This is a genomic window from Marinobacter sp. EVN1 (genome assembly GCF_000475375.1).
Lineage (GTDB): Bacteria > Pseudomonadota > Gammaproteobacteria > Pseudomonadales > Oleiphilaceae > Marinobacter > Marinobacter nauticus.
The window spans coordinates 115,343-173,013 of record NZ_AXCB01000023.1; the positions used below are offsets into that span (position 1 = coordinate 115,343).

The following is a 57,671-nucleotide window of genomic DNA, read 5'->3' on the forward strand; positions in this document are numbered from 1 at the left end:
GATAACTGATGACAGACAACATCAGTTTGCCTCCTCGTTATCCGGGGCCGCCTGCCCATTTTCGGGCACCGAACGCTCTTCCGGCTGAAATACGATCAGCACCAGCCGGCTCTGGTTGAGGCGGGCTTTGGGCGCGGCCTGAATGGTCACAAAAGGCTCCCCCGGCTCTTTGACGATGGAACTGACCTCTGCCACCGGGTAGCCCCGGGGGAATCGCCCGCCAAGACCGGAACTGACCAGCATGTCGCCCTCGCGGATGTCAGCAGTATCCGGTACGTGAACCAGATCCAGCTCATCGGTTTCGCCGTTACCCAGCAAAATCGAACGCAGACCATTACGTACCACCTCAACAGGAACGGCGTGACTGCTGTCGGACACCAGGAGGACACGGGAGGTGAACTGGCTGGTCTGGATCACCTGGCCCATCAGGCCCTCTGCGTCCAGTACCGCCTGACCAGTCGTGACACCATCACTCTCGCCCTTGTTAATGATGATCTCGTGGGAGAACGGATCCGGGGAGACCCCCACCACTTCGCCCACAATGACCCGGTCATCCAGTACTTCGGAAGAATTCAGCAGCCGGCGCAGCTCGTTATTCTCCGACGCCAGAGCCGCGTACTTGAGAGCACGACGCTCCAGAATCAGCAGGCGGGTTTTGAGCTCTTCGTTCTCCTGCTGCAGATCATCACGGCTAACAAACAGGCCGGAAAACCAGTCAGCAAAGGAATATGGGGCATTGCCAAGCCAGTACACCGGTGCCAGACCGGTGGCAAGAGTGCTGCGGACGGTGGTGAGCTTGTCAAAACGGGCATCGGCAGCGATTAACGCTGCCGATAACAGAACGACGAGAAACAGCCGGAAACCGGGTACCGGCCCCTGGACGAATATGGTCTTAATGGCTTAGCCCTCCCACGGGGTTACCCCTCCTGGGAGAACATTCCGATGCCACCGCGATCAATCACTTCCAGGGCTTTACCGCCGCCACGGGCTACGCAGGTCAGCGGATCTTCCGCAATAATGACCGGCAGGCCGGTCTCTTCGCTGATGAGCTTGTCCAGGCCCCGCAGCAGCGCACCGCCACCGGTCAGCACAATGCCGCGCTCAGCAATGTCGGAGGCCAGTTCAGGCGGAGACTGCTCCAGGGCGCTCTTCACGGTCTGGACGATCTGGGCCAGGGATTCCTGAAGCGCGTCGAGAATTTCTTCGCTGTTCAGGGTAAAGGCCCGGGGCACACCTTCAGCCAGGTTGCGACCACGAACGTCGATTTCTCGCACTTCCAGGCCTTCATAGGCACAGCCGATTTCATGCTTGATACGCTCGGCTGTGGAATCGCCGATCAGGCTGCCGTAGTTGCGACGGACGTAAGTAACGATGGCTTCGTCGAACTTGTCGCCACCAACCCGGACGGATTCGGCATAGACGATGCCATTCAGGGAGATAATGGCGATCTCGGTGGTACCGCCACCGATGTCGACAATCATGGAGCCGCTGGCTTCTTCCACCGGCAGGCCGGCACCAATGGCGGCCGCCATGGGTTCTTCGATCAGGAACACCTCGCGGGCGCCTGCACCCAGGGCCGATTCGCGGATGGCCTTGCGCTCTACCTGGGTAGATTTGCTGGGCACACACACGAGTACGCGGGGGCTCGGGGTAATGAAACTGTTTTCGTGCACTTTGTGAATAAAGTGCTGGAGCATTTTTTCGGTCACGACGAAGTCGGCGATCACACCATCTTTCATGGGACGGATGGCGGTAATATTGCCCGGGGTGCGGCCCAACATGCGTTTGGCTTCGGACCCGACGGCAGCGACCATTTTCTGGGAGTTATTGGTGCGGATGGCCACGACAGAGGGTTCGTTAAGTACAATGCCGCGTTCGCGCACGTAGATAAGGGTGTTGGCGGTGCCCAGGTCGATGGACAGGTCGCTTGAGAATAAGCCTCGGAGTCTTTTGATTAACATTCGTGTTGTTTCAACCTGAGAGTTGCGGTTGCAGAAAAGAATGCGGCAACTTTAGCAGTGAGCACCTACTCAGGCAAGGCGCCATCGGGGCTTCGGGGCTTACCATTCTCACATTTTATGGCTTTAGACGGGGCCAATGTTGCGCGCGGTTCTGCTAATATGTCTGGCTTTGTTGTCGCCAGGATTCCGCGCGCAGTTAACCGTGGAGCATGGCTGCTTGTGAGGATGGCTTTCCAAAACACGCTCCTTCGGCACATCCCTGTGTCGCTTGAGCTCCGCCATCCATGGCTTCGCACAGTTTTGGAAAGCCATCCTCACAAGCATCCCCATACGCTATTCCTGGCTTCTAACCTGACATTAAATTGTTTTCACACACGCTTTTTGGAGGCAACGTGAGCATTTCCCGCGAGGACATCGAGAAAGTTGCCGTGCTCGCCCGCATCAAAGTGGACGGCGAGCAGGTTTCGGCTCTGGAAAAGGATCTGGGCAATATTCTGGATCTGGTGGATCAGTTGAGTGCCGCGGATACCGATTCGGTGGAGCCGATGGCTCATCCGCTGGATGCGGTGCAGAAGCTGCGGCCGGATGTGGTTACCGAAACCAATCAGCGGGAGGCGTTCCAGGCGATTGCGCCGGCTACCGAGGATGGGTTGTATCTGGTGCCCAGGGTTATTGAGTGATTTGGTCGTCCATCAGAGATTTCGGGATTTATCATGCATAACAAGTCTGTAGCAGAACTTTCCAGAGAGCTGGAGAGTGGCAGGATTTCGAGTGTGGAGCTGACGCAGCAGTTCCTGGACCGTCTGAAGACAGAAGACGGCAAGTACAACAGCTTTATTACCATCTCCGAAGAGCAGGCATTGGCCGAGGCCAGGGCTGCAGACGAGATGCGGGCGGCGGGTAAGGCCACGGTGTGGACCGGGGTGCCCTTTGCTCACAAGGATATCTTCTGCACCAGCGGCATTCGCACCAGTTGCGGTTCGAAAATGCTGGATAATTTTGTACCTCCCTACGACGCGACGGTAACGGCTAACTTCAAGGCGGCTGGCGCGGTGTGCCTTGGCAAGACCAACATGGACGAGTTCGCCATGGGCTCGTCTAACGAGTCCAGTTTTTATGGCGCCGTGACCAACCCCTGGGGCCTGTCCGGTGGTGACAAGCGGGTACCGGGTGGTTCATCTGGTGGTTCTGCGGCTGCGGTAGCGGCACGACTGGTGCCAGCAGCAACGGGCACGGATACCGGTGGTTCAATCCGTCAGCCGGCGGCATTGTGCGGCATCACCGGCTTGAAGCCGACCTATGGCCGGGTGTCACGGTACGGGATGATTGCCTTTGCCTCTTCCCTGGATCAGGGCGGGCCGATGGCGCGCACCGCAGAAGATGCCGCGCTGATGTTGAATGTGATGGCGGGGCACGATCCGAAGGACTCCACCTGCATTGACCGGGAAGTACCGGATTACACGGCCACCCTGAACGAGCCGCTGAAGGGCCTGAAGATTGGCCTGCCGAAGGAATACTTCAGTGACCAGCTGGCTCCTGCTATGGAAGAGCAGGTTCGTAACGCGATTCGCGAGTATGAAAAGCTGGGCGCGACGGTGAAGGAGGTTTCCTTGCCAAACGCGAAGCTGGCCATCGCAGCGTATTACGTGATCGCTCCGGCGGAGGCGTCCGCCAACCTGTCCCGGTTTGACGGCGTGCGCTATGGCTACCGCTGCGAAGACCCGAAAGACCTGATGGACATGTACACCCGCACCCGGGCGGAAGGCTTCGGCAACGAGGTGAAGCGCCGGATTCTGGTGGGTTCCTATGCCCTGTCCGCCGGTTATTTCGATGCCTATTACCTGAAGGCCCAGAAGGTGCGCCGCCTGATCCAGCAGGATTTCATCAATGCGTTCAAGGAAGTGGACGTGCTGATGAGCCCGGTGTCGCCAACGCCGGCGTTCAAGCAGGGCGAGAAGAACACCGATCCGGTGTCCATGTACCTGGAAGACGTGTTCACCATCGCCATTAACCTTGCGGGCATTCCGGCCATGTCGGTTCCGGCCGGGTTTGTCGACGGCTTGCCGGTGGGGCTGCAGATTATCGGGGATTACTTCTCCGAAGCGCGCCTGCTGAACGCCGCCCATCAGTTCCAGCAGGTGACCGACTGGCACCAGCGTGAACCTCAATAAGCCCGGATTAGGAGACGAACACATGCAGTGGGATATCGTGATCGGGCTGGAAATTCACGTTCAGCTCGCCACCCAGACCAAGATTTTCTCCGGCTCCAGCACCGCTTACGGTGCCGAGCCCAACACCCAGGCCAACGCGGTTGACCTGGCGATGCCCGGCACCCTGCCGGTACCCAACGAACAGGCGTTCCGCTACGCGGTGATGTTCGGCCTGGCCACCAACGCAGAAATCGGCCGTCGCTCGGTGTTCGAGCGCAAGAACTACTTCTACCCGGACCTGCCCAAGGGCTACCAGACCACCCAGCTGGCCCAGCCCATCGTTGGCCCCGGCTACGTCGACATCGACCTGGCCGATGGCAGCACCAAGCGCGTGCGCATTCACCACGCCCACCTGGAAGAGGACGCCGGTAAATCCCTGCACGAGGATTATCATGGCATGACCGGCATCGACCTGAACCGCGCCGGCACCCCGCTGATCGAGGTGGTGACCGAGCCGGATATGACCAGCGCCGAGGAAGCCGTGGCTTTTGCCAAAAAGCTGCACAGCATCGTCACTTCACTGGGCATCTGCGACGGCGATATGTCCCAGGGTTCCATGCGCTTTGACGTCAACATCTCTCTGAAGCCAAAAGGCTCCGACACCCTGGGCACCCGCACCGAGACCAAGAACCTGAACTCGTTCCGGTTCATGGAACAGGCCATCGCCCACGAGGTGGAGCGGCAGATGGATATCCTGGAAGACGGCGGCGTGATTGTGCAGGAAACCCGCCTGTACAACGGTGACCGGGACGAGTCCCGCTCGATGCGCACCAAGGAAGAAGCCAACGACTATCGCTACTTCCCCTGCCCGGACCTGCTGCCGGTGGAAATCGACGATGCCTTCATCGAAGACGCCCGCAGCCGCCTGCCGGAACTGCCGGACGCTCGCAGGGCGCGTTTCAAGGAGCAATACGGCCTGAACGACTATGACGCCGGCATCCTGTCTGCCGACGCCAAACTGGCTGCATTCTTCGAAGAAACCGTGGAACACGGCAAAGATGCCAAGCTGGCCGCCAACTGGATTCAGGGCGAGTTCTCCGCTCGCCTGAATGCGGAGGAGAAGTCCGTCGCCGAGGCGCCGATTACCGGCGCACAACTGGGCGCCATGGTGACCCGCATCGCCGATAACACACTGTCTTCCGCCGGTGCCAAGAAAGTGTTCGAGGCGCTATGGACGGGCGAAAACAACGATGTCGATGCCATTATCGAAGCCAAGGGCCTGAAGCAGGTGTCGGACACCGGCGCTCTGGAAGCCATGGTGGATGAGGTGCTGGCCGGCATGCCGGATCAGGTGGCTCAATACCAGAACGAGGAAGATCCGAAGAAGCGCAAGAAGATGCTTGGCGGCTTCATGGGCCCTCTGATGAAGGCTTCCAAGGGCCAGGGTAATCCCAAGCTGTTCAATGAGATTCTCGTTCGCAAGCTCGGCGGCTAGCATTGGCGTGGGCCATCTTGTTTTGGCCCTAGCCTTCGGATAGTGGGGAGGGGTGGATTTGGAGCCCCTTCCCAAAAACCGCTACAAGCACATCCCTGTGCGCTTCTCTCCGGCCATCCATGGCCTCCGACATTTTTGTGAAGGGGCTCCAAACCCACCCTCTCGAACCCCAGTGAAATAGTCTTTTCCAAACCCTCTGTCCTCAGAAAATACGACCACTACGACTCCAGTCTTCTAAACACCCTCTCAAATTGCGATATATTTTGCTGGATGTAGTCAATAAAGGCCTGCATGGCCGGCGTCGGGTGCCGGCCCTGAGGATAGACCACGCACCAGCTGCGGCGCAGGGGGAAGCCGGTTATGTTGAGGGCATGCAGCGAACCCAGTGCCAGTTCTGAAACAACACTGAGCTTCGGCACCACCGCCACTCCGAGCCCCGCCAATACCGCGTGTTTTACCGCATCGTTCGAACCCAGTTCCATGGCGGATTCCATTTTCAAACGGTGCTGCTGGCAATAAACCTCCAGCGCCAGACGACTGCCGGAACCGGGCTCACGGGTCAGAAGCTGGTTCTTCAGAAACTCCCCGGCACTGACAGACTGCAGATTTAGCAGTGGGTGGCCATCAGGAACAATCGGAATCAACTCGTTATCCAGAAAGGGAAACGAGGTCAGCGGCCGGTCTGGAGGAACCATCCCCATAATGACCAGATCGCCGCTGTTATCGCTCAGCCGTTCCAGGGCAGCCGCCCGGTTGACCACTGCGACCGAAACATTCACTTGCGGGTTAATCTGCAGAAACGACCGCAAAAGATAAGGCACCACATACTGCGCGGTATTGACCGCCACCAGCTTGAGATCCCCCGCCACGCGACCTTCCAGCGCCGCCATCCGGTTCTGCATGTCCGTCAGCTCGCGAAACACCGAGCCTACGCAAGCTGCCATCTCCTCGCCAGCGGCGGTGCAATACAGCTTCCTGCCCACGTACTCAAACATAGGCATCCCAACTGCCTGCTCCAGATGACGCATCTGGCTGGATACGGCGGGCTGGGTCAGTCCAAGCAGATCACCGGCCTTGCTGTAGCTTTTCAGATCGTAAACGGCCTTGAACACCTGCAGCTGCCGAAATGTAAGGCGGCTAGCCAGTTTCTGGACACTTAATGGCACAAGTTCTCCCGCCTCACCTATTCATAAGTCATTACTTATATATAACCCAAATAATATCAATTTTAACTCATCAGTTGCCATCGTTAGGCTTTTAACACCTTCATTCGGGACGACGAAACGAGGAATCGCCCATGTTGAAGAAAGTACTGATCGCCAACCGAGGCGAAATTGCGGTGCGTATCGTGCGGGCGTGCGCCGAGGCCGGGATCCGGTCTGTGGCGATCTACACCGAGCCCGATCGCTACGGCTTGCACGTCAAGCGCGCTGATGAAGCCTACTCCCTGGGCGAGGATCCGATTGCCGGCTACCTGGATCCCGCCCGCATCGTCAATCTCGCCCTGGAGGTGGGCTGCGATGCCATCCATCCTGGTTATGGCTTCCTGTCGGAGAACGCCCGCTTCGCTCAGCTGTGCGAAGAAAAGGGTCTGACCTTTATTGGCCCGAAATCCGACGTTATTCACAAGATGGGTGACAAGACCCAGGCCCGCGACAGCATGCGGGCGGCCGGCGTGCCCATTACTCCCGGCTCCGAGGGCAATCTGGCCGATCTGGATGAGGCCCTGAAGCTGGCTAATGAGATTGGCTATCCGGTGATGCTGAAGGCCACCTCCGGCGGTGGCGGCCGGGGGATTCGCCGTTGCGATACACCGGAGGAGCTTAGAACCCAGTACCCACGGGTGATTTCGGAGGCCACCAAGGCTTTCGGCTCGGCCGAGGTGTTCATGGAAAAATGCATCGTCAATCCGCGCCATATCGAGGTGCAGATTCTAGCGGATAGCCGGGGCAACGCCATTCACCTGTATGAGCGCGATTGTTCCATTCAGCGTCGTAACCAGAAACTGATTGAGATCGCCCCCAGCCCGCAACTGACACCGGAACAGCGCCAGTACATCGGCAGCCTCGCCGTCAAGGCCGCAAAAGCAGTGGGCTACGAGAATGCCGGCACGGTGGAGTTTCTACTCTCGGGCAACGAGGTGTACTTCATGGAGATGAACACCCGGGTGCAGGTGGAGCACACCATCACCGAAGCCATTACCGGGGTGGATATTGTCCGGGAACAGTTGCGGGTCGCCGCGGGGGAATCCCTCAGCTACCGGCAGGAGGATATTTCGTACCGGGGCTATGCGCTGCAGTTCCGCATCAACGCCGAAGATCCCAAAAACGACTTCTTGCCCAGTTTCGGGCGCATTACCCACTACTACGCCCCCGGTGGCCCAGGTGTTCGAGTGGACACCGCCATCTACACGGGCTACGAGATTCCGCCCTACTACGACTCCATGTGCCTGAAACTGGTGGTCTGGGCACTGACCTGGGATGAAGTTATCGCGCGCGGCAAGCGGGCTCTGGATGACATGCGCCTGCATGGCATCACCACAACCGCCAACTATTACCAGCAAATACTGGATCATCCGGATTTCCAGGCTGGCGTGTTTGACACCAGCTTCGTGCCCAGCCATCCGGAGCTGTTGAACTATTCCACCAAACGCCACCCCAGCGAAATTGCGCTGGCCATCGCAGCCACGATCGCGGCCCACGCCGGCTGGTAATCCACAGGAGGATTGAATATGAGCAACGCCAAAAAAATTGAAGTTACCGATCTTATCCTTCGTGATGCCCACCAGTCCCTGATTGCGACCCGCATGCGCACCGAAGACATGCTGCCGATCTGTGACAAGTTGGACCAGGTGGGTTACTGGTCCCTGGAGGTCTGGGGCGGCGCCACTTTCGACGCCTGCGTGCGCTTTCTGAAAGAGGACCCCTGGGAACGCCTGCGCCAGTTGCGCAAGGCGCTGCCCAACACCCGCCTGCAAATGCTGCTGCGGGGGCAGAACCTGCTGGGTTACCGTCACTACGCTGACGATGTGGTGGAAGCGTTCGTGCAAAAAGCCGCCGACAACGGCATTGATGTGTTCCGCATCTTTGATGCCCTGAACGATCTGCGCAATCTGGAAACCGCCATGAAAGCGGTGAAGAAGGCGGGCAAGCACGCTCAGGGTACCATTTGCTATACCACCAGCCCGGTGCATACACCCGAGCTTTTCGTTAAGCAGGCCCAGGAACTCAAGGCCATGGGCGCCGACTCCATTGCCATCAAGGACATGGCCGGGCTGCTAACTCCTTACGCCACCTACGAGTTGACCAAAGCCATTAAATCGTCCGTGGATCTGCCTCTGGTCATCCATAGCCACGCCACCGCCGGCCTGGCCGCCATGTGCCAACTGAAAGCGGTGGAAGCCGGCGCAGACCGTATCGACACCGCCATTTCCGCCTTTGCCAACGGCACCAGCCATCCTGCAACAGAATCCCAGGTGGCCGCCCTGAAGGGCACGGACTATGACACCGGGCTGGATCTGGAGCTGTTAAGCGAGATTGCGGACTACTTCCGGGAAGTGCGCAAGAAGTACCACCAGTTTGAAAGCGAATTTACCCGCGAGGACATTTCGGTACAGATCAATCAGGTGCCGGGCGGCATGATGTCCAACCTGGCCAACCAGCTCAAAGAGCAGAACGCCCTGGACCGCATACGCGAGGTCTTCGACGAGATTCCCCGTGTGCGCAAGGATCTGGGCTACCCGCCACTGGTCACCCCCACCTCCCAGATTGTGGGGACCCAGGCGGTCTATAACGTGCTGGCTGGTCAACGCTACAAGACCATCACCAACGAAGTGAAACGCTACCTTCAGGGAGGTTACGGCCAGCCACCTGCCGAGGTGAACGCCGAAATCCAGAAAAAGGCTATCGGCAACGAAACCGTCAATGACGGTCGCCCCGCCGACCTGCTTAGCCCGGAACTGAACAAGCTGCGAGAAGACATTGGCAGCCTGGCCACCAGCGAGGAAGACGTGCTGACTTACGCCATGTTTCCGGATCTTGGCCGGGAATATCTGCAACAACGGCAGGATGGCACACTGAAGCCCGAAGAGTTGCAACCGGCCGAGCACAAGGGCCGGGACCGCCTGGGCACCGCCATCGCCACCGAGTTCCGCATTGACGTACACGGCGAAAGCTACGAAGTGGCCGTTACCGGTGTTGGCGGCTCAGGACCGGGCAAGCGCAAGCTCTATCTGTCTCTGGACGGCATGCCCCAGGAAGTGGTGTTTGAATCCCTGAACGAATACGAAGCCGGCGCCGGCAGCGGTCGGAAACAGGCCACCGATCCCGGCCACGTCACCACGACCATGCCGGGCAATGTGGTGGACGTGCTGGTTAAGGAAGGTGACACCGTAAAAGCTGGCCAGGCGGTGCTGATTACCGAGGCCATGAAAATGGAAACCGAGGTACATACAAGTGTTGATGGCACGGTGAAAGGCGTGTATGTCGCCAAAGGCGATCGGGTCACGCCAGGCGAAGTGCTGATCGAAATCGCCTGACCCCAAACGCAAGCGGGGCAACCGATTGGCTGCCCCGCTTCGCCGACGCATTGATCAGGTCAAACCAGAACCGCCCAGAGATCATGCTCGTCGGCATGCTCAACCACGGCCTGAACGATCTGACCGGGAACCAGGTCGGTTTCGTCGTTCAGGTAGACCATCCCGTCAATCTCAGGCGCGTCGGCTTTTGATCTGCCAATCGCACCCTCCTCGTCCACTTCATCAATCAGCACATCAATGGTCTTGCCAATCTTTGCCTTAAGGCGGGCAGCCGAGATTTCTGCCTGTTTGGCCATAAAGCGAGCCAGGCGATCTTCCTTCACGTCCTCGGGGACCGCACCTTCGAGCTCGTTCGCCGGCGCCCCTTCCACCGCGCTATAAGTGAAGGCGCCGACTCGATCCAGCTGAGCCTCGTCCAGCCAGTCCAGCAGGTACTGGAAATCTTCTTCGGTTTCCCCCGGAAAACCCACGATGAAGGTGGAACGAATGGTCAGTTCCGGGCAGATTTCCCGCCACTTCCTGATGCGCTCCAGGGTCTTGCTGTCATGGGCCGGGCGCTTCATGGCTTTGAGTACTCTCGGACTGGCGTGCTGGAACGGGATGTCCAGGTACGGCAGGATCTTGCCTTCGGCCATCAGCGGAATGATGTCGTCCACATGGGGATAGGGATAGACATAGTGCAACCGAACCCACACGCCCATCTCACCCAGCGCTTCACACAACGCCTGCATTTTGGTCTTTACCGGGCGCCCCTGCCAGAAACCGGTGCGGTATTTGATGTCGACGCCGTAGGCGGAGGTGTCCTGGGAAATCACCAGAATCTCTTTCACCCCCGCATCCACCAACCGTTTGGCCTCGTCCATCACGTCGCCAATCGGGCGACTGACAAGGTCGCCCCGCATTGAGGGAATGATGCAGAAGGTGCAACGGTGGTTACAGCCTTCCGAGATTTTCAGGTAGGCATAGTGGCGGGGCGTCAGCTTGACGCCCTGGGGCGGCACCAGGTCCACAAACGGGTCATGCTCTTTCCTGGGCGGCACATACTGGTGGACGGCGCCGACCACTTCTTCGTAGGCATGAGGACCGGACACTGCGAGCACGCCCGGATGGGTTTCACGGATCCGGTCGGCCTCAACCCCCATGCAACCGGTGACGATGACCTTGCCATTCTCACTGATTGCCTCACCAATGGCGTCCAGGGATTCCTGCTTGGCGGCATCTATAAAACCACAGGTGTTCACCACCACAATATCGGCGTCGTCGTAGGTGGGCACCACATCGTAGCCGTCCAGGCGCAACTGGGTCAGGATACGTTCAGAATCTACCAGCGCCTTCGGGCAACCAAGGCTGATAAAGCCTACTTTTCCGCTCTGGGGCGCGTTTTGCGTTTTCTCGGTCATAAAAGCCTGCAGGATGTCCGGAGCCATGCTCCCGATGAGTGTAGCGGGCAATTTTACCTCACGACCGGAAGAACTGCAGCAGTAGCACCACCTACTCCGCCACCACAAATCCGCTGACGCAGATCAACTTACCGACTAAAACTGTGACACCGTGTTCAGAAATTTGTAGTAAAAGTGCCACAATTACCGACAGGATTCTTGCTGTTCACTTTTTAAACAGCTAAACTTTCAATCGTTTATGCGTTTTTCTGGAAGGCGTTTATGGGAAAGGCAACTTCTTTTCAAACCACACATGCCAGAAGAGTGAACATGAAACCTCTTGCCGCCAAACCCAATCTGCGAAACCAGCAGCGGGTGGACGTTTCAACCGACATTACCATCGAAAAGCCGGATGGCTGCTGCCTTACCTGCCAGGTATCCAACCTGTCCCGCTCAGGCGTGATGCTCTCCTGTGATCAGGACACCGTCAAACAGCTGGTTCCGGGCCTGAAAACACCGGCCCCCGGCCACTGGATCGAAGTCAAAACCCGTTTTTCGGTGCCCGTCATTGCAAACCAGCCGGTCACGGTGCTTGCCGATGGGAACATCGTACACATGCGTCGCATTGCCCGAGACGAGTTCCAGATTGGTATCCAGTTCTGTGAATTCGAAGGTAACGGCTTTGACTATGTCGATCGTTACGTTGCCAAATTGCTTTCGGACGCACGTAATCCCTCCAGCGAAGCTCACTGACGGAAGCCAGTGGCGACGTCGCTGGCGTTTACACCCGCCTCCAGACACCGGCGAAGGCTATATTATTAGAACCTGAAATTCTTACAGCACTCCTTCTTATACCCTAAGCTGCTCTGATATAGTTGTTCATCTAAATTACAGCCATTACTTCGCCCTCCATGGCAACGGATGAACATGACCACATATAACCTCACCCATCTCAAACAGCTGGAAGCCGAAAGCATCCACATCATTCGGGAAGTGGCCGCCGAGTTCGACAACCCGGTCATGCTCTACTCCATCGGTAAAGATTCTGCCGTGATGCTGCATCTTGCCCTGAAAGCCTTCTACCCGGGCAAGCCACCGTTCCCGTTGCTTCACGTGGATACCACCTGGAAGTTCCGGGACATGATCTCGTTCCGGGATAATGTAGCGGAGAAGTTCGGGCTAGACCTGATCGTGCACATCAATGAAGAAGGCGTGAAGCAAGGCGTCGGCCCCTTTACTCATGGCAGCGCCAAGCACACGGACATCATGAAAACCCAATCCCTGAAGCAGGCCCTGAACAAGTACAAGTTCGACGCCGCCTTCGGGGGCGCCCGCCGGGACGAAGAAAAATCACGCGCCAAGGAGCGGGTATATTCCTTCCGTGACGAACACCACCGCTGGGACCCGAAGAACCAGCGCCCGGAGCTCTGGAATATTTACAACGGCAAAGTCAACAAGGGCGAAAGCATCCGGGTCTTCCCGCTGTCCAACTGGACTGAGCTGGACATCTGGCAATACATCTACCTTGAAAACATTGACATCGTTCCCCTCTATTACGCAGCCGTGCGGCCCGTGGTAGAGCGCGATGGCACCCTGATCATGGTGGACGACGACCGCATGCCCCTGAAAGAAGGTGAAAAGCCGATGATGAAATCGGTGCGCTTCCGCACCCTGGGCTGCTATCCGCTGACCGGCGCCATTGAATCCGAGGCCAACACCCTGCCCGACATCATTCAGGAAATGCTGCTGGCCACCAGTTCAGAGCGGCAAGGCCGGGTGATCGATCACGATTCAGCGGGCTCCATGGAACAGAAAAAGCGGGAAGGGTATTTCTAACATGTCACACCAGTCTGATCTGATTGCAGAAGATATTCAGGCTTACCTGAAGCAACACGAGAACAAGGAACTCCTGCGCCTGCTCACCTGCGGCAGTGTGGATGACGGCAAGAGCACGCTGATTGGCCGGCTGTTGCATGACACCAAGATGATCTATGAAGATCACATGGCCAGCCTGAAAACTGACAGCGCAAAAATGGGCACCACCGGCGAAAAACTGGACCTGGCACTGCTGGTGGACGGCCTTCAGGCCGAGCGGGAACAGGGCATTACTATTGATGTCGCTTACCGTTATTTCAGCACCGACAAACGCAAGTTCATCATCGCGGACACCCCGGGCCATGAGCAGTACACCCGCAACATGGCCACCGGCGCATCCACTGCGCAACTGGCCATCCTGATGATTGATGCCCGCCACGGCGTACTCACTCAGACCCGCCGGCATTCCTACATTGCTTCGCTACTGGGCATCCGGCACATCGTGGTCGCCGTGAACAAAATGGATCTGGTGGACTTCAGCGAAGAGCGCTTCAATGAAATCCGCGACGACTACCTGGCCTTCGCCTCACGACTAGGCCTTAAGGACATCCGTTTTGTTCCCATCTCGGCGCTGGATGGAGACAACGTCGTCAACAAGAGCGAGAACACCCCCTGGTTTACCGGCCAGCCGCTGATGGAAATTCTGGAAACGGTGGAAGTGTCCCGTGACAAGAACCTGGAGCATTTCCGCTTCCCGGTGCAGTACGTGACCCGTCCGAACCTGAACTTCCGCGGCTTCTGCGGCACCATCGCCTCAGGCGTGATTCGCCCCGGCGATGAAGTGATGGCCCTGCCCTCACGCCGTACCAGCAAAGTGAAGGAAGTCGTGACCTTCGACGGCAACCTGGACGAAGCCTACATCGACCAGGCGGTTACCCTGACCCTGGAAGACGAGATCGACATCAGCCGTGGCGACATGCTGGTGAAAGTGGAGGACGAACCGGAAGTCCACAACCGCTTCAATGCCAACATTGTCTGGATGACCGACGCACCGCTGGAAACCGGCCGGCTGTATGACATCAAGCTGGGCCCCACCTTTACTTCCGGTACCGTGAAGAAAATCCACCATCAGACCGATGTAAACACTCTGGATCAGCAAGCCAATCCCAGCCAACTGGCCCTGAACGAGATCGGCCTGTGCGAACTGACCCTGAACCAACCGGTCGCGTTTGACGCCTATCAGCGTAACCACGCCACCGGCAGCTTCATCGTCATTGACCGCCTGACCAACGTAACCATCGGGGCGGGCATGATCGCTGGCCTGGCCGATGGCCTGGAATCCCTGGACCCGGTCACCGCCGAGGAACGCGAACGACGCCTGGCCCAGAAACCGGCCATCATCGCCTGTAACGGCAAACATGGCCCGGAACTGGCACTGGCCGTTGAGCGAGCTCTGTTCGATCAGGGCAAGACCGCCGTCGTGGTATCCGAAGAAAATGCGGGCGACGCAGACGAACGCCGTCGGGTAGCGCAGTTGCTGACCGCTCACGGGCTGGTAGCCATTGCCGTGAACCTGGGTTCGGACATTGCCAACGCCAGTGCCAACGCAGAGAACGAAGCTGACATTCCCGGCGCCGTCTCGACACTGGTCCAGGAACTGATTCGCAGCAAGCGAATCTGATTTCCATACCCGCCCATTGAGAACCCCGGCCCGAACGAAGACGTCGGGACCGGGGTTTCTTTCTCTGCCAACCGTGGCACAATCACGCTCCGCCAAGCCGACTGAATCTGACAGGAGCTGACCCATGGCCATCAAACACCTGCGCACCGCCTTCGCAAGCCAATACCAGCCGGGCCAACCTGCCCGCCTCGTAGCGGGCGAGGCCCTGCAGGAACCGGGCGGCGACTACGAAGCCCTGCACAAGCAGATGAAGCGCCTGTTCAACAGCAAACCCGGCAAGAAATACGGCCGCTTCTCAGACGACATCGGCGAATGCCCCTTCAGCGCCTGGCTCAAAGACTACCTGGAAGACAAACAGACCTTCGCGGCCATGACCGACCGTCTTTTCGGCCAGTGGCAGGAACTGCTGACCGGCAGCCAGGAAGAATTCGACGGCCACCTGATGATCGTACACGACGCCCTGGCCGATGCCGAAGTGGTGTACCTGTTTATCCTGGAAACCGACAGCGCCATGCGCTTCGACGGCAGCCAGAAACTGGACGCCACCGACGTACTCAGCCTGTCGCGCCTGAACCTGGCCGTGCGAATTGAACTGGACGACTGGCGCAACGCCAACGGCAGCGAAAACTACATGACCCTGATCCACGGCCGCGGCACCGGCGACCCCGGCGAGCTGTTCATCCGCCTGTGCGCCTTCACCAACAGCGTGGACGTGGAAAAGGAAACCATGACCTTCCTGGACGCAGTGGAAGCATTCGCCAAAACCAGCGAACCGGAAAAAGCCGGCGAAGTGCGCGCCAAGGCCTACGAATTCTGCAAAGACCAGCACGCCCTGGGCGAGCCCGTGGAAATCGAAGCTCTGTCGAATTACCTGGACGAAAGCCAGCCCCAGCGCTTCAAGGAATTCGCCAGCCAGAACGCCGAACTACCGGAAACCGGCGTACTGCACCCGGACCACCGCAAGGTCAAAAAACTCGTGCGCATCGCTGGCTCCGGCGGAGGTATGAGCGTGTCTTTTTCGTCGGACCTGGTCAACCAGGCGGTGTACTACGACCGTGACAAAGACGCCCTCACCATCACCCGCCTGCCCAAAGCGCTGCGAGAACAACTGCAACGGTACCTGGAAGCCCGCGAGGACTGATCTAAACTCAGTTCTCTGCAACATTCTCCGGCTGATCGTCCCACCGGGGGCGATTGGCCCTGAGCTTCCTGACCTCCTGCATCCAGCCCACGCCATCGATCAACTCCCCGGTTTCATGATCAATAGGCGGATACGGCAGGTTGCGATCATCACAGTACCGCTTCACTGTTGGCTGGCACCAACAGAACAGCAGACGGTTGTACTCGTCATCGGGCATCCGTCGCTGATCAAACATACCTGCCAGCTTCCGCTGACGCTGGGCTTCGGAAAGGATAATCGAACAGGCTGAAGACACATTCAGCGATTCCACCATTCCCATCATCGGAATCACAATATGCTCATCCGCCTGTTCAGCAGTGACCGGATTCACCCCATCCACCTCGTTACCCATGATAATCGTGCACGGCACGGTGTAATCCACCTCCCGAAAATCCACCGCCCGGTCTGACAATTGCGCCGCATAGAGCTTGTGACCCTGAGCTTTCAGCTCCGTTACCGCGTTATCCATGGTCGGATGGGTGTGAGTTGCTACCCAATGAAAGCTGCCACCGGCTGTCTTACGAAATGCCCGAAAACCCTCCTTGGGCCAGACCACGTGCATATTGGCCAGGCCGAAGGCATCGCAGGACCGAATAATGGCCGACAGGTTTCTGGGTTTGTGCACCTGATCCGTCAGCACCCGCAGGTCGGGTTGACGGGTGTTGAGGACTTGCTTGATTCGGGCGAGGCGTTCGGGAGTCATAAGTAAATTGGCTAGCGATGATTTTCCGGCTCCCACAAACCAACAATCAAGCTTGTAGAATCCAGTACAGGTGTCTGGGAAGGGTTTTGGGGTGGGCTTTCCAAAAATTTCGAAGGCCATGGATGGCCTGAGAGAAGCGCACATGGATGTGCTCGTAGCGGTTTTTGGAAAGCCCACCCCAAAAGCCTTCATGCACATAAGCGGCGAATAATAGCACAGAGCCAAATGAGGAATACCGAGACAACGGTGGTTGAAGATTAAGCACCCCGTTATAATACGCAGTCCATTTTTGCCGGCGCCCCACTCCACCCCGGCGCCAACACACCAAACTACGTGAGACCCATGGCCAAGAAGCTGTACATCAAAACCCACGGCTGCCAAATGAACGAGTACGACTCTGCCCGCATGGCAGACCTGCTCAAAACCGGCGAAGCGGTCGAAGTCACCGACAACGCCGATGACGCCGACATCCTGCTGCTGAACACCTGCTCCATCCGCGAAAAAGCCCAGGAGAAAGTGTTTCACCAGCTTGGCCGCTGGAAAAGTCTCAAAACCAAAAAACCCGACCTGATCATCGGCGTCGGCGGCTGCGTCGCCAGCCAGGAAGGCCAGGCCATCATCGACCGCGCGCCCTACGTGGATATGGTATTTGGCCCGCAAACCCTGCATCGCCTGCCCGACATGATCACCGAGGTACGCACCAAAGGTAATGGCGTTGGCGTGGTCGATGTCAGCTTCCCGGAGATCGAAAAATTCGACAATTTGCCTGAGCCCGGCGCCGACGGCCCCTCTGCGTTTGTCTCCATCATGGAAGGCTGCAGCAAATACTGCACCTTCTGCGTGGTGCCCTACACCCGCGGCGAGGAAGTCAGCCGCCCGGTAGACGATGTCATCGCCGAAGTGGCTCATCTGGCTACCCAGGGAGTGCGGGAAGTGAATCTGCTTGGCCAGAACGTGAACGCTTACCGTGGCGAAACCCACGACGGCGATCAAATGGACCTGGCGGAACTGATCGAAGTCATCGCCACCATCGACGGCATTGACCGCATCCGCTACACCACCTCTCACCCGGTGGAATTCAGCGATGCGCTGATTGAAGTCTACGAGCGGGTTCCCGAACTGGTCAGCCACCTGCACCTGCCCGTGCAGAGCGGTTCTGATCGCATCCTCGCAGCGATGAAGCGAGGCCACACGGCGCTGGAGTACAAATCCAAGCTGCGTCGCCTGCGCAAGATCCGCCCGGACATCAGCTTTTCTTCGGATTTCATCATCGGCTTCCCGGGTGAAACCGACAAGGATTTCGAGGACACCATGAAGCTGATCAACGACATCGGCTTCGACATGTCCTTCAGCTTCATCTACAGCGCCCGCCCGGGTACACCGGCGTCTGACTTGCCGGACGATACGCCGATGGAGGTGAAGAAGCAGCGGTTGAGCATTCTTCAGGATCGCCTGAATCAGAATGTAATGGATATCAGCCGGAAGATGGTGGGTTCTACTCAGCGTATTCTGGTGACTGGTTTGTCCAAGAAGGATCCTGGTGAGTATGCGGGGCGAACGGAGAACAACCGTATTGTGAATTTCCGCCACGAGAATCCTGAGGTGGTTGGTCATTTCATCGACGTAGAAATCGTCGAGGCCTACCCGAACTCTCTTCGTGGTGTGCCGGTTAGTTCCGAGTTGTTTTAGGCTTCGGCACCCATGTGCTCTTTGTGTGGCGTTGGGAGGCGGGCTGGATCAGCCTCCCAAAAACCGCTACGAGCACATCCATGTGCGCTTCTCTACGGCCATCCATGGCCTCCGACATTTTTGGGAGGCTGATCCAGCCCGCCTCCGCGTATCATGCAGTAGCATGCCAGTAATACCTGGACAGGCTTTCAAATTATTCCAGAGCGCAGAGAAAACCGACGCCGCTGAAATGTTCCTCCGCTTGTTTTTTCCTTTCGAGCCTGCACATAGTCAGAAAGGACGGTGCGTGGTTATGCTTCCACAGACTGTTGAGGGCCAGGGACGGCCCGAAACAAGCACACAGGGATGTGCTCGTAGCGTGTCTGTGGAAGCATAACCACGCATCGGCCATACTCCACCCATAGAAATGCTGACTCCCAACCAGGGGAGTCCAACGAAACGGAGCAAGATTGAACACTCACGATACCAGACAATTTGACCTGCACCCGGTGGACCAGCGCCGCCTGGCAACCTTGTGCGGACAGTTTGATGAACACCTGAAGATGATCGAGCAGCGCCTGCAAGTGAAAGTTGGCCGGCGCGGGCATCACTTTCGGGTGGAAGGCAGCACTGAAAACGTAGCGGCGGCAACCGAGGTTATCCGGCATCTGTACCGGGAAACCGAGGCCAGTGATGACATACCGCCCGATACCGTGCACCTGTTCATCCGCGAAACCGGCCTGGAACGGCTGCCGGATGATGTGCCTTACGATGAAGGCCAGGTCACTGTTATCAAGACACCCAAGCTGACCGCCAAACCCCGTGGCAGGAATCAGCAGAAGTATGTGCATAACATTCGCACCCACGACATCAACTTCGGCATCGGGCCCGCGGGTACCGGTAAGACGTGGTTGGCCGTGGCCTGCGCCGTCGAGGCCCTTAAAGACGAGCAGGTGAAGCGTATTCTGCTGGTTCGGCCGGCGGTGGAAGCCGGCGAGAAGCTGGGCTTTCTGCCTGGCGATCTGGCCCAGAAGGTGGACCCGTACCTGCGCCCGCTCTACGACGCCCTCTACGAAATGCTGGGATTTGATCAGGTCACCCGCCTGATCGAGAAAAGTGTGATCGAGATTGCCCCCCTGGCATTCATGCGCGGCCGTACCCTGAACAACTCGTTTATTATTCTGGACGAAAGCCAGAATACCACCCGGGAGCAGATGAAGATGTTCCTGACCCGGATAGGCTTTGGCTCTACCGCGGTCATTACCGGCGATACCACCCAGGTGGACCTGCCCCGCGGACAGAATTCCGGGCTGATTCATGCCGCCAGCGTGTTGAGCAAGGTCCCGGGTATTGGCTTTACCCGTTTCGACGCCAAGGATGTGGTGCGTCACCCCCTGGTTCAACGCATTGTTGAAGCCTACGATTCTTTCAACGACGGGAGTGCCACAGGCCAATGAGCAAGGTAACTGTGGACCTTCAGATGGCCTTTGACGGCACGGGCGTACCTACCGAGGCGTTGTTTGAAGCCTGGGCAGAGGCGGCGTGGCAGGATGAGAATCCAACCGAAGTTACCATCCGTATTGTCGATAACGACGAAAGCCGTGAGCTGAATCACCAGTACCGGGACAAGGACAAGCCTACCAATGTTTTGTCCTTCCCATTTGAAGCACCAGCGGGTATAACGGTGCCATTGGCCGGAGATCTCGTGATTTGCGCGCCAGTTGTTGAACAGGAAGCGCGGGAGCAGAGCAAAGACGCTGTCGCCCACTGGGCCCATATGGTGGTGCACGGTATGTTGCATCTCCAGGGCTACGATCATATTGAAGATAATGAAGCCGAGGTCATGGAAGCCCTCGAGATCCGGCTGCTGGCGCAGCTCGGATTTGCTAACCCTTACGAAGCAGAGGAAACGGAACCAGACTCATGAGCGACGATCAGTCGAGTCGCAGTCAGGGCAACAAGTCCTGGCTGGAGCGTATATCACAGGCCTTTTCCAGCGGGCCTGAGTCCGTCGAGGACGTGCTGGAAATCCTGCGGGATGCTGAATCCCAGAGCATTATTGATGCTGACTCCATGAGCATCATTGAAGGCGCCATGCAAGTGATCGACATGCGGGTGGACGAGATCATGATCCCCCGCTCCCAGATGATCACCGTAAAGGCATCTCAGGAACCCAAAGAGTTCCTGCCCGAGATTATGTCTTCCGCCCATAGCCGCTTTCCGGTCATCGGCGAGAGCCAGGATGACGTTATCGGGGTACTGCTGGCGAAAGACCTGCTTCCTCTTGCCCTCAACAACGATCTGAACTGGAACCGCATCCGCGAAATCCTGCGGCCGCCCACCTTTGTTCCCGAAAGCAAGCGTTTGAACCAGCTGCTCAAGGAGTTCAAGGAAAATCGTAATCACATGGCGATTGTGGTGGATGAGTACGGCGGAACCGCTGGCCTTATCACCATCGAAGACGTGCTGGAACAGATCGTCGGTGAAATCGAAGACGAACATGACTTCGATGAGGAGACCCATATCAAGGCCCGGGGCGACGGGACCTTTGCGGTGAAGGCCGTGACGCCCATCGATGATTTCAACGAATTCTTCGAGACAGACATGGACGAAGAAGAGTTCGATACCATTGGCGGCCTGGTACTGAAAGAATTTGGACACCTGCCCAGACGGGGCGAAACGGTTGAATTCGGCGGCTTGCAGTTTACTATTGCCAACGCCGATAACCGAGTCATCCGTCTGTTGCAGGTAACCCGCAGTGAGTCATGATCCACAGCACCCGCCACTGAAACTCCCGTTCACCACCCGAAAATGGCTGGGCGCCGCAATCCTTGTGATTGCCGGCGCTCTGCAAACACTGACCTTCTCGCCATTCTATCTGTGGTGGCTGGGGCCCCTGTCGGTGTTTCTGATCCTGCTGGTCACCGTCCATCAGGCGCCAGACAAGCTGTTCCGCTCCGGCTGGCTGGCCGGGCTTGGTCTGTTCGCCTCCGGTGCCAGCTGGATTTACGTCAGCATCAGCGAGCACGGCAATACCTCGGTACCTCTGGCCATCGTACTCATGGTCCTGTTTATTGCCGGGCTGGCCCTGTTCCATGGGCTGGCCTTCTGGTTCTGGGGCAAACTCGCCAAAGACAGCGCACCACGCCGACTCTTGCTGTTCCCTGCCATCTGGGTACTGGGCGACTGGTTGCGTGGCTGGCTGCTGACTGGATTTCCATGGCTGTATCTGGGCACCGCCCATACCGACGGCCCCCTGGCCGGGCTGGCGCCACTGACTGGCGTGCATGGCATTACCTTCTGGATCACCGTTACCGCAGTGGCTGCTTACGGCGCCTGGTGGCTGGTCAGACTTGACAGGAAGGTCACTGCTGGCGCCGTTCTGGTAGCAGCTCTGCTGCCCTGGCTGATCGCCCCGGCCATGAACAAAGCTGACTGGACCGAGCTCAGCGAAGAGCCCGTCAGCTTTGCGGCGATGCAGGGCAACATACCGCAACAGATCAAGTGGGATCCTGATTTCCTGCGCGATCAGATTGTGGCTTATCTGGGCATGACCGAAGCGCACTGGCAAACCGACCTGATCCTCTGGCCAGAAACAGCCATCCCCATTCCGCAGGACCAGGCTGGCAAGGTCATTGATCATATCCGGGAACAGTTAGGAGAAAACAGCACGCTGATCACCGGCATCCCCTGGTATGGCTACAGCGGCCAGATTGAAGACTACACCTTCCACAACAGCATTATGGCCATCGGCAATGGCGACGGCATGTACCACAAACAGAAGCTGGTGCCCTTTGGCGAATATGTGCCACTTCAAGGTCTGCTGCGGGGGCTGATCGGTTTCTTTGACCTGCCCATGAGTAGCTTCACGCCTGGGCCAGAGCAGCAAGCGCCGCTGGTCGCCAATGGCATGAAAATCACCCCTTACATCTGCTATGAAGTGGCCTACCCCGATTTCGTGGCGTTTAATGCCCGCAACACCGATCTGCTGCTGACGATCAGTAACGACGGCTGGTTCGGTGATTCCATCGGGCCGCTGCAACATCTGCAGCTTGCCCGCATGAGAGCCCTGGAGACCGGCCGCTACATGCTGCGGGGCACCAACAACGGCGTCACTGCAATCATCAATCACAAGGGCGAGATTACCGAGCGCATCCCACAGTTCGAGCGCGCGGTACTGACCGGTGAGGTATTTACGGCAACCGGGAGCACACCCTACATGCAAACAGGATCCTGGCCGGTGCTGACGCTGGCGATCATCCTGATTGTGTTCATCCGAGAACGGGTGATTCCGAAAAACTGAGCGCCTTGAGCCTGCTGCTCAAATGGCTTGCAGGCTCAAGGCGATGGCTTCAGCTTTCTTTCGGTGGCCAGCGGCTGGTTACCCGCTCAAAGTAATGGGAGCCGCAGGCCTCGCAGGGATGCAGGTGGCTGGTCTTGGTCAGACAAAGCATGTGGCTGCAGTTCATGCACCGGAACATACCCGCCGTGGCCACTTCACCGGAGATATAGTGACTGACGTCCTGATTCTCCAGCTTCTGCTTCAGTTCCAGAGTATCAACCAGGGTCTGATCGGCCACCGAGAGAAGCCGGTCTGCCAGGGTGTGTTCCAGTAACGCGATATCCAGTTGCAGCCATTCTCCCAGGCCTTCCCCGGTCTCCTCCACGAAATGCAACAGGTGCTCCAGATCCCGCTGAAGATACGCCCCGAGCAGATCTGCTTCTTCCCGGGTCATTTCCTCGACCTCGTATTCCACTTCTATCGCTTTCTGAACTTCTTCCTCCAGCGTCTGCAACGACGTTTCCTGTAGCTCATGCAGGCGTGTCTGTACCCGCTCAAGCATTCGGTCGTAAACCTCAAGGGCTTTTCCGGAGAGGTGACTGCGTTCTGGCTCGCTCATTTGGGCTCCTTATCTGCACCTTTCACCATACTCTCAGTCTGGCACAAACCCGCAGAATTGGCAGACTACCTGTTAAGCCGCGTGTGCGTTAGAATGTTCGGCCTTTTCTCGAACATCCTTTTCACACAGGGTACTTTTGGCAATGGCAGGAATGGACGAACAATACAACCCACGTGAAGTAGAACAGACCGCCCGCACTTTCTGGGAAACCAACGAGACCTTCAAGGTCAAGGAAGAGCCGGGCAAGCCCAAGTACTACTGCCTGTCCATGTTCCCCTACCCCAGCGGCAAGCTGCATATGGGCCACGTCCGCAACTACACCATCGGCGACGTGATTTCCCGCTACCAGCGTATGCAGGGCAAGAATGTAATGCAGCCTATGGGCTGGGACGCTTTCGGCCTGCCTGCCGAAAATGCCGCGATTGCCAACAAGTCTGCACCGGCCAAGTGGACTCGCTCCAACATTGATTACATGAAGAACCAGCTCAAGCAGCTGGGGTTTGGCTACGACTGGAGCCGCGAACTGGCCACCTGCGACCCGGAATACTACCGCTGGGAACAGTGGTTCTTCGCCCGCCTCTACGAGAAAGGCCTGGTGTACAAGAAGATGTCCACCGTGAACTGGGACCCGGTTGACCAGACCGTACTGGCCAACGAACAGGTGGTTGACGGTCGGGGCTGGCGCTCCGGTGCCCTGGTCGAGCAGAAAAAGATTCCGCAGTGGTTCATCCGCATTACCGACTACGCGGAAGAACTGCTGAACGATCTGGAAGACATGGAGGGCTGGCCCGAGCAGGTCAAGACCATGCAGCGCAACTGGATCGGCAAATCGGTAGGGACCGAGCTGACCTTCCCGCTGAAAGAGCAGGAAGGTGGTCTGACGGTTTACACCACCCGCCCGGACACGCTGATGGGCGTCAGCTACATGGCAGTCGCCGCTGAGCACCCTCTGGCCAAGGCGGCGGCCGAGCGCCACCGCGATGTGGCCGAGTTTGTCGACCAGTGCCGTAACAGCAAGGTGGCCGAAGCCGAGCTGGCGACCATGGAAAAGAAAGGTATAGATACCGGCTTCAAGGCCATTCACCCGCTGACCCAGGAAGAAATCCCGGTCTGGGTCGCCAACTTTGTACTCACGGACTACGGCACCGGAGCCCTGATGGCGGTTCCTGGCCATGATGAGCGGGATCACGAGTTTGCCGTCAAGTACAAGCTGCCCATCAAACAGGTGATTGCACCGAACGACAGCCGCGATATCGATATCCAGGAGCAGGCCTTCACCGAGAAAGGCGTTCTGGTGTCCTCCGGCAAATACAGCGGCCTGACCAGCGAAGAGGCGTTTGAGGAAATCGCGGATTACCTTGAAGCCCAGGGCATTGGCAAACGTACCGTGAACTACCGTCTGCGTGACTGGGGTGTGTCCCGGCAGCGCTACTGGGGTGCGCCCATCCCGATGATGACGCTGGAGGACGGCACCGAGATGCCGGTGCCGGATGACCAGCTACCGGTTCGTCTGCCCGAAGACGTTGAAATGGACGGCGTCCAGTCGCCGATCAAGGCCGACCCGGAGTGGTGCAAGACCGAATACAACGGCCAGCCAGCCACCCTGGAAACCGATACCTTCGATACCTTCATGGAGTCCTCCTGGTATTACGCCCGTTTCTGCAGCCCGAACTACGACAAGGGCATGCTGGACCCGGCTGCCGCCAATTACTGGCTGCCAGTCGACCAGTACATCGGCGGCATCGAGCACGCGATTCTGCACCTGCTGTATGCCCGGTTCTTCCACAAGCTGCTGCGCGACGTTGGTCTGGTGAACAGTTCCGAGCCATTCAAGCGCCTGCTAACCCAGGGCATGGTTCTGGCCGAGACCTACTACCGCAATGAAGCAAATGGCGGGAAAACCTGGTACAACCCGGCCGATGTGACGGTTGAGCGCGATGGCAAGGGCCAGGTAGTGCGAGCGGTGCTGAAATCGGACGGCGAGCCTGTGGAAATCGGTGGCGTTACCAAAATGTCCAAATCCAAGAACAACGGCATTGATCCCCAGGCCATCATCGATCAGCACGGTGCCGACACTGTGCGGTTGTTCATGATGTTTGCGGCACCACCTGAGCAGTCGCTGGAGTGGTCCGACAGCGGCGTTGAGGGCGCCCATCGCTTCCTCAAACGACTGTGGCGGATGGTCAATGAGCATACCGCCGGTGGCGAAGCTCCGGCGGTTGATCCTGCCAGCCTCAATGGTGCTCAGAAAGACCTGCGCCGCAAGACCCACGAAACCATCGCCAAAGTCAGCGATGACATCAGCCGCCGCCTGACCTTCAATACCGCCATCGCGGCTGTCATGGAACTGCTCAACGAAGTGGGCAGGCTCAGCGATGACGAGCCGCAAACCCGCGCGGTGCGTCAGGAAGCCCTGGATACCGCCGTGCTGGTGCTTTCCCCCATTGTGCCGCACATCTGTCACAACCTGTGGCAGGCCCTCGGCCACTCCGACACGGTGGTCGACGCCTCCTGGCCGGTTGCCGACGAAAGCGCGATGGTTCGTAGCGAAATCGAGGTGGTTCTGCAGGTGAACGGCAAGGTCCGGGCCAAGGAGAACGTACCGGCGGATATTGGCAAGACAGATCTGGAGAAGCTTGCCCTGGAGAACGAAAACGTCATGCGTTTCACCGACGGCAAGACCGTACGAAAAGTGATCGTTGTGCCAGGTAAACTCGTGAACGTGGTGGCTAACTAAGATGCCCTGCCCTGTCCCTGAACTGAAAAAGCTGGGCCTTCTGGCACTGCTTGCCTCGCTGCTCACCCTGACCGGCTGTGGCTTTCAGTTACGGGGCAGCTCCCCGGTTCCGGCTGCCCTGCAACCCCTGGCTATTGACTGCCCGTCCTCCCTGCCCGGACAGTTCTGCCAGTCTCTGCGTGAGCAGCTGGAGCTCGGTGGCATCGAGCTGCGGAATCCGGGCCAGGCAGACTACCTGCTGCGCCTGTCGGACTACCGCCAGGACCGCCGGGCTTCAGCCATTACCGCACAGGCAGCGGCGGCTGAGTACATTCTGCGCCACACGGTCGCCATGGAGCTGGTGACCAAAGACCAGATCCCGCTGATTGCCACCACCGACCTGAACGCCAGTGAAACCTACCGCTACGACGAGACCAATGTACTCGCCAAACAGCGCGAGGAAGACGAATTGCGGCAACAATTGGGCGGTCGCCTTGCCCAACAAGTTATCTTCCGGCTGGCGCCTATGTCCCGACAACGAATTGATGCCCTGGTTCAGGAACACACCGCCGATGGTGAGGAGCCTGAATCACCATGAAAACCCAGCCCGGCCAACTCCCGCAACTTCTGAAGAAAGGCCTGGCTTCGGTTTACCTGATCTCCGGCGATGAACCCCTGCTGGTTCAGGAATGCTGTGACCAGATCCGCGCCGCCGCCCGTGAAGCTGGCTATCTGGACCGGCTCACGTTTCACGCAGACAATCAGTTCGACTGGAATACGGTTGCTGACGAATGCAACGCCCTGTCCCTGTTCGCTGAAAAACGTCGCATTGAGATTCATCTGCCCACCGGCAAACTTGGCGATGGCCGCCGGGTTCTGGAGCAGGTACTGCAATCCCCGCCGGAAGACGTCATTCTATTGCTGATCAGCGCCAGACTGGATGCCGCCGAAACCAAGCGCAAATGGTACAAGGAACTTCAGGGCCATGGCGTGCACGTTCCGCTCTGGCCGGTCGAGGGAGACAAGTTTCCCGGATGGTTGCAGCAACGGGCCACCGCAAAAGGCCTCAGCCTGACACGTGGAGCACTCGGTATTCTTGCAGAGCGCCTGGAGGGCAATCTGCTGGCCGCCAGCCAGGAGCTGGACCGTCTGACGCTGCTCACCAACGGCAAAACCATCGATGAAGAGACGGTGGAACAGGCCGTACAGGATAGTGCCAGGTTCAACGGCTTTGAACTGGTCACGGAACTGCTATCCGGCAAGGCGGTTCATGCCGGCCGCATGATCGGGGTGCTGGAGCAGGAGGGCGAAAATCCTCTTGGACTACTCACTGTGCTCGTTCGTGACCTTCATCTTATTGTTGAGCTTAAAACCGCCTTGCCCGGTGGAGAAAACCCCGCGGGCTTTCTGAAAAAGCGCGGCGTTTTCCAGCCAAAGCGTTCGTCCGCCGTCCAGCAAGCGGCTCGAAGACTTTCACTGGCCGAGTTACACCAGGCAATCAACCTTTGTAGTCTGATTGATCGGGCTGCCAAGGGCTTCGATGATCTTTCCCCCTGGCATCACCTCCGGGATCTCTCCCTTATTCTGGCCGGCAAGCGGGCCAGCTGATCTGAATCAAAGCGGGATAACACCGGCCCGCTCAGGGACTTGACACTTTTTCACGTACGGGCGCATTGTAGAACTCCCAACTCATCAGGGAAGGAGAAATACCATGAGTCTGCAAGACGATTTCAACAAGCTGTCCGACAAGATCAAGCAATATCGTGACGAGGCGCGCGTTCAGTTGCACCTTGCAAGGGAAGATGTAAAAGACGAATGGGACGATCTGGAGCAGGACTGGGATCGGTTCCGGTCAAAGCTGGATCAGATTTTCCATGATGCCGAGAATGCCAGCAATGAGGCGAGGGAAACTGCTCGCAAGCTGGGTGAGGATCTGAAAACCGGATACCAGAACATCCGTAACAAACTGAAATAAAGCGTTAACTGGTTAACAAATAAACACATCTCTCCGTAAACAGGGGCTTTTGTCTCACTGCCTCTGTGCCATACTTCACAGTAAAGACTGAACAGTTCGTCATAATTTCGTCGAACTGTTCATTTTGCCACCAACCAGTCGTCTGGCTGGCCACGGCGTATGACACGTGCTGTGAGGTATAACGGTCATATGAAAAAAATAATCGCACTCTCCGTCACCCTGACTTTCTCACTTACCGCCGGCATGGTCGTGGGCCAGAATACCCGTTTCAGTGACCCGCAAACGGTCATTGATAATGAATTCTGGAGCAACCTGTATGCCGACGGCGGCTCGTCGTTCTTCTGTGATACTCCCTTCACTGGTAAGGGCTTTGTCATGACCGATGGCTACGTTTATCCACTTGCCGACATTCGCACTGCCCTGGACTGCGGAACAACCTCCCAGTGCCGCCAGGACAATCGCTATCGGCAAATTACGTCTGATCTTCACAACATGGTACCGGTACGAACCCGGGTTGAAATGCGGCGGCGTAACGCCCGGTATGAGAATCTTGGCGAGACCACGGGCGCCGATGATTGCGGGATTCGTGAAAGCGCCCAGTTCTTTGAACCGCCAGAGCGGGTTAAAGGTGACGTTGCCCGCACCATGGCCTATATGGTGGATACTTATGGCCTGCCCTGGCTGGGGGCCACGCCGGTGTTCAAAGGCTGGAGCAAACTGGATCCCCCGGATGACCGGGAGTTGAGCCGGCATAAGCGGATTGCCGAAATTCAGGGCAATGAGAATCCGTTTGTGGTGAATCCGGGGCTGATAGAACGTCTATAGATTGACGCAAGCCAGGAGGTGGGGTAGAGCTTTCCGAAACACGCTGTGAATACTTCCATGTACGCTCTGTTCCGCCATCCCTGGCTCCACAAGGTTTCGGAAAGCTCTACCCCACCTCCTGGCCCAAACCTGAGTAAATAGCATCCATAAAAAAGCAGGCCATCAAGGCCTGCTTTTTTCATTTCTGCTTCAGAAATCAGATCAGATTTCGTTAGCAGCCGGCGCCATCATGGCGTCGCTGCCACTGCGAATGCCTTCGGCCAGAGACACGGTCTTTGGCAACAGGCGGTCGAAGTAGAAGCGAGCGGTCTTGACTTTACCGGTATAGAAGCCAGAGGTATCGCTCTCGGCTTTCGGAGCAGCAGCTTTGACCACTTTGGCCCACATATACGCCAGAGCGGTGTAGCCGAACATGTCGAGATAATCGACAGCAGCGGCACCAATGGCTTCCGGGTTGTTAGCCGCCTGGTTCACCACGTGTTCGGTGACGTCTGACAGGCGCTCCAGGGAGGCCGCCAGCGGCTCAAGGTAGGGGCGCAAAGCTTCGTCGCTGCTGTTGGCTTCGATGAAGGCGGCAACGTCCTGGGCGAACAGTTCGTACAGTTTGCCCTGGCTGCCCACCACTTTACGACCCATCAGGTCCATGGCCTGGATGCCATTGGTACCCTCATAGATCTGGGTGATGCGGCAGTCACGTACCAGCTGCTCCTGGCCCCACTCGCGGATGAAACCGTGGCCACCAAAGACCTGCTGGCCGATGATGGTGGTGTCCAGACCACGATCGGTCAGGAAGGCCTTGGCGACCGGCGTCAGCAGGGCAACCATGCCTTCGGCATGCTTGCGCTGTTCGTCGTTGTCGGAGTACTTGGAGATATCCAGCCACTGGGCGACGTAGGTAGAGAAGGCACGACCACCCTCTACGTAGCTCTTCATGGTCATCAGCATGCGGCGCACGTCCGGGTGCACCAGAATCGGGTCAGCGGCCTTTTCAGGCTGCTGGGCACCGGTAGGCGCGCGGCTCTGGATACGCTCGTTGGCGTATTCGCGGGCGCTCTGCAGGGACGCTTCGGCGGCACCAATGCCCTGGATGCCCACACCCAGGCGCTCATAGTTCATCATGGTGAACATGGCGGCCAGGCCTTTGTTTTCTTCACCAACCAGCCAGCCTTTGGCACCATCAAAGTTCATCACGCAGGTGGCGGAGCCTTTGATACCCATCTTCTTCTCGATGGAACCACAGCTGAACTGGTTACGCTCGCCCAGGGAACCGTCGTCGTTCACCATGAACTTGGGCACCAGGAACAGGGAAATACCCTTCGGGCCTTTCGGCGCGTCCGGCAGTTTGGCCAGCACCAGGTGGATAATATTCTCCGCCATGTCATGCTCGCCCCAAGTGATGAAAATCTTGGTGCCGGTGATGTTGAAGGAGCCGTCGTCGTTCGGTTCAGCTTTGGTCCGGATAATACCCAGATCGGTTCCGGCGTGAGGCTCAGTCAGGTCCATTGCACCAGACCAGACGCCGGAGTACATGTTCGGCAGGTACTTTTCTTTCAGCTCCTGGCTGCCGTGGGCGTCCAGGGCCAGGCAGGCGCCGGCGGTCAGCATCGGAGCCAGACCAAAGGCCATGTTGGCGCCCTGCATCATTTCTTCAAACTGGGCCACCAGCGTCTTGGGCATACCCATACCACCGAAGTCCGGGTTACCACCCAGACCATTCCAGCCACCTTCCACGATGGTCTGGTAGGCTTCTTTGAACCCTTCCGGCGTGGAAACTTCGCCTTCGTTCCACTTACAGCCCTGTTCGTCGGCTTCGCGGTTCAGGGGCGCCAGCACGCCGCTGGTGATCTTGCCCGCTTCTTCAAGGATGGCGTCAGCGGTGTCGGGATCTACGTTTTCTGCAATCTTTGGCAGTGACGCCCACAGGGAGGGTGCGTCAAACACTTCGTTCAGAACGAAACGCATGTCACGAAGGGGTGCCTGATAATCAGCCATGTAAAACTCTCCAGAAATTCAGTCAGTCACTTGGGGGGCGGTGTTGATGCCTCTTCTGTTGGAGGTCGGAGCCCACCCGCTCGGCTATGTGTCCGAAACAAGGTTGTTGTTCTATGGCGCGCTATTCTACCTCAAAACACGCCGGCAACTCATGAAAAAAGCCCGCCTCCTGCGGGAGAACGGGCTTTCTCTGTGCCATCAACCAGATAGCAACCCCGCCTTAGATGGCGAAGGCTTCTTCCGGCATGTCCAGCAGGCTGTCTGCACCGGCCAGCATGGTTTCTGCGTGAGTCCGGGTGCGCGGCAGCAGACGCTTGAAGTAGAAGCGTGCAGACTGAACCTTGGCGTTGTAGAACATCTCCTCAGAGGTGCCTTCGGCCATCTTGTCCAGTGCTACCTTGGCCATGCGGGCCCACAGGTAAGCGAAGACCGCATAACCGGAGTACATCAGGTAGTCCACAGCAGCAGCACCGACTTCCTCGCGGTTCTTCATGGCGGTCATACCAACCTTCATGGTCAGATCGCCCCACTCCTTGTTGATCGCAGCCAGCGGCTCGATGAATTCTTTCAGCTGCTCGTTGTCTGCGTTCTCTTTGCAGAAGACGTGAACCTGCTTGGTGAACACTTTCAGAGCTTCACCCTGGGTCATCAGAACCTTACGGCCCAGCAGATCCAGCGCCTGGATACCGGTGGTACCCTCGTAGATCATGCCGATGCGGGAATCACGAACGTTCTGCTCCATGCCCCACTCGGTGATGAAGCCGTGACCACCGAATACCTGCATACCCAGGTTGGCAGACTCGTAACCGATCTCGGTCAGGAATGCCTTGGCGATCGGGGTCAGGAAGCCCAGCAGCGCGTCAGCGTGCTTGCGCTCTTCCTCAGTCTTGCCAGAGTGAACCACGTCCACTTGCTGGCCAGCCAGGTAGATCAGAGCACGGGCGCCTTCGGCCACAACTTTCTGAGTCAGCAGCATGCGGCGTACGTCCGGGTGCACGATGATCGGGTCAGCGATGCCGTCCGGATTCTTCGGACCGCTCAGGGAACGCATAGCCAGACGCTCCTTGGCGTAGGCCAGGGAACCCTGGAAGCCCAGCTCGGCAGAACCCAGGCCCTGGATAGCAGTACCGATACGGGCAGTGTTCATGAACGTGAACATGCAGTTCAGGCCTTTGTTCTCCGGCCCGATCAGCCAGCCCTTGGCACCGTCGAAGTTCATCACACAGGTCGCGTTACCGTGAATACCCATCTTGTGCTCCAGGGAGCCACAGGAAACCGCGTTGCGCTCACCGGCAGAACCGTCTTCGTTCGGCAACTGCTTGGGCACGATAAACAGGGAGATACCCTTGGTGCCTTCCGGAGCACCCGGCAGACGAGCCAGTACGATGTGAACGATGTTCTCAGCCATGTCGTGCTCGCCGGCAGAGATGAAGATCTTGGTACCGGTGATGCTGTAGCTGCCATCAGCGTTCGGCTCGGCCTTGGTGCGCAGGGTGCCCAGGTCAGAACCACAATGCGGCTCGGTCAGACACATGGTACCGGTCCACTCACCGCTGATCAGCTTGGTCAGGTAGGTCTGCTTCTGCTCTTCAGTGCCGTGGGCTTCGATCGTGTTGGTGGCACCGTGGCTCAGGCCCGGGTACATACCCCAGGACCAGTTAGAGGTGCCAACCATTTCGCTGATAACCAGGCCAATGGAATGCGGCAGGCCCTGGCCACCGTAGTTGGGATCGGCAGTCATGGACGGCCAGCCACCTTCAACGTACTGCTGGTACGCTTCTTTGAAGCCGGTCGGGGTTTTCACGCCGTCTTCGCTCCAGGTACAGCCCTCCTGGTCACCCACCTGGTTCAGCGGAGACAGTACCTGCTCACAGAATTTCGCACCTTCCTGGATAATGGCATCAACCATATCCGGAGTTGCATCTTCGGCACCTTCCAGATTGGCGTAGTGCTGCTCGCTGTTCAGCAGCTCGTTCATTACGAATTTAATGTCACGCAGGGGCGCTTTGTATTCAGGCATGGAATCCACCTCGGTTCTGGGTCTCAGCTGAAACGGGTTTACAGCTTATGGCCTCGGGTTTGCTCAGACACCATGATGCACCGCATCACGGCCTTAATTAAACACTTGTTTGAAACATACGTTTTGAGGCACAGAATTGTCAATAGCCTTGACTGAAATTTGTGTTGGTTTTGTGTTCGATCAGCAAATTCTCAGGGCAGAAATGACCGGAGAAAACGGGAAGACAAAGAGAAAGGCCAGACGAAGCGATCAGGCGAACAGGGAAGTCACAGACTCGGAATAGCGGGAGTCGCCTGTCATGGCAGAGACATTGCGGTAGCTCTCTTCCGCCTCGCGGGAACGGGCACTGCGAGCATCACCCTGGCTTCCCTCAACACGGGCAGAGGCTTCCGCCGTCCGGGATTCGCCCTCACCTGCCGCCAGCTCCGACTGTGCCTGCAACATGGTCTGCATGGCCTGGGCGGCAACAGCGCGATCCTGACCGGAGGGCTGGGCAGGCGCCATGGCAGCAGCCCGCACCACGCGCATTTTTTCAATGGTGGCCTGAGGATCCCCCGCCACCGGCGAAACATCAATGGGAACTTCACCGCCTACCGCATACTGGGCGCCATCCGGCCCTCGCTGGTAGGTAAACGACATAGCACCCGCGTACTGCCCACCAGCAGCCTGATGCGCCGCCTCGTGAGCACGCACTTCCCTGTCCCGGGCTTTGAGGTCAGTCAGCTGCTTCAGCTCTTCATCGGTCAGGCCTTGCGGATTCTCGCCCGCGTCGGAGCGTGATTCGGAAGACTGGTCGGATTTTCGTCCTTCGGAAGACTGCTCAACCGATTTTGAGGTTGATGAAGTATCGCCACTGGCAGGCTTTTCACCGGAAGCCTCCGGTGTTCGGCCACTGCCTGCGACCGGCGTGGACGCACCGGTGGGAGAGCCGGAGAAGATGGGAGCGATTGAGGAGAATACGTTCACAGAAACCTGGCTCAGGCGCGAATATCCAGCAGGGTACCCAGCGTTTCATCGGCGGTTTTAACGACCTGAGCAGAGGCCTCGACGCTGCGCTCGTATAGTTTCAGGTCGATCATGGGTTCCACCAGATTTCCAGCGCCCTCCGCTGAGCCCTGAGGACCGTCAACGCCACCTCGGGCAATTTTCCGGGCCGCGTTCTCCATGCCCACCATGCCGTCCTGGATACCCTGAATCCCGATAGCAAGTGTGTTGTTGATCATGAGCAGCCATTCCTGTGACGAACCTTTGACCTGATTAACTCACATTTCTGGTCAATTTTCAATCAGTGGTGTGATATTCAGATACCGAGAAAGGATCGCCGGCATCTCGGCGGTATCGGTATTTTCCAACCAGGGAAGCACACCGAGGCAAGGGGCGCCGAGGTGGGTGGACAGGTAGTTCAGGGTATCCTGTTCGCAACTCATCACCTGTTCTTCGGGATGGTTACCTACCCAGCCTGCAACAACCAATCCGTCGGCGCGAATCGCTTCAGCGCTGAGCATGGCATGATTGATACAGCCCAGTTGCAGCGGCACAACCAGTATCACCGGCAGTTTCAACTCTCCCGGCACCGCTGCGTAGGTTTCCCGATCATTGAGTGGTACTCGCCAGCCACCGGCGCCTTCGATCAGCAGAAGATCGGCGGGGCGGATCTGCATGCCACGACAAAACCCGACGATTCGCTGGGCGGTGACCTGTTTTCCGGCCTGCTGGGCAGCTACGTGGGGGGCAATGGCTGGTTCCAGGGCGATGGGGTTGATGGTGTCGTACGGAAGTTTTTCGGTGATGGCGGCCTGCAACATCAGGGCGTCTTCGTTTCTCAGGCCTTCAGGTGTCTGGTCGCAGCCGGAAGCGATAGGCTTCATGGCCAGGGTACGTTTGCCCGCGGCTTTGGCTGCCTCGAGAATGGCGGCGGAGACGATGGTTTTGCCGACGCCGGTGTCGGTGCCTGTAACGAAGAAAGTATGTTTCGCCATGCTTTATATTCCTACTTTTGGCGCAAGCGAGGGTGCCACTTCTCCTTCCAGGACACGCTACAAGCACATCCATGTGCGCTTGTTTCGGGCCGTCCTTGGCCCTCAACAGTCCTGGAAGGAGAAGTGGCACCCTCGCCCAAATGTTTCAGAGGAAGTCCAACCACTAAATACGAACAGCTCAACTAACCAACCCAATACGCCCAAGCCGCAAAGTACCCAGCCTCAACGACGTTGTCAGCTCGCGTCGGATAGGCACGACACATCGCCCGAAAACGCCCCGGCGCTGTCACCGTCCGCCGGCGCTCTTCGCCTTTAAACACCGCACCGAGTTCTTTCAACTCACGATTGAGGTGCATGGGTGACTGGTACGGCAGTGAGATGGTTTCAGTAACCTGTTTTGCGTTTGACAGAACCGTCTCCACGAGCGCTTTCCACTGTGCTTCCGGAACAAACCGGTTTACGTGCGCCTGTCCCGGATCGGCCTCGGCCCAGGCCTGCTTCAATTCAGACAAGGTGCCGTCTAGCAGTGTCGATATGGCCAGTCGTCCGCCAGGCCTGAGAATTCTGCGGCACTCCCGAAGGATCAGTTCCGGCCGGGCGCTCCACTGAATCATCAGGTTACTGAAGATCAGGTCAACGCTGTTATCCGCCAACGGAATCTGTTCGGCATCAGCGTGTAGCCAGTAGATTGCTCCCGGGCTCCGATTCGCAGCCTCAGCCAGCATGCCTGGTGAAAGGTCTGCGCCGGTAACCGCGGAATGGGGGTATTGCTCCGCTAACTTCCGGCTAAACCAGCCGGTTCCGCAGCCCAAATCAAGAACCGATTTGGGCACCGTGCTGTCGGCAAGCTCGGCGAGCATGGCGTCGCCCATGATTTTCTGTAGGCGGGATGCACCGTCGTAGGTGGCACTGGCGCCCCCGAACCCCCGGGCGATGGACTGCTTGGTTCCGGTTCCGCCCTCAACAGGAGCCGTTGGCTCTATTCGGGTATAGATGGTCATAGCGCTGGCTCCCGGACCACGGCCTCACTCAGGATGGATTGGCTTTTCGCCAGCGCCTGCAGCAAACGGTCAACATCGACTTCCGTGTGGGCGGCGCTGAGCGTGACCCGCAAGCGGGCCTCGCCCTCCGGCACCGCGGGCGGTCGGATGGCCGTTACCAGCAGACCCTCATTCTCCAGTGCACGGCTGAGCGCCAACGCAGTCCAGTTATCTCCGATCATGATGGGCTGAATGGGCGTTCGGGATGGCATCAGCTCATAACCCAGATCCTGAGCACCTGCCCTGAATCGCTGAATCAACGCGTCAAGATGAGCGCGTCGCTCATCGCCGCTCTCAACAGCATCCAGGCTGGCGCAGGTTGCCGCGGCCAGTGCCGGCGGCATGGCGGTGGTGTAGATATAGGTCCGGGCCTTCTGTACCAGGTAGTCAATCAACACGTCAGAGCCAGCGACAAAGGCCCCGGAGGTTCCCACGCCCTTGCCCAGAGTACCGATCAACACCGGCACCTCCTCCTCGGACAACCCGGCTTCCAGCACGCTCCCCCGGCCCTGTGGCCCGAGAACACCAATGCCATGGGCATCGTCCACCACCAGAAGCGCATCGTGAGCCTTACAGACGCGAGCCAGTTCCGTGAGTGGCGCAATGTCTCCGTCCATGCTGAACACGCCATCGGTAACCACCAGTTTGTGGCCGGAGGTTGCTGAGAGCATGGTTTCCAACGCGGCCACATCACCGTGAGCATAGCGGCGCACGCGGGCACGGCTGAGAATGCAGCCGTCAATGATCGAAGCGTGATTCAGTCGATCCGAGAAGATGGTATCGCCACGGCCCGCCAGTGCGGAAATGACACCCGTGTTTGCCATGTACCCGGTGGAAAAGAACAATGCCGCACTCCGCCGAGTGAACGCTGCCAGCCTCTGCTCAAGGCGATGATGGGCCTCGTGGTGGCCGCAAACCAGATGCGAAGCAGCTCCGCCCAGGCCAACCTCCGGCAGCGCCTGCTCCAGCGCCCGCATGTTTTCGCCATGACTGGCCAGGCCCAGATAGTCGTTACTGCAGAACGACAGCAACGACCGGCCATCCGCCGTCAGCGTCGGCTGCTGGGGGCCGGCGATCAGGCGGCGGGTTCTGTACAACCCGGCCTGCTTTCGTTCTTCTATCTCTTTGGCGAAGTCACGCATGCGGAATCACGCAGACTCCCGGGTCGCGTCGTAAAACATGTGCCGTGTGGCCTCATATTCCACCGCCTCGGCAATGGCCTCTTCCTCCTGCTCCTCGGTCGCGCACTGCTCCCGCTGCTCCGGCCGGATGCCCAGCTTGCGGAACAACTGCATGTCCGCATCCGCCTCCGGGTTCGAGGTGGTCAGCAGTTTCTCACCGTAGAAAATGGAGTTGGCTCCCGCCATGAAACAGAGTGCCTGCATCTGCTCATTCATCTGCTCACGGCCCGCGGACAAACGTACATGGGAAGCCGGCATCATGATTCGGGCGACGGCGATAATGCGAATGAAATCAAATGGGTCCAGGTCTTCCACATCTTCCAGCGGCGTCCCCTTCACCTTCACCAGCATGTTCACCGGCACGCTCTCCGGGTGCTGGGGTAAATTGGCAAGCTGAACCAGCAGACCGACGCGGTCATCCTCATCCTCACCCATACCCATGATGCCGCCACAACAAACCTTCATACCGGCCTTGCGCACATTGTCGAGCGTATCCAGGCGGTCCTGGTAGGTACGGGTCGTGATGATGTGGTTATAGTATTTCTCGGAGGTATCCAGGTTGTGGTTGTAGTAATCCAGGCCAGCGTCTGCCAACTCCCTGGCTTCCTCTTCTTTGAGCATGCCCAGTGTCATACAGGTTTCCAGGCCCAGGGATTTCACCTGGCGGACCATATCCAGAACGTAGGGCATGTCTTTCTTTGACGGGCTACGCCAGGCGGCACCCATACAGAACCGGGATGCCCCTTTTTCTCTGGCAACGCGGGCCTCAGCCACCACCTTCTCGATTTCCAGCAGCTTCTCCTTTTCAAGCCCGGTGTTGTAATGACCACTCTGCGGGCAATACTTGCAGTCTTCAGGGCAGGCACCGGTCTTGATTGAGAGCAGCGTGCTCACCTGAACCTCATTCGGGTCAAAGTGCTCCCGGTGGATGCTCTGGGCGCGAAACAGAAGATCATTGAACGGAAGATTGAAAAGCTCGCGAGCTTCCTGAAGCGTCCAGTCGTGACGGGTAGCGGTGGCAGTCATGTGAGAGTCCTGTTAACCTTTCCGGGATTTTTGGTTTACGGATAAACCGCGATGATAAACGGACTGATCTCGCTGTCAACCTCGACAAAGGTTAAGGTTAACAGCTCAAGACGCGCCGGACGCTGCGTCATCTGCCTCGCAGGCGCTGCCCAGGATGGCCTTTGCCAGGACTGCCGGAACGACCTGCCCGCCAACCGCTGGTGCTGTCTGACCTGCGCTCTGCCCTTGCCCTTTCCAACCCCGGATGGACATTGCGGCGAATGCCTGGCTTCACCACCGCGTTATAGCCGCTCGCTGATCCCCTGGCGTTACCAGTTCCCGGTTGATGGCATGATCGGCCGCTACAAATACCACGGCCAGCACAAATTCGCGCGACCATTACTGGCGGGTTTTACCGACTACATTGAGCATCATCTGGCAGCCGAGGGCCGGCCGCAGGTTCTGATCCCCGCCCCCATGCACTGGACCCGGCGCTGGCAACGGGGCTTCAATCAGGCCCAGGATATTGCCGAGGCGGTGGGAAGGCGGCTGGACCTGCCTGTCAACGCCCGTCTGGTGCGACGAACGCGACGGGTTCACGCACAACGGAAACTGAACCGGACAAGCCGACTGGCCAATCTTCAGGGGCTGTTTGAGGTTACCGGACCGGTGCCGGCAAACATCGCCATTGTTGATGACGTGGTCACTACCGGAGCCACCGTTCGCGAGCTGGCCTCGGTGCTCACCAGAGCGGGAGCGAAGGAAATCCAGGTCTGGGCACTGGCGCGTACACCCGGCTGATCAATTGGCGAGTTCTGTCAGTACGTGTCCGGCGATGGCCAGACACGAGGTGAGTCCGGGCGACTCAATCCCGAACAGATTGACCAGGCCGTCAACACCATGTTTCTCAGGGCCATCGATGCGGAAATCGGCAAAGCCGCCATCCGGGCCCGCCAGTTTAGGGCGAATGCCCGCATAAGCCGGCTGCAGACGGGCCTCGTCCAGGGACGGCCACCAGCGCCGGATACTGTCGGCAAATCCACGAACACGCTGCGGATCGACCCGATAGCTTTCTTCGTCAATCCATTCCACATCCGGCCCAAACCTGGCCTGACCAGCCAGATCGAGAGTCAGATGAATGCCAAGCCCACCGGGTTCGGGCATGGGATAGATCAGAGTATTGAATGGATGGCGGCCACTGAAGCTGAAATAAACACCCCGGGCCAACCATTGTTTCGGCCTCGCACACTCGGGCAACCCTGACCATAGCCCCGCAAGTGCTGGGGCGCCAAGTCCAGCAGCATTAACCACTTCCCGAGCCTTCAGCAACAGATCTCCGGTCCCACCCACCTTCAGAACATGCCCCTCCGGACCGGATTCGGCAGACACCACCGGACTGTTCAACGCAATCTGACCACCGGCGTCTTCCAGATCACCCTGCAGCGCCAGCATCAGGCCATGACTGTCTACGATCCCGGTTTGCGAAGACCAGAGCCCGGCAGTGGCCTGGATTGAGGGCAATTGGCACGCCATCGCAGTGCCCTCATATAACGCCAGGGACACACCGTTTCGGCCCGCCTGCGCCTGAATGCCAACAAGACGTTCGGCCTGCGCGGCGTCACTGGCAATGATCCACTTCCCGCATTTTCGATGCATAACCTTATGGCTGACACAATATTCATAAAGCTGCTGCCGGCCTTCCACGCAAAATCGAGCCTTGAGGGAATGCTCCGGGTAGTAGATACCGGCGTGAATGACTTCGCTGTTGCGGGAGGATATGCCTTCACCAATGGCGGCACCGGCTTCCAGCACCAGCACCTCTCTCCCCGAACGGGCCAGCGCACGCGCAATGGCAAGTCCTACTACGCCGGCGCCGATTACTACGGTCTGTATACTGAACTGCTCCTGAGCCACTCCGCATTCCTCTACCCTGCTCTCTGGCAGGGAAATTACCGCAGATCAACGCTGGTTGCATTACCTGCCCGCCAAGAACCGTTATACTTGCCCCAAGACAGAACGAACGCATGGAGCCTGGCGATGTCTGATAGAAAACAGTTTATTACCGTTATGGTGGTTGCCGCGCTTTTTGTTGGCTGGATTGGCTGGCGTGGCTTTGAAGTGACCCACCTGAACGCGCAACTGAAGGAAGACAGAGTCGTCGCCGGTTACCCGTACCAGCACCGCGTATTGAGGGTTGAGGGAGATACTGCCGTCATCAGTTCTCTTCGGTCCCACTCGGTATCAACCCAGAAGGCCCTGACCGCCGTATTCCCCGGCATGCGCCATCTGGCAGACACCCATCGCGACTGGCAGAAAGCAGAACGGGAGCTTGCCCAGGTTCAGGCCAGAGCCGGGGATCTCGTCCTGGCCACGGGTCGGGTCAACCGCATTCGCTGGGAGCTGGACGAAAACTGGTACCATTTGCAATCCATGAAAACCCGATACGACACCACATTCTGAGCCCTATGCAGACTGAACCTCCGGCGATCACCCCATCCTCGCATCCCTACGATGCCCTCACCCCGGAAGTCATTCTGGATGCCATTGAGGCGCAGGGATTCGAGGTCAACGGCCGGCTATTTGCCCTGAACAGCTATGAGAACCGCGTCTATCAGGTCGGCATTGAAGACAAGCCACCGGTAATTGCCAAATTCTACCGTCCAGGCCGCTGGCCAGATGCGGCGATTCTGGAAGAACACGAATTTACCCTGTCACTGCAGGAGGCCGGGGTGCCCGTGGTTGCCCCTTTGGTGCTGCCGGGCGGGCATTCCCTCGGCCAGTACGGGGATTTCAGATTCGCGGTATTTCCGCAACGCGGCGGCCAGGCCCCGGATACCAGTGTGACCGACACCCTGTATAGACTGGGCCAGTGGCTGGGGCAGATTCACAACATTGGTGCCTTGAAACCGTTTGAGCACAGACCTGGGTTTGATCTGTTGGCGGGGCTGGAACAGAACAACCAGCTGCTGGTGGAAGGTAACTGGATTCCGGATGATCTCAGACCGGCCTGGAATTCCCTGATTCCGGACCTGATCGCCAACTGCCGTGAACGGATAGCCGAAGCCGGCCCGGTAGACACCTTGCGCATTCACGGTGATTGTCACGCCGGCAACATTCTGTGCCGGGACGAAACCATGCTGTTTGTGGATCTGGACGACTGTCGCACAGGCCCGGCGGTACAGGACATGTGGCTGCTACTGAACGGAGACGCCAGCGAGCGGGGCGCCCAGCTTGGCGAATTGCTGGAAGGTTATGAAATGTTCCGGGATTTCAATCGTCGCGAACGCCACCTGATTGAACCCCTGCGATGCTACAGGCAAATCGCCCACTGTGCGTGGCTGGCAAGGCGCTGGGAAGATCCGGCCTTCCCGAGATTCTTCCCCTGGTTTTCACAGCCGCGGTTCTGGTCAGACCAGATCCTGTCCTTACGGGAACAGCTGGCCGCACTACAGGAACCGGCTATCAGCGTGCCGGGCCAATTCTGATTTTCTGACACGAGGTACCCATGAGCGATAACGAACGGCGTTTCACAGCCAAAAGCCTGATTGTTACCGGAGTTGCCGCCATCGTCGGCACGGTACTGGTGCTGGAAGCGTCTGGCCGGATTGATCACTCCGACAACAAGGACCACGCTCCGGTGGGTGAATTTACCGCCATTCACGTCAAACCCGGCGAAACCTTCCGTATGTCCCGCAAATCCTCGGAGCTGCACGCCGTTTGTGAGAATGGCTACCTGGCCATTGCTGCCGATGTCGATCCATCTTTCCGGGGCATTCTGGTCGACTACAAAAACCGTGGGGTTCGCTGCGCACGGCCGTCCCCTACCGACAAGGATCTGGCGACACCTCGCCCCGATGAGCGCGAGGCCGGAGCGGGCGATGAGTAATCGCACGCCCCCGGAGCAATTGACCGACCGGTTATTTGCCACTGAGCGCAATCCCGAGGATTTCCGCTTTGACGCGTCCGTCGCCCGGGTGTTTCCGGACATGATCCGTCGCTCTGTCCCCGGCTACACCACCATCATCCCGATGATTGAGGTGATCACGGAACAGTACGTTCAGCCAGGCTCACATTGTTACGACCTGGGCTGCTCGCTCGGCGCGTCCACTCTTGCCATGCGCCATGGCATCCCCTACCCGGACTGCACTCTCGTGGGCGTGGACAATTCCGAGGCGATGATTGAGCGCTGCGAGCATTATGTCGCTCTGGATGATCACGACCTGCCGGTTACACTGCGCTGCGAGGACATCCTGAGCACCGAACTGAGCAATGCCTCAGTCACCACCCTGAACTTCACGCTGCAGTTCGTGCCGCCCGAGCAGCGGTTGGCCCTGCTGACCCGTATCGGCGACGCCACCCTGCCCGGCGGCGTGCTGGTTCTGTCCGAGAAGATCCGATTTGAATCCGACGCGGAACAGGCCATCCAGACCCGCCTTCATCACGAGTTCAAGCGGGCCAACGGCTATTCGGACCTGGAAATCAGCCAGAAGCGTGCCGCCATCGAGAAAGTACTGATCCCGGAAACCCTGGCAGACCACCGGGATCGATTGCAGCGCGCCGGCTTTGACCAGGTACTGGTGTGGTACCAGTGCTTCAACTTTGTCTCGATGCTGGCCATCAAGAACTCCTGACTTATCCACCGAAAGACATACCATGGCACTGTTTGACTGGCACAAGCACTTTGATCCCGTTCTTTCCTACCTGAACGAAACCGGTAACACCCGGTGGACCACAGCCCTGAAAGAACAACTCACTCGACGGTTTGAGGACAACCCCCACGGCGATATGGAACGCTGGCACAACGCACTGCAGTCCTTGCCAGATGTTGCCGATGCCAGGGTCGACCTGAATCGGTCTGCAATCACGTTGACCAGCCCCAGCGGCCTGGATCCAGACGCCATGACCCGCCTTGAGAACGGATTGCGGGGACTGATGCCCTGGCGTAAGGGCCCGTTCGATTTTTTCGGTACCTACATTGACACCGAATGGCGATCAGACTGGAAATGGGACCGGGTAGCGCCGCATCTGGCGGATCTGGCCGGGCGCACCATTCTGGATGTGGGCTGCGGCTCCGGCTACCATTGCTGGCGCATGGCTGGAGCGGGGGCCAGGCAGGTGATCGGCATCGACCCGGGGCTGTTGTTCATGTTTCAGTTCCTGGCAGTCAAAGGGTATCTGGGCCAGGCTCCGGTCGATCTGCTCCCGGTGCGCATGGAAGACCTCCCGGCCGACATGGAATGCTTTGACACCACCTTCTCCATGGGCGTGCTGTATCATCGTCGTTCACCGCTGGACCATCTGCTGGAACTCAAGGGCACGCTGCGTCGCGGCGGCGAACTGGTGCTGGAAACCCTGGTTGTAGACGGCCCGGAGGGCTACAGCCTGATGCCCGAAGACCGTTACGGCCAGATGCGCAACGTCTGGTTCTTGCCGAGCTGCCCGACCCTGCTCCGGTGGCTGGACAGAACCGGGTTCCGCAACGCCCGGGTGGTAGACGTCAGTGAGACCACCACCGATGAGCAGCGCCAGACCGACTGGATGCGTTTCAATTCACTGGCGGACTTTCTGGACCCAGACAACCCCTCGAAAACCATTGAAGGCTACCCGGGCCCCAAGCGGGCGACACTGATCGCAGAAAAGCCCTGACACCCTGCACCAGAAAACCGGCACAAAAAAACCGCCTGGGGCATCCACCACAGGCGGTTTTTATTAGCTTCTGAACTTACTCTCCGAACGGATGCCGCAGAGTAATGGTTTCCACACGATCCGGACCGGTGGAAATAATATCAATCGGCGCCTCAATCTGCTCTTCCAAGAAGCGGATATAGGCCTTGGCGTTCTCCGGCAGCTGATCCACGCTGGTCAGGCCAACCGTGCTCTCGCTCCAGCCCGGCAGCTCCTCATACACCGGCTCGATATCGCTGTAGCTGTCGCAGCCGATGGGGGGACGGGTGATTTCGCCGTTCGGAGTCTTGTAGCCAATACACACCTTCACCGTTTCCAGACCGTCCAGAACGTCCAGCTTGGTCAGGCAGATACCGGACACACTGTTGATCTGGATAGCATGGCGCAGAGCGACCGCATCAAACCAGCCACAACGGCGGGAACGACCTGTGGTGGTGCCCACTTCGTTGCCCTTGACGGCGAGGTGCTTGCCCATGTCGTCAAACAGTTCGGTCGGGAACGGGCCGGAACCTACCCGGGTCGTGTAGGCCTTGGTGATACCCAGTACATAGTCCAGATACAGCGGACCAAAACCGGAGCCTGTAGCGGTGCCGCCAGCGGTGGTATTGGAGGAAGTCACGTACGGATAGGTACCCAGGTCGATATCCAGCAACGAGCCCTGAGCGCCTTCGAACAGGATGTGCTCTCCGCGCTTGCGGTAGTCGTGCAAAATATCGGTTACGTCTGCGGCCATGGGCAGGATTTCCTCGCCCATCTGTCTGAGTTCTTCCAGGGCCGCATCGATATCCTCGGCCTCTTCCTTGAAGTACTCGGTGAGAACGAAGTTGTGGTACGACATGATTTCCCGCAGCTTGATCTCGAAATCGGCGGGGTTGCACAGGTCACCCAACCGAACACCCCGGCGGGAAACCTTATCCTCATACGCAGGGCCAATTCCCCGGCCGGTGGTACCAATCTTGTCATTGCCACGGGCACGTTCGCGGGCCTGATCAATACGCACGTGGGTGCGCAGGATGATCGGGCAAGCCAGGCTGATTTTCAGGCGGTCACGAACGGCAACACCGTTAGCCTCCAGCTCCCGCACTTCTTTCAGCAGGGCTTCCGGCGACAGCACCACACCGTTACCGATGAGGCACTGGACATCCTGCCGCAGTATGCCGGACGGAATCAGGTGCAGAGCCGTCTTCTTACCTTCGATCACCAGTGTGTGACCGGCATTATGCCCGCCCTGAAAGCGGACAACGGCAGCCACCTTGTCTGTCAGAAGGTCAACAATCTTGCCCTTGCCTTCATCACCCCACTGGGTGCCCAGCACAACTACGTTTTTACCCATGATTCTCTCTCAATTCAGACGGGCCAGAAGCACACGCCCTGAAGATTTACCCCGGAAATTAAACAAAAACGGCTCAGGCGATGGTTTCTACCACCCATTGGCCATCACGATTCACCAGTTGACGGTCACACCCCCGCTCGGAAGGATCCGTCTCACGATCATCCGGCAATGCCCGGATCACCGTTTCAGTCATTCTCAGGCCGGAAATCACGCCTTCCAGCCTGGCATCGTTGTCCGCTGGCGCCCATATGGCTCCGGCTTTACGGAACGGGCGTTCGCCCAGCGACACCAGTGCACGGATATCCAGACTGAACCCGGTGGCAGGCCGCGCGCGACCAAAGTCACTGCCAATAGCGTCATATCGGCCACCTTTCGCCACAGCATCGCCATGGCCCGGCACATAGGCCGCAAAGACCAAACCGGTGTGATAGTTGTATCCGCGCAATTCACAAAAGTCGAAGCCCAGGCTGACTTCCGGAAAATCGCGGTTCAACATGTCCGCCACGCGGGCAAGTTGATCCAGCGCCGCATCAATAGCACCGGAGGCGCCACTGAGAATTTCCCGGGCATCGGCCAGGGATTCTACCCCACCGCTGACTCTGGCCAACTGGCGCAACCTGAAACCGGCAGAGCCCGGCACACACTCACCCAGCAGGCGATCCAGCTCGGGTACGGACTTGCGTGCCATGGCATCAAACACCGCCGCTTCGGTATCACGATCAAATCCGGCGTCAGAAACCAGGCTTTCATAGATTGAAACGTGAGCCAGGTCCAGATGCAGCCTGGGCAAACCGGCCACCCGCAGGGTTTCCAGCATCAGACTGATCACTTCCATATCGGCCGCTTCGGAGCCACTACCGAAAAGCTCGCAACCGGCCTGAATCGGTGTGCGCCCGGTCAGCATGTGGCGAGGCCGGGTATGCAGCACATGACCGGCATAACACAACCGGGTAATGCCATCCTGGCCCAGGGTATGCGCGTCTATGCGGGCAGCCTGGGGCGTCATATCGGCGCGAACACCCATCATCCGACCGGTCAGCTGATCGGTCAGTTTGAACGTCTGCAGTTCCAGGTCGTGACCTGTACCGGTAAACAGGGATTCGAGATATTCAATCAGCGGAGGAATAACCAGCTGGTAGCCCCAGCGCTGGCAGGTATCCATAACATCCCGGCGCAGGGACTCGATCCGCCCGGCCAGCGGCGGCAGAATGTCCTCTACCCCGTCAGGCAGTAACCAGCGATCAGATACAGTCATGAGATTCTGTTGTCCGTTTCTCCCGCGCTGGCCATAGGACCAGGGGGTAACTCAGGATTTAGGCGCTCGGGCTCAGAAAACCCGACACAAAACCGCCAGAATTTTACACGGTTGGCAGGCACAAAAAAACCGGAATCCAGGGGTTCAGTAAAAATTCCCCGCAGATTCCGGCTTGGCTGGTGTCAGCCGGATCAGTTAGCGCCGGCAGGACTCTTCAGGAACTTCATAAAGTCACTGTCAGAATCAATCACCATGATGTCGTCCTTGCTGGAGAAGGTATTCTGGTACGCCTGCAGGCTGCGGTAGAAGCTGTAGAACTCCTCGTTGGCACCGTAGGCCTGAGCATAAATGGCGGCCGCTTCCCCGTCACCTTCACCACGAGTGGTTTCGGCTTCCGCAAAGGCGTTGGCCAGAATCACCGTTTGCTGACGGTCGGCATCAGCACGGATACCCTCGGCCAGCTCCTGCCCCCGGGAACGGAATTCCTGGGCCAGCTTCTGGCGCTCCGTGGCCATCCGCCGATAGACGTTCTCGCTCACCTGCCCGGGGAACTCGATGGCTTTCACCCGAATATCCAGGACTTCGATGCCAAACTCCTTGATGGAGGTCTCGTTGACCCGATCACGTAGCGTGTGCATCAGCTCGTCCCGCTGACCGGACACCACCTCATGCATGGTACGGATACCGAATTCATCCCGGAGACCGTTGTCCACGCGAGACAGGATCAGGGTCTGCGCACGGAACTCATCGCCACCCGTGGCGCGATAGAACTGATCCACGTTAAGGATCTTCCAGGCAACATAAGAATCCACATCCAGCGGCTTCTTCTCAACCGTCAGATACTGGCGGGAAGGCAGATCCATCGTCAGCACCCGGATATCAAACTCCCTGATCTGGTCAATAACCGGCACTTTGAAATGCAGGCCAGCCTGAATATTGGTTTCAACCAGCTCCCCGAAGCGAAGTTTCACGCCCCGATGGGTCTCAGGAATGATGTAAACACTGGACAGCACGAGCAGGACAACAATAAGGGCGCCTGCAAGGCCCACTACACCTTTAGGTCCCATAACTTATCTGCTCCTCCGGGTATTGGTGTCCTGGCGGGTGCGCAGCTCCTGCAACACCTGATCGGTCAGGGTCTGGATATCCACCTGTTGGCCACTGCTGCCGGACATCCGGCTGCCAGATGACGACAGCGAACCCTGCGTCAGACGATCCAGAGGCAGATACATCATGTTGCCGCTGCTCTCGGTATCGACAAGGATTTTGCTGCTGTTACCCAGCACCTGCTCCAGTGCCTGAATATACATGCGCTCACGGGTAACGACCGGGGCCTGCTCATACACGGCCAGCAGCTGGTTAAAGCGTGCAGTTTCACCGCGTGCCCGCTCGATTACTTCCTGCTTGTACGCGTTGGCTTCCTCAATCATGCGCTGTGCCTGACCTCGGGCCTCGGGAACAATCTTGTTGCGGTAGGTTTCCGCTTCTTCCTTCAGACGCTGCTCATCCTCGCGAGCACGCTGAACCTCACGGAACGCGTCCTGTACCGGCGCTGGAGGCTGGGTGCTCTCGACGTTGACCCGGACAATCTCGAGACCGGTTCCGTAATCTCTCAGGAAGCTCTGCAGGCGCTGCTCAACCCGCACGGCGAGCTCCGCCCGACCTTCAGTCAGTACGTCATCCAGGGACGAACTACCGACCTCATGCCGCAGGGCACTATCGGTGGCAAATGCCAGGGCCTGGTTGGAATCCCGTACATTCAGCACGTACGCCCGGGCATCACCCACGCGATACTGGACCTGAAGATCCACGGTCACCAGGTTTTCATCCTGGGTCAGCATCTGGCCGGAGGACTCAGCGGTACGGATACTGGTAACGCGAACCTTGTTGACGGTGTCAATCAAGGGCACCTTGAAGCGGAGACCCGGCTCCTCGGTACGGTTATATTCACCGAAGCGCAGCACAACCGCCCGCTCCTGTTCATCAACCGTATAGAACGACTGGTAGATGACATAGCCCGCGACCAGGATGGCCGCAATGGCCAGAATGGCACCAAAACCACCTGCGCTGCCGCCGGAGCTACTGCCACCACCAGAATGACCGCCTTTGCCGCCAAGCATGCGATTGAGCTTGTCGAGCCCTTTTTTCAGCGCTTCGTCGAGGTCTGGCGGCCCCTGATCATTGCCGCGACGACCACCACCGGTTCCCCAGGGATCGTTGTCGTTACGGTTTCCACCCGGTTCATTCCAGGCCATAGTTCTCTCCGTTCGTGTTTAATCGAATGGCTGCAAATACTAGGGATTTATCAAGGCCCCGGCAATAGCAGGGGCCGTTCAGACCGGCCGGCTTTCCAACCGGATCACGTCTTCACGCACACCGGCACGGCTCAAAAGCTGCAGCCAGTCCCGGTTCTGCAACCGGACTTCCAGTACCTGATCGCCGTTGTCGCAATGCTCTTCGCTCAGAACCGAACCAGCCTCGTGCAGCAGCGCTCTGAGCTTGCCATCGGCCGGACCCAGACGCACAAAGTGGTGCACGACATCCTCTGCCAGACGCTCGACGATGGCGTCAAACAGCAGCGGCAGGCCCTCACCACTTACGGCCGACACCCAGGCTCGCACCGGCAATCCTTCTTCGTTGCGATCAATGCGGGGCTCAAAACCATCAAGCAGATCAATCTTGTTGAACACCTGTAGCATCGGAATCTCATCAGCTCCGATTTCGGCCAGCACGCTTTCCACCTGCTCGATGTTTTCATCCCGGCGGCTGTCGTGACAGTCGATCACATGCAACAGCAACGTGGCCTGTGTGGTTTCTTCCAGCGTCGCCCGGAAGGCCTCCACCAGCTTGTGCGGCAAATGCCGGATGAAGCCCACCGTATCGGCCATTACGACCGGTCCGATGTCGGGAAGTTCCAGCCGGCGCAAGGTCGGATCCAGGGTCGCGAATAACTGGTCTGCTGCATATACGCTGGAAGTGGTAATTCGGTTGAACAGCGTGGACTTGCCGGCGTTGGTATAACCCACCAGCGACAACGTAGGTATGTCGGCACGCTTGCGGGCGCGGCGCCCCTGATCCCGTTGCTTGCGGACCTTTTCCAGACGCCGGTGAATGGATTTGATGCGTTCGCGCAACAGCCGGCGGTCGGTTTCGAGCTGGGTTTCACCCGGCCCTCGCAAACCGATACCACCCTTCTGGCGTTCGAGGTGAGTCCAGCCCCGTACCAGCCGGGTAGACATATGCTCCAGCTGCGCCAGTTCCACCTGCAGCTTGCCCTCGTGGGTCCGGGCCCGCTGCGCAAAGATATCCAGGATCACGCCCGTGCGATCAAGCACCCGGCACTTGAGCTCGCGCTCAATGTTACGTTCCTGGCTCGGGCTCAAGGCATGATTGAACAGCACCACATCGGCCTCGGAGGCAGCCACCGCATCCCGGATTTCCTCAAGCTTGCCCTCTCCCACAAAAAAACGCGGGCTGGGCTGCTTCCGGGTGCCGGTTACCGTAGCAACCGGCTCTACGCCGGCGGAGGTCACCAGTTCCCGGAACTCTCCCGGATCTTCGGTATCGTCATGGGCGGTAAAATCAATGTGAACGAGAACCGCCCGTTCTCCGACATCTGGACGCTCAAACAAGTTTCATCAACTCCATAAACACAAACACCCGCGACCATTCAAGCACATAGGCTGTCCTGGAGCGCGGGTGTGAAAGCGGGAAAAGCAGGCGTTATCAGTCTTCTGACTCACCTTCACCTGCCGGGTTCTGCTGCGGTAGCCGGACGTTACGAGCAGGAACCACAGTGGAAATAGCGTGCTTGTAAACCATCTGGCTCACCGTGTTCTTGAGAAGAATCACGAACTGGTCAAAAGACTCAATCTGGCCCTGAAGCTTGATACCATTGACCAGAAAGATGGAAACCGGAATGCGTTCCTTGCGCAAGGCATTGAGGTAAGGGTCTTGTAAAGAGTGCCCTTTTGACATGTGTTTTCTCCTGTTTATAAGTAAATGCAGATCGTCATTATTCAAAGTTAAATGTGGTGTGAAGCCCGGATTTTTTCAAGGTATCCAGCACCACTTGCGGGTCGGCGGAGTCCAGCCAGTGCACATCTCGCCATTTTCGCAACCAGGTAAGCTGCCGTTTCGCCAACTGACGGGTAGCGGCAACGCCCTTGGCAACAAAGCTGTCGTAATCCTCGTTGCCTGACAGGTAATCCCAGGCCTGTCGATAACCCACGCAACGCATCGAGGGAAGATCGGGGCTGAGATCACCCCGCGCCATCAAGGCACGGACTTCATCAAGGAAGCCTGCTTCCAGCATTGCCAGAAACCGTTTCTGTATCCGCGAATGCAGCACAGAGCGCTCGGCAGGCGCCAGGGCAAACTGAAAAACAGTATACGGCAGGCCAGCGCTTTCGTCTGCCTGCCAGCTGGTAAAATACGTGTAATCCTCAATACCAGACTGCGGATGTTGCCCGGAAGTTCCCGATTCTGACTGCCAGAACGAGGAGATCGGCTTATCTGTAAGCCGGATCACCTCAATGGCCCGCATCAGTCGCTGGCGATTGTTGGGATGAATCAGGCGCGCAGCGTCGGGATCTTTTTCTGCCAACTCCTCATGAAGGGCGCCCCAGCCATCGCGTTCGGCTTCCCGCTCAATTTCTGCCCGCAGCGCCTGATTTGCCGAAGGCAGATTCGACATGCCATGCAGCAACGCCTTGAAGTACATCATGGTGCCACCCACCAGCAACGGGATCCGGCCACGGCCAGATATCTCGCTCATGGCCGCCAACGCATCGCGGCGAAAATCCGCCGCGGAATAGGTCTCCGCCGGATCACAGATATCGATCAATCGATGTGGTGCCAGGGCGAGTTCTTCAGGCGAAGGTTTGGCAGTGCCAATGTCCATGCCACGATAAACCATCGCGGAATCCACACTGATGATCTCACAGGGCAACGTACGGCAGAGCTCAATGGCAAGATCGGTCTTGCCAGACGCAGTCGGCCCCATCAGAAAGATCGTTGGCGGCAATGAACCCTGTTGGGAGCGGCTATCAGGAATCACCGCTTAGCGCCCCCGTAGAAACAGCTTGTCCAGTTCAGACAGGGTGACCAGGGTCCAGGTGGGCCGGCCATGATTGCACTGTCCGCTGCGTTCCGTTGCTTCCATATCGCGCAGCAACGAATTCATTTCTGGAATCGTGAGCTGTCGGTTTGCCCGCACCGACCCATGGCAGGCCATGGTGCCGAGCAATTCATGGGTGACCGCTTCAACACGATCACTCTGGCCGTGCTCAATCAGATCTGCCAGCACATCGCGCACCAGCTGCTCGGTGTCTGCCCCTCGAAGCAATGCCGGGATCTGCCGCACTGCCAACGTCTCGGGCCCGATACGCTCAATCTGCAGACCAAGGTGCTGCAGCTCTTCACCATGGCTCTCCGCAAGCGCCGCCTCTTTCTGGCTCACTGCTAGTGACAGGGGCACCAGCAAAGGCTGGCTCTTAAGATCCTGTTCGACCAGGGCCCGCTTCATGCGCTCATAAGTAATACGCTCATGGGCGGCATGCATATCCACCACGATCAGGCCGGCACGGCTCTGGGCCAGAATGTAGATTCCGTGCAGCTGGGCAATCGCATAACCCAGTGGCGGCTCTTCCGCATCATCCCTGGGCGGCGTAACCGAAGCTGACGCCGCTGGCATTTCTGCCCGGGCAACAGGGGTTGAAACACCGCCACCCTCATTCAACGACTGGTAAAACGCCATCTGATCACTGGCCCGCCACTCCTGCTGGGGTGACTGCCCGGGCGACGACGGATAAGCCTCAGTGCGTGACTGTGTGGGCCAGGGTCCCGATGTACCCGGGGCACTGAAACCGCCAGCCGAATGCTCGGGTTCAACAACCGCAGACTCACGACCAAAGGATTGGGCCGCCGCCCCACGGAGATGATCGTCCGGGCGTACATCCGCCAGGGCTCGATGCAGAGTCCGGAAAATAAAATCGTGAACCAGCCGGCCGTCGCGGAACCGAACCTCATGCTTGGTTGGGTGAACGTTGACATCCACCGTAGCCGGATCTACCTCCAGGTACAGCACAAATGCAGGGTGACGGTTGTTGTACAGAACGTCCCGGTAGGCCTGGCGAACTGCATGGGCGACCAGTTTGTCCCGGATCACCCGGCCATTCACAAAAAAGTACTGCAGATCTGCCTGACTGCGGGAAAAGGTCGGCAGCGCCACCCAACCCCAAAGGCGCAACCCGGTGGCCTCGGCATCAATAACCACCGCATTGTCGATAAACTGCTGGCCACACAGCGAACCAATCCGACGTTCCTTGTCCAGATCCGTCTCAGCAGGGCGCAGGCTTTGCACCACTCTCTGGTTATGACGCAGGGTAAAACCGGTATCGAACCGACTCAGAGCCTGACGGCGAACACACTCTTCAACGTGGTTGAATTCGGTTTTTTCCGTGCGCAGGAATTTGCGGCGGGCAGGAGTATTGAAAAATAGATCCCTCACTTCAACCGTGGTACCCACGGGATGGGCCGCCGGTGAGATGCGAGCATCCATGTCGCGGCCTTCCACCTCAACACGGGCCGCCGCTTCCTGCAACTCGGTACGGGAGGTGAGGGTCAGGCGTGACACGGAGCTGATACTGGCCAATGCCTCACCCCGGAATCCCAGAGAGGCCACAGCCTCAAGATCATCCAGGGTCAGGATTTTGCTGGTGGCATGCCGGCTCAGGGCCAGAGGCAGGTCCGCCTCTTCAATACCGGAGCCGTCGTCACGCACCCGGATCAGTTTTGCCCCACCCTGCTCGATCTCCACATCGACGCGCGAGGCCCCGGCATCCAGGGCATTTTCAACCAGCTCTTTAACAACAGAAGCAGGACGTTCTACCACCTCCCCGGCAGCAATCTGGTTGGCAAGCCGGGGGGACAGTAACTGGATGTGGGGCATATCCGGGGACTACCTCTTGATCAGGATGAGGGGATGCGAATGGTTTGCCCTACCATAACACGATCATCGTTCATCCCGTTAAAGCGCATCAGCTCGCTGACGGTGGTCTGATTCTCCCGGGCAACGCCCGAGAGAGTATCACCTCGCTGTATCCGGTACTGGCTGACGTCGGTGCCACCCCGGTTTTGCTGTTTTTCCCAGGCCAGCAACGTGCCGGGAGGTGGTGTGCGACGAAAATACTGCTCGATGCCATCGAAAATGGCGTTGGCCAGCTTGTTGCGGTACCACTCGGACGCAAGATTCTTCTCTTCGGTCGGATTCGAGATGAAACCGGCCTCCACCAGAATCGAGGGGATGTCCGGCGACTTCAAAACCACAAATGCCGCCTGCTCCACCCCCTGTTTGTGAAGCTTGGCCACACGGCCCAACCGGCCCAGCACGGAATCTCCAACCCCCAGACTGGCGTTGATACTTGCGGTCATGGAGAGATCCAGCAATACCCCGGCCAGCATGTCATCACGGCCATCCAGAGAGACACCGCCGGCACCACCGATCAAATCTGAACGGTTCTCGCTCTGGGCGAGCCATCGAGCCGTTTCACTGGTGGCACCGCGCTGAGACAGCGCGAAGACGGATGCTCCCCGTGGCTGCGGCGTTCTGAAGGCATCGGCGTGCACCGACACGAACAGATCCGCGTTGTACTTGCGGGCCAGCAAGGTGCGGTTCCGCAAGCCCACGTAATAATCGCCTGTCCGAGTAAGCTTGGCAGTGAACCCTTTCTGCTGGTTGATCAGATCGGCCAGACGCTTTGCCATTCTCAGCACGACATCCTTTTCCCGGGTCCCCCGGGGCCCGATTGCGCCCGGATCTTCGCCGCCATGACCGGCGTCGATAACCACGATAATGTCACGCTTACCGGCAGAATCCTGGGTCACCGTCGGGCTCGTCGCCCGATCGAGACGGCTGCCCTGTTCGTCAATCAAATCGACCACCAGACGATGGCCATACTGCTGATTCGGCTCCAGCACAAAGCTGCGAGGCTTGATATCACTTTTCAGATCCAGCACCACCCGCAAATCGTTACCATTCCTTGGCGCGCTGCGAATACGCTGAATGGGGCTGCCGGAAAGGTCGACCTTGCTGAAATCCGTGCCGAGAGCAGCATCCTTCAGATCAATAACCAGCCGGGACGGTCCACTCAGAGAGAATACGTTGTGCTCAACCAGACCGGCAGTGTCCAGCACCAGGCGGGTATGATCCGGAGCCGGCCACAAACGCACCCCCTCGACACGGGTACCGGCCAAAACTGTACTGGCTGAAAGCAACAGCGCCATAATCACCAAGATTTTCATGAATCCGGCCCTATCAGTTCTATTTCATTAAGCAAGGAAGCCCCAAGCTCCGAACGGGCGCGCAATACCACAGAGCGCCCCTGACCTTCCCGTTCAAGATGGATTTCCAGATCCGGATCAGGCAAGACTCCCTGACCACGCTCCGGCCACTCAATAATCCGGATGCTCTGGCTGGCAAAATAATCCCGGATTCCCATGTATTCCAGTTCCTCGGGGTCACCCAGCCGGTACAGATCAAAATGGTACACCGGTGGTTCCAGGTGTTCGTAGGGTTCAACCAGTGTATAGGTCGGGCTCTTGACGGCACCCTCGTGGCCAAGCCCTCTCATAACACCACGGCTCAGGGTCGTCTTGCCCATCCCCAATTCGCCGTCGAGAAAAACGGTGAGGCCTTCCCGGGCATGACTGGCCAACCGGGCCAACTCACCACCAAGTTTTTCCGTCTCGGCCTCATCTTCCAGAAACAACCGGCGTTCATTACCAAAAATACTCATCGATTCCCCCGGCCACTAAAACATTCAGGCCGCTCCGACCTTACCAGCACCTGTGGCACGGCTTCGATCACATCAGCCGGGAGCAGCCCCATATAGCCTTTATTCTGCCCCGCCTCATCCGCGGCCGCCAGATGTAAAGCCGCTGAAGCCATTACCGCCTGACGGGCGGACGGAATTTGCCCGAGAAATGCCCCCAGGATGCCCGACAGCACATCGCCCATGCCCCCTGTCGCCATCCCCGGATTACCGCCCGGTATTATGCCGGGCACTCCGCTGCCGGTGGCAACAACCGTACCCGCACCTTTGAGCAGGACAATGCCATGCCACAGCTTCTGTATGCGTGCTGCCGCTCCCATCCTGTCCGCCTCGACTTCCTGAACACTGCAGCCCAGCAGCCTGGCCGCTTCTCCCGGGTGGGGCGTCAGCACATGGTTGTCCGCCGGTGCCGGGGCGCGGTCGGCCATGATGTTGAGTGCATCTGCGTCCAACACTCTGGGCTTGCCACTGGCAATAACCTGCTGCAGCATTTGCTGTCCCCAGGCGGACTGGCCGATCCCGGGTCCGCAGACCACGACATCGGGTTTCTCCAGTAAAGCCGGCAACTCAGACCCGTGGGTTACACCCCTGACCATCAACGACGGACAACGAGCCAGCGCAGCGGTAACGTATTCCGGCCGGGTGGCCAATGACACCAACCCGGCGCCGGCCCTGGAGGCCGCCTCTGCAGCCATGATACCCGCCCCGCCGAAACCGTGATCTCCCGCCACCACCAGGACATGACCGAACATGCCCTTGTGGGCGTTAGCGGGGCGTTCCGGCAACCAGGACTGGCATCGCGCCCAGGGATAAAGCTCGGCCAAGGGCATTTCCCCGCTCTGCTGACCGGCGTTAATCACCCCCAGCGCTTCAAACATTACCTGACCACAGACACCCGCGCCTGCGCCGGTGAAGAGGCCACTCTTGGCGCCGATAAAAGTGACCGTCACATCGGCATGCACCACATCCCCTGTCGCGGCACCGGTTGTGGCATCCAGGCCGGACGGCAAATCCACCGCCAACACAGGCTTTCCGGATTGGTTCAACTGACCAATAACATTGGCAAAGGGCTCCCTGGGCGCGCCGGTTACTCCGGTACCGAGCATGGCATCTACCACCACCGCAGCGCTATCCATCCGCGCTTGCAAATCGGCATCGGACAGGGCACTGCCTTCAAGAATCTCGACACCATCGGCCCGGGCTTTCTGGCACGCAGACCGGGCGTCGCCCGTGAGCTTTTCCGTCGGCGCCACGGCAACACACGCCACATCAATGCCATGACGCTTAGCGTTGGCGGCCACCAGGTAACCATCACCGCCATTATTGCCAGCTCCGCACAACACAAGCACAGGCTGCGCACCAGGCCAGAATGCCACCAGATGGCGGAACGCCGATCTGGCTGCCGTTTGCATCAATTCGAAGCCATCCACCCCCTGCTGTTCAATCAGATAGCGATCCATCGCCCGCACCGAGTCGGCGGAATAGAGCGCTTCTGGTAGACTGTGCTCGGAAACAGAGGGCATTTGCCGGGAACTCCCAGATACAGAAACCGGTTTAAGAAAATTGGCCAGATACCTGTAAAGCATAGCAAAACAGGAAAAAAGGTCATAACTTAATCAAATTAAATCTTCGCAGGGCCGCACCTGCCAGCAGTCCACTATGGCCGTTACTCCAGAACACCCAGCTTCAGAAACGCTCCATACAGAGCTCGCGGACCTGCCTGCACAGATCCGCCGTTGGGCACGGGAGCTGGGCTTTTCCGATGCCGGGATTACCCAGGCGGAGACGGGGCCTCACGCTGAACGCCTGCAGCGCTGGCTGGCAGCAGGTTACCACGGCCAGATGGCCTACATGGCCGACCATGGCGACAAACGTTACACACCCGACTCCCTGGTACCCGGGACCACCCGCGTCATTTCCGTCCGCCTGGATTACCTGCCAGCACCAGACAACCCGAAACAAGTGCTTACTGACCGGGAACGGGCCTACGTTACTCGCTACGCCCTGGGGCGCGACTACCACAAACTGATGCGCAAACGCCTGGCCACGCTGGCAAAATGGATTGACGAGGCTGTCAGCGGCTATGACTACCGGGCATTTGTCGACAGCGCGCCGGTACTTGAGCGCGGACTGGCGCAACGGGCCGGACTGGGTTGGATTGGCAAAAACAACATGCTGATTCACCCCAAAGCCGGTTCGTTCTTTTTTCTGGGAGAAATCTTCACCAGTGCGCCCCTGCCCCTGGATGCATCGTTCGACAGCCAACACTGCGGCTCTTGCGCTGCCTGCCTGGACGTATGCCCAACCGACGCCTTTGTAGGCCCTCACTTACTGGATGCCCGGCGCTGCATCAGCTATCTC

General features: G+C 58.3%; 53 protein-coding genes (2 of these 53 running past the window's edge). 26 read left to right on the forward strand and 27 right to left on the reverse strand.

Features of this window, described 5'->3' with window-relative positions:
- The 3 genes in view from mreD to Q674_RS32165 are tightly spaced (at most 29 nt apart) and all read right to left on the reverse strand, a layout consistent with a single transcriptional unit that may run on beyond the window.
- Positions 1–22: the start of a rod shape-determining protein MreD gene (mreD, locus tag Q674_RS32155; RefSeq protein WP_011786171.1), read on the reverse strand. The gene continues 455 nt to the left of window position 1, outside the view; only the first 22 of its 477 coding nucleotides appear in the window; it begins with the start codon at positions 20–22; the stop codon falls past the left edge of the window.
- On the reverse strand, positions 22–888 hold the full coding sequence (mreC, locus tag Q674_RS32160; RefSeq protein WP_081432089.1) for a rod shape-determining protein MreC: 867 nt from the start codon (positions 886–888) through the stop codon (positions 22–24). The genes mreD and mreC overlap by 1 nt, the downstream gene beginning before the upstream one ends.
- A 29-nt stretch (positions 889–917) precedes the next feature.
- Positions 918–1,961 (reverse strand): rod shape-determining protein, encoded by a 1,044-nt coding sequence (locus Q674_RS32165; RefSeq protein WP_011786173.1) that lies wholly within the window; start codon positions 1,959–1,961, stop codon positions 918–920.
- Between the two features lie 392 nt (positions 1,962–2,353).
- Here Q674_RS32165 and gatC point away from each other — a divergent pair, with 392 nt between their 5' ends.
- The 3 genes from gatC to gatB are packed head-to-tail and all read left to right on the forward strand — an operon-like array spanning position 2,354 to position 5,606.
- Positions 2,354–2,641 carry an Asp-tRNA(Asn)/Glu-tRNA(Gln) amidotransferase subunit GatC gene (gatC, locus tag Q674_RS32175; RefSeq protein ID WP_014422114.1) on the forward strand — a complete coding sequence of 96 codons (288 nt, stop codon included), beginning with the start codon at positions 2,354–2,356 and terminating at the stop codon, positions 2,639–2,641.
- 33 nt (positions 2,642–2,674) lie between these two features.
- Positions 2,675–4,132 carry an Asp-tRNA(Asn)/Glu-tRNA(Gln) amidotransferase subunit GatA gene (gene gatA / locus Q674_RS32180; protein WP_031210189.1) on the forward strand — a complete coding sequence of 486 codons (1,458 nt, stop codon included), beginning with the start codon at positions 2,675–2,677 and terminating at the stop codon, positions 4,130–4,132.
- Between the two features lie 22 nt (positions 4,133–4,154).
- Positions 4,155–5,606 carry an Asp-tRNA(Asn)/Glu-tRNA(Gln) amidotransferase subunit GatB gene (gene gatB, locus Q674_RS32185; protein ID WP_023009077.1) on the forward strand — a complete coding sequence of 484 codons (1,452 nt, stop codon included), beginning with the start codon at positions 4,155–4,157 and terminating at the stop codon, positions 5,604–5,606.
- Positions 5,607–5,824: 218 nt separating this feature from the next.
- Here gatB and Q674_RS32190 read toward each other — a convergent pair whose 3' ends face one another.
- Entirely contained in the window at positions 5,825–6,772 is a 948-nt protein-coding gene (locus tag Q674_RS32190; RefSeq protein ID WP_023009078.1) for a LysR family transcriptional regulator, read from the reverse strand.
- 131 nt (positions 6,773–6,903) lie between these two features.
- Here Q674_RS32190 and Q674_RS32195 point away from each other — a divergent pair, with 131 nt between their 5' ends.
- The gene (locus tag Q674_RS32195; RefSeq protein ID WP_014422118.1) at positions 6,904–8,319 is read left to right on the forward strand and encodes an acetyl-CoA carboxylase biotin carboxylase subunit; all 1,416 of its coding nucleotides are present in this window, start codon (positions 6,904–6,906) and stop codon (positions 8,317–8,319) included.
- 18 nt (positions 8,320–8,337) lie between these two features.
- Entirely contained in the window at positions 8,338–10,143 is a 1,806-nt protein-coding gene (gene oadA / locus Q674_RS32200) for a sodium-extruding oxaloacetate decarboxylase subunit alpha (RefSeq protein WP_023009079.1), read from the forward strand.
- A 59-nt stretch (positions 10,144–10,202) separates the two neighbouring features.
- Here oadA and rimO read toward each other — a convergent pair whose 3' ends face one another.
- Positions 10,203–11,543, reverse strand: coding sequence for a 30S ribosomal protein S12 methylthiotransferase RimO (gene rimO, locus Q674_RS32205; protein ID WP_031210190.1), 1,341 nt, complete (start codon positions 11,541–11,543; stop codon positions 10,203–10,205).
- 309 nt (positions 11,544–11,852) lie between these two features.
- Here rimO and Q674_RS32210 point away from each other — a divergent pair, with 309 nt between their 5' ends.
- From Q674_RS32210 to Q674_RS32225, 4 genes are all read left to right on the forward strand, one after another.
- Positions 11,853–12,275, forward strand: a complete 423-nt coding sequence (locus Q674_RS32210) for a PilZ domain-containing protein (protein WP_014422121.1) — start codon at positions 11,853–11,855, stop codon at positions 12,273–12,275.
- Between the two features lie 168 nt (positions 12,276–12,443).
- A complete protein-coding gene (gene cysD / locus Q674_RS32215; protein ID WP_014422122.1) occupies positions 12,444–13,358 on the forward strand; it encodes a sulfate adenylyltransferase subunit CysD in 915 nt (304 codons plus the stop codon).
- 1 nt (position 13,359) lies between these two features.
- On the forward strand, positions 13,360–15,018 hold the full coding sequence (cysN, locus tag Q674_RS32220; protein WP_023009081.1) for a sulfate adenylyltransferase subunit CysN: 1,659 nt from the start codon (positions 13,360–13,362) through the stop codon (positions 15,016–15,018).
- A gap of 124 nt (positions 15,019–15,142) precedes the next feature.
- Positions 15,143–16,159, forward strand: a complete 1,017-nt coding sequence (locus Q674_RS32225) for a nucleoid-associated protein (protein WP_011786181.1) — start codon at positions 15,143–15,145, stop codon at positions 16,157–16,159.
- 7 nt (positions 16,160–16,166) lie between these two features.
- On the opposite strand, the gene trmH is transcribed toward Q674_RS32225, so the two are convergent.
- Positions 16,167–16,901: a tRNA (guanosine(18)-2'-O)-methyltransferase TrmH gene (gene trmH, locus Q674_RS32230; RefSeq protein WP_023009082.1), complete on the reverse strand. Its 735-nt coding sequence runs from the start codon at positions 16,899–16,901 to the stop codon at positions 16,167–16,169.
- 342 nt (positions 16,902–17,243) lie between these two features.
- Here trmH and miaB point away from each other — a divergent pair, with 342 nt between their 5' ends.
- From miaB to lnt, 5 genes are all read left to right on the forward strand, one after another.
- Positions 17,244–18,590: a tRNA (N6-isopentenyl adenosine(37)-C2)-methylthiotransferase MiaB gene (miaB, locus tag Q674_RS32235; RefSeq protein ID WP_014422125.1), complete on the forward strand. Its 1,347-nt coding sequence runs from the start codon at positions 17,244–17,246 to the stop codon at positions 18,588–18,590.
- 449 nt (positions 18,591–19,039) lie between these two features.
- On the forward strand, positions 19,040–20,026 hold the full coding sequence (locus tag Q674_RS32240) for a PhoH family protein (RefSeq protein WP_011786184.1): 987 nt from the start codon (positions 19,040–19,042) through the stop codon (positions 20,024–20,026).
- Positions 20,023–20,496, forward strand: a complete 474-nt coding sequence (gene ybeY / locus Q674_RS32245; protein WP_023009083.1) for an rRNA maturation RNase YbeY — start codon at positions 20,023–20,025, stop codon at positions 20,494–20,496. The genes Q674_RS32240 and ybeY overlap by 4 nt, the downstream gene beginning before the upstream one ends.
- Complete coding sequence (locus tag Q674_RS32250) at positions 20,493–21,338, forward strand: HlyC/CorC family transporter (RefSeq protein WP_011786186.1); 846 nt, start codon at positions 20,493–20,495, stop codon at positions 21,336–21,338. The genes ybeY and Q674_RS32250 overlap by 4 nt, the downstream gene beginning before the upstream one ends.
- Positions 21,328–22,872, forward strand: coding sequence for an apolipoprotein N-acyltransferase (gene lnt / locus Q674_RS32255; RefSeq protein WP_023009084.1), 1,545 nt, complete (start codon positions 21,328–21,330; stop codon positions 22,870–22,872). Before Q674_RS32250 ends, lnt begins: the two co-directional genes overlap by 11 nt.
- 49 nt (positions 22,873–22,921) lie before the next feature.
- Here the strand turns inward: lnt and Q674_RS32260 are convergent, their stop codons facing one another.
- Positions 22,922–23,470: a zinc ribbon-containing protein gene (locus Q674_RS32260; RefSeq protein ID WP_022991399.1), complete on the reverse strand. Its 549-nt coding sequence runs from the start codon at positions 23,468–23,470 to the stop codon at positions 22,922–22,924.
- Positions 23,471–23,621: 151 nt separating this feature from the next.
- Here Q674_RS32260 and leuS point away from each other — a divergent pair, with 151 nt between their 5' ends.
- The 5 genes from leuS (at position 23,622) to Q674_RS32285 (ending at position 28,986) form a co-directional block, all read left to right on the forward strand.
- Positions 23,622–26,207 carry a leucine--tRNA ligase gene (gene leuS / locus Q674_RS32265; protein WP_031210193.1) on the forward strand — a complete coding sequence of 862 codons (2,586 nt, stop codon included), beginning with the start codon at positions 23,622–23,624 and terminating at the stop codon, positions 26,205–26,207.
- A gap of 1 nt (position 26,208) precedes the next feature.
- Positions 26,209–26,784, forward strand: coding sequence for an LPS assembly lipoprotein LptE (lptE, locus tag Q674_RS32270; protein WP_023009085.1), 576 nt, complete (start codon positions 26,209–26,211; stop codon positions 26,782–26,784).
- Positions 26,781–27,794 (forward strand): DNA polymerase III subunit delta, encoded by a 1,014-nt coding sequence (gene holA / locus Q674_RS32275; RefSeq protein ID WP_023009086.1) that lies wholly within the window; start codon positions 26,781–26,783, stop codon positions 27,792–27,794. Before lptE ends, holA begins: the two co-directional genes overlap by 4 nt.
- 103 nt (positions 27,795–27,897) lie before the next feature.
- Positions 27,898–28,161: a hypothetical protein gene (locus Q674_RS32280; protein WP_014422133.1), complete on the forward strand. Its 264-nt coding sequence runs from the start codon at positions 27,898–27,900 to the stop codon at positions 28,159–28,161.
- Positions 28,162–28,350: 189 nt separating this feature from the next.
- Positions 28,351–28,986 carry an endonuclease gene (locus Q674_RS32285; protein ID WP_022991403.1) on the forward strand — a complete coding sequence of 212 codons (636 nt, stop codon included), beginning with the start codon at positions 28,351–28,353 and terminating at the stop codon, positions 28,984–28,986.
- 201 nt (positions 28,987–29,187) lie between these two features.
- Here Q674_RS32285 and Q674_RS32290 read toward each other — a convergent pair whose 3' ends face one another.
- The 8 genes from Q674_RS32290 to bioB form a co-directional block, all read right to left on the reverse strand.
- Entirely contained in the window at positions 29,188–30,978 is a 1,791-nt protein-coding gene (locus Q674_RS32290) for an acyl-CoA dehydrogenase C-terminal domain-containing protein (RefSeq protein WP_022991404.1), read from the reverse strand.
- A gap of 220 nt (positions 30,979–31,198) precedes the next feature.
- Positions 31,199–32,998, reverse strand: coding sequence for an acyl-CoA dehydrogenase C-terminal domain-containing protein (locus Q674_RS32295; protein WP_014422136.1), 1,800 nt, complete (start codon positions 32,996–32,998; stop codon positions 31,199–31,201).
- 249 nt (positions 32,999–33,247) lie between these two features.
- A complete protein-coding gene (locus tag Q674_RS32300) occupies positions 33,248–33,964 on the reverse strand; it encodes a putative metalloprotease CJM1_0395 family protein (protein WP_023009087.1) in 717 nt (238 codons plus the stop codon).
- An 11-nt stretch (positions 33,965–33,975) separates the two neighbouring features.
- Entirely contained in the window at positions 33,976–34,221 is a 246-nt protein-coding gene (locus Q674_RS32305) for a flagellar basal body rod C-terminal domain-containing protein (RefSeq protein ID WP_011786197.1), read from the reverse strand.
- Positions 34,222–34,272: 51 nt separating this feature from the next.
- Positions 34,273–34,977 carry a dethiobiotin synthase gene (bioD, locus tag Q674_RS32310; protein WP_011786198.1) on the reverse strand — a complete coding sequence of 235 codons (705 nt, stop codon included), beginning with the start codon at positions 34,975–34,977 and terminating at the stop codon, positions 34,273–34,275.
- Between the two features lie 182 nt (positions 34,978–35,159).
- The gene (gene bioC, locus Q674_RS32315; RefSeq protein WP_023009088.1) at positions 35,160–35,978 is read right to left on the reverse strand and encodes a malonyl-ACP O-methyltransferase BioC; all 819 of its coding nucleotides are present in this window, start codon (positions 35,976–35,978) and stop codon (positions 35,160–35,162) included.
- Positions 35,975–37,159 carry an 8-amino-7-oxononanoate synthase gene (gene bioF / locus Q674_RS32320; protein ID WP_023009089.1) on the reverse strand — a complete coding sequence of 395 codons (1,185 nt, stop codon included), beginning with the start codon at positions 37,157–37,159 and terminating at the stop codon, positions 35,975–35,977. The genes bioC and bioF overlap by 4 nt, the downstream gene beginning before the upstream one ends.
- Before the next feature lie 6 nt (positions 37,160–37,165).
- Positions 37,166–38,224 carry a biotin synthase BioB gene (gene bioB / locus Q674_RS32325; RefSeq protein ID WP_014422142.1) on the reverse strand — a complete coding sequence of 353 codons (1,059 nt, stop codon included), beginning with the start codon at positions 38,222–38,224 and terminating at the stop codon, positions 37,166–37,168.
- Positions 38,225–38,275: 51 nt separating this feature from the next.
- Between bioB and Q674_RS0120780 the strand changes: the two genes are divergently transcribed.
- Complete coding sequence (locus Q674_RS0120780; protein WP_031210194.1) at positions 38,276–39,004, forward strand: ComF family protein; 729 nt, start codon at positions 38,276–38,278, stop codon at positions 39,002–39,004.
- On the opposite strand, the gene Q674_RS32330 is transcribed toward Q674_RS0120780, so the two are convergent.
- The gene (locus Q674_RS32330) at positions 39,005–40,117 is read right to left on the reverse strand and encodes an NAD(P)/FAD-dependent oxidoreductase (protein WP_023009092.1); all 1,113 of its coding nucleotides are present in this window, start codon (positions 40,115–40,117) and stop codon (positions 39,005–39,007) included.
- Positions 40,118–40,240: 123 nt separating this feature from the next.
- Between Q674_RS32330 and Q674_RS32335 the strand changes: the two genes are divergently transcribed.
- Genes Q674_RS32335 through cmoB form a run of 5 tightly spaced genes read left to right on the forward strand, consistent with a single transcriptional unit; the run spans position 40,241 to position 43,849 of the window.
- On the forward strand, positions 40,241–40,663 hold the full coding sequence (locus tag Q674_RS32335; RefSeq protein ID WP_022991410.1) for a hypothetical protein: 423 nt from the start codon (positions 40,241–40,243) through the stop codon (positions 40,661–40,663).
- 5 nt (positions 40,664–40,668) lie between these two features.
- A complete protein-coding gene (locus Q674_RS32340) occupies positions 40,669–41,688 on the forward strand; it encodes a serine/threonine protein kinase (protein ID WP_023009093.1) in 1,020 nt (339 codons plus the stop codon).
- A 20-nt stretch (positions 41,689–41,708) separates the two neighbouring features.
- Positions 41,709–42,089: a hypothetical protein gene (locus Q674_RS32345; protein ID WP_011786206.1), complete on the forward strand. Its 381-nt coding sequence runs from the start codon at positions 41,709–41,711 to the stop codon at positions 42,087–42,089.
- Positions 42,082–42,834, forward strand: a complete 753-nt coding sequence (cmoA, locus tag Q674_RS32350; protein ID WP_011786207.1) for a carboxy-S-adenosyl-L-methionine synthase CmoA — start codon at positions 42,082–42,084, stop codon at positions 42,832–42,834. The genes Q674_RS32345 and cmoA overlap by 8 nt, the downstream gene beginning before the upstream one ends.
- A gap of 22 nt (positions 42,835–42,856) precedes the next feature.
- The gene (gene cmoB, locus Q674_RS32355) at positions 42,857–43,849 is read left to right on the forward strand and encodes a tRNA 5-methoxyuridine(34)/uridine 5-oxyacetic acid(34) synthase CmoB (protein WP_011786208.1); all 993 of its coding nucleotides are present in this window, start codon (positions 42,857–42,859) and stop codon (positions 43,847–43,849) included.
- Between the two features lie 76 nt (positions 43,850–43,925).
- Here the strand turns inward: cmoB and Q674_RS32360 are convergent, their stop codons facing one another.
- The 11 genes from Q674_RS32360 to Q674_RS32410 form a co-directional block, all read right to left on the reverse strand.
- Complete coding sequence (locus tag Q674_RS32360; protein ID WP_011786209.1) at positions 43,926–45,221, reverse strand: adenylosuccinate synthase; 1,296 nt, start codon at positions 45,219–45,221, stop codon at positions 43,926–43,928.
- 73 nt (positions 45,222–45,294) lie between these two features.
- Positions 45,295–46,476: an ATP phosphoribosyltransferase regulatory subunit gene (locus tag Q674_RS32365; protein WP_011786210.1), complete on the reverse strand. Its 1,182-nt coding sequence runs from the start codon at positions 46,474–46,476 to the stop codon at positions 45,295–45,297.
- 191 nt (positions 46,477–46,667) lie between these two features.
- A complete protein-coding gene (hflC, locus tag Q674_RS32370; protein WP_011786211.1) occupies positions 46,668–47,543 on the reverse strand; it encodes a protease modulator HflC in 876 nt (291 codons plus the stop codon).
- Positions 47,544–47,546: 3 nt separating this feature from the next.
- On the reverse strand, positions 47,547–48,731 hold the full coding sequence (gene hflK / locus Q674_RS32375) for an FtsH protease activity modulator HflK (RefSeq protein WP_011786212.1): 1,185 nt from the start codon (positions 48,729–48,731) through the stop codon (positions 47,547–47,549).
- Between the two features lie 78 nt (positions 48,732–48,809).
- On the reverse strand, positions 48,810–50,108 hold the full coding sequence (gene hflX / locus Q674_RS32380) for a ribosome rescue GTPase HflX (RefSeq protein ID WP_011786213.1): 1,299 nt from the start codon (positions 50,106–50,108) through the stop codon (positions 48,810–48,812).
- A gap of 94 nt (positions 50,109–50,202) precedes the next feature.
- Complete coding sequence (gene hfq / locus Q674_RS32385) at positions 50,203–50,454, reverse strand: RNA chaperone Hfq (RefSeq protein ID WP_011786214.1); 252 nt, start codon at positions 50,452–50,454, stop codon at positions 50,203–50,205.
- Between the two features lie 37 nt (positions 50,455–50,491).
- Entirely contained in the window at positions 50,492–51,481 is a 990-nt protein-coding gene (miaA, locus tag Q674_RS32390; RefSeq protein WP_023009094.1) for a tRNA (adenosine(37)-N6)-dimethylallyltransferase MiaA, read from the reverse strand.
- Between the two features lie 57 nt (positions 51,482–51,538).
- On the reverse strand, positions 51,539–53,428 hold the full coding sequence (gene mutL / locus Q674_RS32395; protein WP_014422152.1) for a DNA mismatch repair endonuclease MutL: 1,890 nt from the start codon (positions 53,426–53,428) through the stop codon (positions 51,539–51,541).
- Positions 53,429–53,448: 20 nt separating this feature from the next.
- On the reverse strand, positions 53,449–54,780 hold the full coding sequence (locus tag Q674_RS32400) for an N-acetylmuramoyl-L-alanine amidase (RefSeq protein ID WP_014422153.1): 1,332 nt from the start codon (positions 54,778–54,780) through the stop codon (positions 53,449–53,451).
- A complete protein-coding gene (gene tsaE, locus Q674_RS32405) occupies positions 54,777–55,274 on the reverse strand; it encodes a tRNA (adenosine(37)-N6)-threonylcarbamoyltransferase complex ATPase subunit type 1 TsaE (RefSeq protein ID WP_011786218.1) in 498 nt (165 codons plus the stop codon). Before tsaE ends, Q674_RS32400 begins: the two co-directional genes overlap by 4 nt.
- The gene (locus Q674_RS32410) at positions 55,271–56,833 is read right to left on the reverse strand and encodes a bifunctional ADP-dependent NAD(P)H-hydrate dehydratase/NAD(P)H-hydrate epimerase (protein ID WP_031210196.1); all 1,563 of its coding nucleotides are present in this window, start codon (positions 56,831–56,833) and stop codon (positions 55,271–55,273) included. The genes tsaE and Q674_RS32410 overlap by 4 nt, the downstream gene beginning before the upstream one ends.
- Before the next feature lie 136 nt (positions 56,834–56,969).
- Between Q674_RS32410 and queG the strand changes: the two genes are divergently transcribed.
- Positions 56,970–57,671 carry the 5' portion of a tRNA epoxyqueuosine(34) reductase QueG gene (gene queG / locus Q674_RS32415; protein ID WP_023009096.1) on the forward strand. The gene runs 387 nt beyond the window's last position, so 702 of the gene's 1,089 nt are visible here — the first part of the coding sequence; its start codon is at positions 56,970–56,972; the stop codon falls past the right edge of the window.

Coding starts and splice junctions, on each gene's coding strand:
- leuS (WP_031210193.1), top strand. CDS start 23,622: ATGGACGAACAATACAACCCACGTGAAGTAGAACAGACCGCCCGCACT.
- Q674_RS0120780 (WP_031210194.1), top strand. CDS start 38,276: ATGATAAACGGACTGATCTCGCTGTCAACCTCGACAAAGGTTAAGGTT.
- bioF (WP_023009089.1), bottom strand. CDS start 37,159: ATGCGTGACTTCGCCAAAGAGATAGAAGAACGAAAGCAGGCCGGGTTG.
- Q674_RS32260 (WP_022991399.1), bottom strand. CDS start 23,470: ATGAGCGAGCCAGAACGCAGTCACCTCTCCGGAAAAGCCCTTGAGGTT.
- miaA (WP_023009094.1), bottom strand. CDS start 51,481: ATGGGGCCGACTGCGTCTGGCAAGACCGATCTTGCCATTGAGCTCTGC.
- Q674_RS32410 (WP_031210196.1), bottom strand. CDS start 56,833: ATGCCCTCTGTTTCCGAGCACAGTCTACCAGAAGCGCTCTATTCCGCC.
- Q674_RS32280 (WP_014422133.1), top strand. CDS start 27,898: ATGAGTCTGCAAGACGATTTCAACAAGCTGTCCGACAAGATCAAGCAA.
- Q674_RS32210 (WP_014422121.1), top strand. CDS start 11,853: ATGAAACCTCTTGCCGCCAAACCCAATCTGCGAAACCAGCAGCGGGTG.
- Q674_RS32285 (WP_022991403.1), top strand. CDS start 28,351: ATGAAAAAAATAATCGCACTCTCCGTCACCCTGACTTTCTCACTTACC.
- bioB (WP_014422142.1), bottom strand. CDS start 38,224: ATGACTGCCACCGCTACCCGTCACGACTGGACGCTTCAGGAAGCTCGC.
- Q674_RS32165 (WP_011786173.1), bottom strand. CDS start 1,961: ATGTTAATCAAAAGACTCCGAGGCTTATTCTCAAGCGACCTGTCCATC.
- cmoA (WP_011786207.1), top strand. CDS start 42,082: ATGAGTAATCGCACGCCCCCGGAGCAATTGACCGACCGGTTATTTGCC.
- Q674_RS32290 (WP_022991404.1), bottom strand. CDS start 30,978: ATGGCTGATTATCAGGCACCCCTTCGTGACATGCGTTTCGTTCTGAAC.
- mutL (WP_014422152.1), bottom strand. CDS start 53,428: ATGCCCCACATCCAGTTACTGTCCCCCCGGCTTGCCAACCAGATTGCT.
- bioD (WP_011786198.1), bottom strand. CDS start 34,977: ATGGCGAAACATACTTTCTTCGTTACAGGCACCGACACCGGCGTCGGC.
- bioC (WP_023009088.1), bottom strand. CDS start 35,978: ATGACCATCTATACCCGAATAGAGCCAACGGCTCCTGTTGAGGGCGGA.
- Q674_RS32400 (WP_014422153.1), bottom strand. CDS start 54,780: ATGAAAATCTTGGTGATTATGGCGCTGTTGCTTTCAGCCAGTACAGTT.
- ybeY (WP_023009083.1), top strand. CDS start 20,023: ATGAGCAAGGTAACTGTGGACCTTCAGATGGCCTTTGACGGCACGGGC.
- Q674_RS32305 (WP_011786197.1), bottom strand. CDS start 34,221: ATGATCAACAACACACTTGCTATCGGGATTCAGGGTATCCAGGACGGC.
- hflC (WP_011786211.1), bottom strand. CDS start 47,543: ATGGGACCTAAAGGTGTAGTGGGCCTTGCAGGCGCCCTTATTGTTGTC.
- oadA (WP_023009079.1), top strand. CDS start 8,338: ATGAGCAACGCCAAAAAAATTGAAGTTACCGATCTTATCCTTCGTGAT.
- miaB (WP_014422125.1), top strand. CDS start 17,244: ATGGCCAAGAAGCTGTACATCAAAACCCACGGCTGCCAAATGAACGAG.
- gatA (WP_031210189.1), top strand. CDS start 2,675: ATGCATAACAAGTCTGTAGCAGAACTTTCCAGAGAGCTGGAGAGTGGC.
- Q674_RS32335 (WP_022991410.1), top strand. CDS start 40,241: ATGTCTGATAGAAAACAGTTTATTACCGTTATGGTGGTTGCCGCGCTT.
- cmoB (WP_011786208.1), top strand. CDS start 42,857: ATGGCACTGTTTGACTGGCACAAGCACTTTGATCCCGTTCTTTCCTAC.
- rimO (WP_031210190.1), bottom strand. CDS start 11,543: ATGACCGAGAAAACGCAAAACGCGCCCCAGAGCGGAAAAGTAGGCTTT.
- hflK (WP_011786212.1), bottom strand. CDS start 48,731: ATGGCCTGGAATGAACCGGGTGGAAACCGTAACGACAACGATCCCTGG.
- hfq (WP_011786214.1), bottom strand. CDS start 50,454: ATGTCAAAAGGGCACTCTTTACAAGACCCTTACCTCAATGCCTTGCGC.
- Q674_RS32360 (WP_011786209.1), bottom strand. CDS start 45,221: ATGGGTAAAAACGTAGTTGTGCTGGGCACCCAGTGGGGTGATGAAGGC.
- lptE (WP_023009085.1), top strand. CDS start 26,209: ATGCCCTGCCCTGTCCCTGAACTGAAAAAGCTGGGCCTTCTGGCACTG.
- Q674_RS32345 (WP_011786206.1), top strand. CDS start 41,709: ATGAGCGATAACGAACGGCGTTTCACAGCCAAAAGCCTGATTGTTACC.
- holA (WP_023009086.1), top strand. CDS start 26,781: ATGAAAACCCAGCCCGGCCAACTCCCGCAACTTCTGAAGAAAGGCCTG.
- Q674_RS32195 (WP_014422118.1), top strand. CDS start 6,904: ATGTTGAAGAAAGTACTGATCGCCAACCGAGGCGAAATTGCGGTGCGT.
- cysN (WP_023009081.1), top strand. CDS start 13,360: ATGTCACACCAGTCTGATCTGATTGCAGAAGATATTCAGGCTTACCTG.
- Q674_RS32365 (WP_011786210.1), bottom strand. CDS start 46,476: ATGACTGTATCTGATCGCTGGTTACTGCCTGACGGGGTAGAGGACATT.
- Q674_RS32295 (WP_014422136.1), bottom strand. CDS start 32,998: ATGCCTGAATACAAAGCGCCCCTGCGTGACATTAAATTCGTAATGAAC.
- cysD (WP_014422122.1), top strand. CDS start 12,444: ATGAACATGACCACATATAACCTCACCCATCTCAAACAGCTGGAAGCC.
- trmH (WP_023009082.1), bottom strand. CDS start 16,901: ATGACTCCCGAACGCCTCGCCCGAATCAAGCAAGTCCTCAACACCCGT.
- tsaE (WP_011786218.1), bottom strand. CDS start 55,274: ATGAGTATTTTTGGTAATGAACGCCGGTTGTTTCTGGAAGATGAGGCC.
- Q674_RS32340 (WP_023009093.1), top strand. CDS start 40,669: ATGCAGACTGAACCTCCGGCGATCACCCCATCCTCGCATCCCTACGAT.
- Q674_RS32250 (WP_011786186.1), top strand. CDS start 20,493: ATGAGCGACGATCAGTCGAGTCGCAGTCAGGGCAACAAGTCCTGGCTG.
- gatB (WP_023009077.1), top strand. CDS start 4,155: ATGCAGTGGGATATCGTGATCGGGCTGGAAATTCACGTTCAGCTCGCC.
- Q674_RS32225 (WP_011786181.1), top strand. CDS start 15,143: ATGGCCATCAAACACCTGCGCACCGCCTTCGCAAGCCAATACCAGCCG.